At 34.6% G+C, this 46474-nt stretch carries 51 protein-coding genes and 1 tRNA gene; 19 read left to right on the forward strand and 33 right to left on the reverse strand.

What is annotated here, in order from left to right:
* From ABJI11_RS08960 to ABJI11_RS08975, 4 genes are all read right to left on the reverse strand, one after another.
* On the reverse strand, positions 1–597 hold a 597-nt coding region (locus tag ABJI11_RS08960), incomplete at its 3' end, for a lysophospholipid acyltransferase family protein (RefSeq protein WP_348351383.1).
* Positions 594–1514: a bile acid:sodium symporter family protein gene (locus tag ABJI11_RS08965; RefSeq protein ID WP_348351385.1), complete on the reverse strand. Its 921-nt coding sequence runs from the start codon at positions 1512–1514 to the stop codon at positions 594–596. The genes ABJI11_RS08965 and ABJI11_RS08960, both read right to left, overlap by 4 nt.
* Positions 1515–1518: 4 nt before the next feature.
* On the reverse strand, positions 1519–1857 hold the full coding sequence (locus ABJI11_RS08970; protein ID WP_348351387.1) for a tRNA-binding protein: 339 nt from the start codon (positions 1855–1857) through the stop codon (positions 1519–1521).
* Entirely contained in the window at positions 1857–2159 is a 303-nt protein-coding gene (locus tag ABJI11_RS08975; RefSeq protein WP_348351389.1) for a phosphoribosylpyrophosphate synthetase, read from the reverse strand. Before ABJI11_RS08975 ends, ABJI11_RS08970 begins: the two co-directional genes overlap by 1 nt.
* A 90-nt stretch (positions 2160–2249) precedes the next feature.
* Here ABJI11_RS08975 and ABJI11_RS08980 point away from each other — a divergent pair, with 90 nt between their 5' ends.
* Both ABJI11_RS08980 and ABJI11_RS08985 read left to right on the forward strand, forming a co-directional pair.
* Positions 2250–2813 carry a thioredoxin family protein gene (locus ABJI11_RS08980; protein ID WP_348351391.1) on the forward strand — a complete coding sequence of 188 codons (564 nt, stop codon included), beginning with the start codon at positions 2250–2252 and terminating at the stop codon, positions 2811–2813.
* Positions 2814–2833: 20 nt separating this feature from the next.
* Complete coding sequence (locus tag ABJI11_RS08985; RefSeq protein ID WP_348351393.1) at positions 2834–3361, forward strand: GNAT family N-acetyltransferase; 528 nt, start codon at positions 2834–2836, stop codon at positions 3359–3361.
* Between the two features lie 5 nt (positions 3362–3366).
* Here the strand turns inward: ABJI11_RS08985 and ABJI11_RS08990 are convergent, their stop codons facing one another.
* Positions 3367–3903, reverse strand: coding sequence for a YfiT family bacillithiol transferase (locus tag ABJI11_RS08990; RefSeq protein ID WP_348351395.1), 537 nt, complete (start codon positions 3901–3903; stop codon positions 3367–3369).
* Positions 3904–4013: 110 nt separating this feature from the next.
* On the opposite strand from ABJI11_RS08990, the gene ABJI11_RS08995 reads away from it, so the two are divergent.
* Entirely contained in the window at positions 4014–4652 is a 639-nt protein-coding gene (locus ABJI11_RS08995; RefSeq protein WP_276492293.1) for a peroxiredoxin, read from the forward strand.
* 129 nt (positions 4653–4781) lie between these two features.
* Positions 4782–4976 (forward strand): cold-shock protein, encoded by a 195-nt coding sequence (locus ABJI11_RS09000; RefSeq protein ID WP_027064347.1) that lies wholly within the window; start codon positions 4782–4784, stop codon positions 4974–4976.
* Positions 4977–5291: 315 nt separating this feature from the next.
* On the opposite strand, the gene ABJI11_RS09005 is transcribed toward ABJI11_RS09000, so the two are convergent.
* The 3 genes from ABJI11_RS09005 to ABJI11_RS09015 all read right to left on the reverse strand — a co-directional run bounded on the left by ABJI11_RS09005 (position 5292) and on the right by ABJI11_RS09015 (position 8583).
* A complete protein-coding gene (locus ABJI11_RS09005; protein WP_348351397.1) occupies positions 5292–6224 on the reverse strand; it encodes a peptidylprolyl isomerase in 933 nt (310 codons plus the stop codon).
* A gap of 111 nt (positions 6225–6335) precedes the next feature.
* Positions 6336–7730 carry a M20/M25/M40 family metallo-hydrolase gene (locus ABJI11_RS09010; protein WP_348351399.1) on the reverse strand — a complete coding sequence of 465 codons (1395 nt, stop codon included), beginning with the start codon at positions 7728–7730 and terminating at the stop codon, positions 6336–6338.
* On the reverse strand, positions 7702–8583 hold the full coding sequence (locus tag ABJI11_RS09015) for a PPK2 family polyphosphate kinase (RefSeq protein WP_348351401.1): 882 nt from the start codon (positions 8581–8583) through the stop codon (positions 7702–7704). Before ABJI11_RS09015 ends, ABJI11_RS09010 begins: the two co-directional genes overlap by 29 nt.
* Before the next feature lie 244 nt (positions 8584–8827).
* Here ABJI11_RS09015 and ABJI11_RS09020 point away from each other — a divergent pair, with 244 nt between their 5' ends.
* Positions 8828–9463: a hypothetical protein gene (locus ABJI11_RS09020; RefSeq protein WP_348351403.1), complete on the forward strand. Its 636-nt coding sequence runs from the start codon at positions 8828–8830 to the stop codon at positions 9461–9463.
* 9 nt (positions 9464–9472) lie between these two features.
* On the opposite strand, the gene ABJI11_RS09025 is transcribed toward ABJI11_RS09020, so the two are convergent.
* The 10 genes from ABJI11_RS09025 to ABJI11_RS09070 form a co-directional block, all read right to left on the reverse strand.
* Entirely contained in the window at positions 9473–10636 is a 1164-nt protein-coding gene (locus tag ABJI11_RS09025) for a sigma-54 dependent transcriptional regulator (protein WP_348351405.1), read from the reverse strand.
* Positions 10637–10645: 9 nt separating this feature from the next.
* The gene (locus ABJI11_RS09030; RefSeq protein ID WP_348351407.1) at positions 10646–11527 is read right to left on the reverse strand and encodes a DUF6268 family outer membrane beta-barrel protein; all 882 of its coding nucleotides are present in this window, start codon (positions 11525–11527) and stop codon (positions 10646–10648) included.
* Entirely contained in the window at positions 11514–12449 is a 936-nt protein-coding gene (locus tag ABJI11_RS09035; RefSeq protein ID WP_348351409.1) for a mechanosensitive ion channel domain-containing protein, read from the reverse strand. The genes ABJI11_RS09030 and ABJI11_RS09035 overlap by 14 nt, the downstream gene beginning before the upstream one ends.
* Positions 12446–13792, reverse strand: a complete 1347-nt coding sequence (locus ABJI11_RS09040) for an ABC transporter permease (RefSeq protein WP_348351411.1) — start codon at positions 13790–13792, stop codon at positions 12446–12448. Before ABJI11_RS09040 ends, ABJI11_RS09035 begins: the two co-directional genes overlap by 4 nt.
* The gene (locus tag ABJI11_RS09045) at positions 13785–14723 is read right to left on the reverse strand and encodes an ATP-binding cassette domain-containing protein (RefSeq protein WP_276492284.1); all 939 of its coding nucleotides are present in this window, start codon (positions 14721–14723) and stop codon (positions 13785–13787) included. The genes ABJI11_RS09040 and ABJI11_RS09045 overlap by 8 nt, the downstream gene beginning before the upstream one ends.
* 222 nt (positions 14724–14945) lie before the next feature.
* Positions 14946–16064 carry a molecular chaperone DnaJ gene (gene dnaJ, locus ABJI11_RS09050; protein ID WP_348351413.1) on the reverse strand — a complete coding sequence of 373 codons (1119 nt, stop codon included), beginning with the start codon at positions 16062–16064 and terminating at the stop codon, positions 14946–14948.
* A gap of 9 nt (positions 16065–16073) precedes the next feature.
* A complete protein-coding gene (locus ABJI11_RS09055) occupies positions 16074–16631 on the reverse strand; it encodes a nucleotide exchange factor GrpE (RefSeq protein WP_348351415.1) in 558 nt (185 codons plus the stop codon).
* Positions 16632–16770: 139 nt separating this feature from the next.
* Positions 16771–17733: a TIGR01777 family oxidoreductase gene (locus ABJI11_RS09060; protein WP_348351418.1), complete on the reverse strand. Its 963-nt coding sequence runs from the start codon at positions 17731–17733 to the stop codon at positions 16771–16773.
* Between the two features lie 113 nt (positions 17734–17846).
* On the reverse strand, positions 17847–18509 hold the full coding sequence (mnmD, locus tag ABJI11_RS09065; RefSeq protein WP_348351420.1) for a tRNA (5-methylaminomethyl-2-thiouridine)(34)-methyltransferase MnmD: 663 nt from the start codon (positions 18507–18509) through the stop codon (positions 17847–17849).
* Positions 18510–18989, reverse strand: coding sequence for a DUF4920 domain-containing protein (locus ABJI11_RS09070; protein ID WP_348351422.1), 480 nt, complete (start codon positions 18987–18989; stop codon positions 18510–18512).
* 108 nt (positions 18990–19097) lie between these two features.
* Here ABJI11_RS09070 and ABJI11_RS09075 point away from each other — a divergent pair, with 108 nt between their 5' ends.
* The gene (locus ABJI11_RS09075; RefSeq protein WP_348351424.1) at positions 19098–20168 is read left to right on the forward strand and encodes a branched-chain amino acid aminotransferase; all 1071 of its coding nucleotides are present in this window, start codon (positions 19098–19100) and stop codon (positions 20166–20168) included.
* A gap of 30 nt (positions 20169–20198) precedes the next feature.
* On the opposite strand, the gene ABJI11_RS09080 is transcribed toward ABJI11_RS09075, so the two are convergent.
* Entirely contained in the window at positions 20199–20585 is a 387-nt protein-coding gene (locus ABJI11_RS09080; RefSeq protein WP_348351426.1) for a nucleoside triphosphate pyrophosphohydrolase family protein, read from the reverse strand.
* 351 nt (positions 20586–20936) lie between these two features.
* On the opposite strand from ABJI11_RS09080, the gene ABJI11_RS09085 reads away from it, so the two are divergent.
* The 5 genes from ABJI11_RS09085 (at position 20937) to ABJI11_RS09105 (ending at position 24551) form a co-directional block, all read left to right on the forward strand.
* Entirely contained in the window at positions 20937–21104 is a 168-nt protein-coding gene (locus ABJI11_RS09085) for a hypothetical protein (RefSeq protein ID WP_348351428.1), read from the forward strand.
* A gap of 18 nt (positions 21105–21122) precedes the next feature.
* Positions 21123–21494: a fluoride efflux transporter CrcB gene (crcB, locus tag ABJI11_RS09090; protein ID WP_348351430.1), complete on the forward strand. Its 372-nt coding sequence runs from the start codon at positions 21123–21125 to the stop codon at positions 21492–21494.
* 291 nt (positions 21495–21785) lie between these two features.
* Positions 21786–22124: a P-II family nitrogen regulator gene (locus ABJI11_RS09095; protein ID WP_276492274.1), complete on the forward strand. Its 339-nt coding sequence runs from the start codon at positions 21786–21788 to the stop codon at positions 22122–22124.
* Between the two features lie 32 nt (positions 22125–22156).
* The gene (amt, locus tag ABJI11_RS09100) at positions 22157–23437 is read left to right on the forward strand and encodes an ammonium transporter (RefSeq protein ID WP_348351432.1); all 1281 of its coding nucleotides are present in this window, start codon (positions 22157–22159) and stop codon (positions 23435–23437) included.
* Between the two features lie 97 nt (positions 23438–23534).
* Positions 23535–24551, forward strand: coding sequence for an outer membrane beta-barrel protein (locus ABJI11_RS09105; protein WP_348351434.1), 1017 nt, complete (start codon positions 23535–23537; stop codon positions 24549–24551).
* Positions 24552–24635: 84 nt separating this feature from the next.
* On the opposite strand, the gene ABJI11_RS09110 is transcribed toward ABJI11_RS09105, so the two are convergent.
* Positions 24636–25301 carry a DUF1684 domain-containing protein gene (locus tag ABJI11_RS09110; protein WP_348351436.1) on the reverse strand — a complete coding sequence of 222 codons (666 nt, stop codon included), beginning with the start codon at positions 25299–25301 and terminating at the stop codon, positions 24636–24638.
* Positions 25302–25369: 68 nt separating this feature from the next.
* Between ABJI11_RS09110 and ABJI11_RS09115 the strand changes: the two genes are divergently transcribed.
* Positions 25370–26113: a DJ-1/PfpI family protein gene (locus ABJI11_RS09115; protein ID WP_348351438.1), complete on the forward strand. Its 744-nt coding sequence runs from the start codon at positions 25370–25372 to the stop codon at positions 26111–26113.
* Here ABJI11_RS09115 and ABJI11_RS09120 read toward each other — a convergent pair.
* Both ABJI11_RS09120 and ABJI11_RS09125 read right to left on the reverse strand, forming a co-directional pair.
* Positions 26100–27515, reverse strand: coding sequence for an alpha/beta hydrolase (locus tag ABJI11_RS09120; RefSeq protein WP_348351440.1), 1416 nt, complete (start codon positions 27513–27515; stop codon positions 26100–26102). The genes ABJI11_RS09115 and ABJI11_RS09120 overlap by 14 nt on opposite strands.
* Positions 27516–27618: 103 nt before the next feature.
* Entirely contained in the window at positions 27619–28068 is a 450-nt protein-coding gene (locus tag ABJI11_RS09125) for an Lrp/AsnC family transcriptional regulator (RefSeq protein ID WP_276492268.1), read from the reverse strand.
* Between the two features lie 118 nt (positions 28069–28186).
* Between ABJI11_RS09125 and ABJI11_RS09130 the strand changes: the two genes are divergently transcribed.
* From ABJI11_RS09130 to ABJI11_RS09140, 3 genes are all read left to right on the forward strand, one after another.
* Positions 28187–28576 carry a hypothetical protein gene (locus ABJI11_RS09130; RefSeq protein WP_348351442.1) on the forward strand — a complete coding sequence of 130 codons (390 nt, stop codon included), beginning with the start codon at positions 28187–28189 and terminating at the stop codon, positions 28574–28576.
* Between the two features lie 84 nt (positions 28577–28660).
* Complete coding sequence (purU, locus tag ABJI11_RS09135) at positions 28661–29512, forward strand: formyltetrahydrofolate deformylase (RefSeq protein ID WP_348351444.1); 852 nt, start codon at positions 28661–28663, stop codon at positions 29510–29512.
* Positions 29513–29543: 31 nt separating this feature from the next.
* Positions 29544–30260 carry a DUF4197 domain-containing protein gene (locus ABJI11_RS09140; protein WP_348351446.1) on the forward strand — a complete coding sequence of 239 codons (717 nt, stop codon included), beginning with the start codon at positions 29544–29546 and terminating at the stop codon, positions 30258–30260.
* A 212-nt stretch (positions 30261–30472) separates the two neighbouring features.
* On the opposite strand, the gene ABJI11_RS09145 is transcribed toward ABJI11_RS09140, so the two are convergent.
* The gene (locus ABJI11_RS09145; protein WP_348351448.1) at positions 30473–31255 is read right to left on the reverse strand and encodes an alpha/beta hydrolase; all 783 of its coding nucleotides are present in this window, start codon (positions 31253–31255) and stop codon (positions 30473–30475) included.
* A gap of 225 nt (positions 31256–31480) precedes the next feature.
* Here ABJI11_RS09145 and ABJI11_RS09150 point away from each other — a divergent pair, with 225 nt between their 5' ends.
* Positions 31481–31672: a hypothetical protein gene (locus tag ABJI11_RS09150; protein ID WP_276492263.1), complete on the forward strand. Its 192-nt coding sequence runs from the start codon at positions 31481–31483 to the stop codon at positions 31670–31672.
* Here the strand turns inward: ABJI11_RS09150 and pyrF are convergent.
* From pyrF to ABJI11_RS09180, 6 genes are all read right to left on the reverse strand, one after another.
* A complete protein-coding gene (gene pyrF, locus ABJI11_RS09155) occupies positions 31664–32485 on the reverse strand; it encodes an orotidine-5'-phosphate decarboxylase (RefSeq protein ID WP_348351450.1) in 822 nt (273 codons plus the stop codon). The genes ABJI11_RS09150 and pyrF overlap by 9 nt on opposite strands.
* Positions 32486–32488: 3 nt before the next feature.
* Positions 32489–33565 (reverse strand): peptide chain release factor 1, encoded by a 1077-nt coding sequence (gene prfA / locus ABJI11_RS09160; protein ID WP_036152745.1) that lies wholly within the window; start codon positions 33563–33565, stop codon positions 32489–32491.
* 86 nt (positions 33566–33651) lie between these two features.
* Positions 33652–34605: an FAD:protein FMN transferase gene (locus ABJI11_RS09165; RefSeq protein WP_348351452.1), complete on the reverse strand. Its 954-nt coding sequence runs from the start codon at positions 34603–34605 to the stop codon at positions 33652–33654.
* Between the two features lie 121 nt (positions 34606–34726).
* Positions 34727–35170 (reverse strand): Rieske 2Fe-2S domain-containing protein, encoded by a 444-nt coding sequence (locus ABJI11_RS09170; protein WP_348351455.1) that lies wholly within the window; start codon positions 35168–35170, stop codon positions 34727–34729.
* Positions 35171–35222: 52 nt separating this feature from the next.
* Positions 35223–36401 (reverse strand): AIR synthase related protein, encoded by a 1179-nt coding sequence (locus ABJI11_RS09175; RefSeq protein ID WP_348351457.1) that lies wholly within the window; start codon positions 36399–36401, stop codon positions 35223–35225.
* A 94-nt stretch (positions 36402–36495) separates the two neighbouring features.
* Positions 36496–38682: a glutamine synthetase III gene (locus ABJI11_RS09180; RefSeq protein WP_348351459.1), complete on the reverse strand. Its 2187-nt coding sequence runs from the start codon at positions 38680–38682 to the stop codon at positions 36496–36498.
* A gap of 186 nt (positions 38683–38868) precedes the next feature.
* Here ABJI11_RS09180 and ABJI11_RS09185 point away from each other — a divergent pair, with 186 nt between their 5' ends.
* Positions 38869–39891: a glutamine synthetase beta-grasp domain-containing protein gene (locus ABJI11_RS09185; protein WP_348351461.1), complete on the forward strand. Its 1023-nt coding sequence runs from the start codon at positions 38869–38871 to the stop codon at positions 39889–39891.
* A gap of 80 nt (positions 39892–39971) precedes the next feature.
* Here the strand turns inward: ABJI11_RS09185 and ABJI11_RS09190 are convergent, their stop codons facing one another.
* Positions 39972–40910, reverse strand: coding sequence for a calcium/sodium antiporter (locus ABJI11_RS09190; RefSeq protein ID WP_348351463.1), 939 nt, complete (start codon positions 40908–40910; stop codon positions 39972–39974).
* Between the two features lie 580 nt (positions 40911–41490).
* Between ABJI11_RS09190 and ABJI11_RS09195 the strand changes: the two genes are divergently transcribed.
* Entirely contained in the window at positions 41491–41643 is a 153-nt protein-coding gene (locus ABJI11_RS09195) for an SsrA-binding protein (protein ID WP_348351465.1), read from the forward strand.
* On the opposite strand, the gene ABJI11_RS09200 is transcribed toward ABJI11_RS09195, so the two are convergent.
* A complete protein-coding gene (locus ABJI11_RS09200; protein WP_348351467.1) occupies positions 41640–42152 on the reverse strand; it encodes an adenine phosphoribosyltransferase in 513 nt (170 codons plus the stop codon). The genes ABJI11_RS09195 and ABJI11_RS09200 overlap by 4 nt on opposite strands.
* 76 nt (positions 42153–42228) lie before the next feature.
* Between ABJI11_RS09200 and ABJI11_RS09205 the strand changes: the two genes are divergently transcribed.
* Positions 42229–42305, forward strand: a tRNA-Arg gene (locus ABJI11_RS09205).
* A 286-nt stretch (positions 42306–42591) separates the two neighbouring features.
* Here the strand turns inward: ABJI11_RS09205 and ABJI11_RS09210 are convergent.
* Together ABJI11_RS09210 and ABJI11_RS09215 are read right to left on the reverse strand one after the other, a co-directional pair.
* Complete coding sequence (locus tag ABJI11_RS09210; RefSeq protein WP_348351471.1) at positions 42592–43530, reverse strand: type IX secretion system membrane protein PorP/SprF; 939 nt, start codon at positions 43528–43530, stop codon at positions 42592–42594.
* Between the two features lie 33 nt (positions 43531–43563).
* A partial coding sequence (locus ABJI11_RS09215; protein ID WP_348351469.1) for an Ig-like domain-containing protein occupies positions 43564–46474 on the reverse strand: 2911 nt, incomplete at its 5' end.

The raw sequence follows: 46474 nt of genomic DNA on the forward strand, positions 1-46474 counted from the left end.
GGTACTACTTGACTTATTCAAGTCATTTGGATCGTACAAACTCTTTGCCGAAATAGGAGCGCCATAATGAATTGCAACTTCATCTGGAAAATGGGCTGCATGCTTATAATTGAACCCAACAGGGATTAAAAGAATATCTAATTCTGGATACAATTCAAAACTTCTAAATAGTATTCTCGTGAAACCCTTGCTCAATGGTCTTACTGATCGTCTAAGGTTATGGTTGGCCTCAGGAAATAAAAGCAAAGCATTGCCCTTACTCAAAATTTCAGCACATGAATTAAAAATGGCATCGTTATTAGCTAATTTATCTCTACCATCACGCATTCTATAAATAGGTAGCATTTGAAAATAAGAGAATACACGCTTTAAAAATTTACCTTTAAAAACATCTGATCGTGTTAGAAAGTAGGGCTTTCTATTACAGTCCGTTGCAATTAGCAGCACATCCATCAATGCACTTTGGTGGTTAGGCAAAAACATTACCGGCTTGTCTTTAGGAATTTGCTCTAACCCAGAAACAACTATAGTTTTATGATAACCATACAGACCGGTTTTCATCACAATCTTAACTAAGGAGTACAAAATACCACTCATACTATAGTTTCTTTTGTGACCGATTTTTTATTCCAAAAAGCAGCCAAAATTAAACCCGATACTATATGCCAAACACCCCAAAATGCAGCAAGAAGTGCCATCCCGCCTAATCCGTCAAAAAAAGTAAATATTAATAATAGACCTAAACCAGAATTTTGAATTCCCGTTTCAATGGTTATGGAGCGCAGACTATCTTCTGGAACATTAAACAATCGCCCAAGACTGTATCCTGTAGAAAATGCTATTATGTTATGAAGTAATACAATCCAAAAAACATATAATACATAATCTATAAAAATGACACGGTTATTATACAATGCTATAAATACCAAACATATAAAAAACACCAACGAAACTATCTTTAGTTTTTTTGCAATTTTAAATGCCAACCTTGGTTTTTTATAATTTACGTACATACCCATTAATAATGGCAAGCCCAACAACAGAAAAACTAGTTTGATCATCTCTAAGGGTGATATTAAAATATCTTGAATTAAACCTGCACTAGGCTCATATAACATTGACCAAAAATGAAAATTTAAGGGAGTCATAACAACAGCTAACATAGTAGCAATAGCGGTAAGACTTACAGACAACGCAGTATTAGCATTAGATAAGTAGGATATAAAGTTAGAAATATTGCCACCTGGGCAAGCCGCAACCATGAACATACCTAATGCTATACTTGGTAAAGGCTCAATTGCAAGTACCAATAAAAAGGTCAACGCTGGCAATAGAACAAATTGGCTTGTTAAACCCAACAACAATGCTTTGGGCTTTTGCCATAGTGGTTTAAAATCTGCAACTGAAATCTCTAGAGCTACCCCAAACATAACCAAACTTAAAACAAGGTTCATAATCCAAAGTGAACCCGAATCAAAATTAATATGAATAGTATCTAAAATATTATCAGTCAAAAATTTAAGAAATTTTTAATCCATTTGGCACTTTCATTTGTGGCTGAAGTAGTACCACTGAACTGTTTTCTACAGCCCCCAAGATAAGACATTCACTCATAAAATTGGCAATTTGTTTTTCAGGAAAATTGACGACGGCCGTAACTTGTAGTCCGATAAGGTTTTCTTTTTCATACTTTTCCGTTATTTGGGCAGATGTTTTTTTAATTCCAATTTCATCACCAAAATCAACATGTAACTTATATGATGGATTTCTAGCCTCTGGAAAATCAAGCACATCTATGATAGTACCCACTCTCATGTCAATTTTACTGAAATCTTGCCAAGTAATCGTATCTTTCATTAGCTCAATTTAAGCTTTTCTATCATATCTTTCGGTACATTACCTGCATACATTCCATACGCATCTACCAATAGCCCCTTTTCACCAGTACTAGTTTCAATAACATATAAAATGGTATTATCATCTGGATTACTCATACCTTCAAAGCGATAAAATTTTACCACTTCTAATTCTGTAGCAGAATGTATACTATTTTTGCTCTTATTTTCTACACCAGCATCGCACAAGTTAAAATCTTCAGTGTAACCCTCATCTTGCAGTGCTTTAATTGCTTTCGATAAAGAAATATATGATTTTTCCATTTTTGAAATATTTTAGAGGTTCTTGAATAGCGTAAAGAAAAGACAAGCTTAATATAATCCTTAACTTAGTACCATAAATTATTAGTTGATATGGCAAGAACAGAAAGCAAAATGTTAGCATTGGGCACCGTAGCTCCAGAATTTAGTCTACTAGATACTGTAAGTAAAAAAACCATGAATTTGCACTCTTTAAACGGTCATAAAGGCACGCTAATCATGTTTATCTGTAACCATTGCCCTTTTGTAATTCATGTAAATCCAGAAATCACCAAAATGGCTATTGAATATCAAAAGAAGGGAATTCACTTTATCGCTATTTCAAGCAATGATGTTGAAAACTACCCAGAAGATGGTCCACATTATATGAGGATAAAGGCTAAAGCTGAAAATTACACATTTCCGTATCTATATGACGAAGACCAATCTATTGCAAAAAAATATGATGCTGCTTGTACACCAGACTTTTTTCTTTTTGATGGAGATTTAAAATTAGTGTATCGTGGTCAGCTAGATAATTCTAGACCAGGTAATGGTTTATCGCTAACCGGCAAAGACCTAAGAAATGCAATTGAAAATCTTTTAAAAGATGAAGAAATAGATCCTAATCAAAAACCTAGTATTGGTTGCAATATTAAATGGAAATCTAACAACTAATAATAGTCATAAAATTAACGATGAAGAACCATATTCAGTTTGACCTACTGAAACCTGAACTTTACAATAAATACATTGAAATAGGCACAAACGCTTATAATCAACATTATACACATCTTTGGCCCAATGGCGACACTAGCACCTATATAAAAAATAGTTTTACCAAAAAGGTCTTGCTAGATGAAGAAAAAGACCAGAATACCCTACTATACCTAATAAAGATCGATTCTGCATATGTTGGTTTGTTGAAAATCACTTTACACAAACAAGTACAAGAATATAGCAAAACTGATGCCCTATATCTTGACAAAATCTATATTCTTAATGAATTTTCAGGAAAAGGTATAGGTACAAAAAGTCTACGGTTCGTTAAGAAAATAGCTAATGAACACTCTAAAAAAGTAATCTTTTTGGAATCTATGCAGAAAGGGTTGGCACTACCCTTTTACCTATCAAATTTATTTATAATCGTAGCCAATACTCAAGTACCCTTCAATAATGTTTTAGAAGAGGAAAAACCGATGTACTTATTAAGAAAAAAATTATAAAATCGCTACCAGCCTTTTCGCTCAGCAAGATTTTTTATATGAGTAAAATGATGGTTTCCATGCCATGCATACTTACCTATATTTTTAGCTACAGACACATTAACATTCCCTTCTGGGTGAATATAATTTCTCTTTAAGTCTTCTGGAGTTAACCCTTCGCACATATAAACCAATTTAGCATGTAACGCCGTTAAATAAGAAAGTGAAAGAGTTATAGGTGCTGTTTTAGCATCAATAAGTTCACTCCATAATTTTTCTTTATAAACCTTAACAAGTGGTCTATTCTCTGTCAACGCCCATTTAAAACGGGTATAACTATGGTGATGACTATCTGCTATATGATGAATTACTTGCCTTACCGTCCAGCCACCTTCACGATAGGGCGTTTCTAATTGAGCTTCAGAAAAATCACTAACCAAATCAATTAACCGTTGCGGTAATGTTTCTATCGCAGTTATCCATTGCTTTATATCCTCATCAGAGATATTATCAGGATATGCAAAATGCCCTATCGGGTACCGTAATTTTTCTAAATCTTCCATAAACTAAAAGTAGAAATTTTAATAGACTTTTAACCCAAAAACTTTAGACTTAGCTAATTAATCTACTAATTTTATAGGATATAAAATTAAACACATAAAAATATATCAATATGGCAACAATACGTTTGGGTGACAAAGCACCTAATTTTACGGCAGATAGCTCAATGGGAACCATCAACTTTTACGATTACTTAGGTGATAGTTGGGGAATCTTGTTTTCTCACCCGGCAGATTTTACTCCGGTTTGTACAACAGAATTAGGCACCGCAGCCAAATTCAAAGATGAATTTGACAAGCGCAATGTAAAAATGATAGCACTAAGTGTTGATGGCGCAGCTTCACATGCTGAATGGATAAAAGACATTAACGAAGTACAAAATACAGTAGTAAATTTTCCAATTATTGCAGATGAGGATAAAAAAGTATCTGATTTATATGATATGATTCACCCAAATGCAGACAATAATCTTACGGTTCGTTCTGTATTTATTATTGCACCAGATAAAACTGTGAAACTTACATTAACTTACCCGGCATCTACCGGAAGAAACTTTTACGAGTTATTAAGAGTAGTAGATTCCTTACAACTTACAGCAAATCATAAAGTGGCAACACCAGCAAATTGGGAACATGGCAACGATGTTGTAGTTAGTCCGGCTATATCAACCGATGATGCAAAAGGCATATTTTCAAAAGGAGTTACAGAGGTAAAACCTTATTTAAGAATGACTCCAGACCCTACAGCATAGCCTTAAAAACAAGTTCATACTCAATACATTAGAATAAATTTGTTAACTATAAGATAACCTACAAGATTTTAAGTTTTTTAACAAAAAAAAACTATCTTCGCTCTTTAATTAATATTTAATTTTTCTATTATGAGTAAAGGAACAGTAAAATTCTTCAATGATTCTAAAGGTTACGGATTTATCACTGAAGATGGTTCAAACGAAGATCATTTTGTACACATTTCTGGCTTAATCGATGAAGTTCGTGAAGGTGATGTTGTAGAATTTGAACTACAACAAGGTAAAAAAGGATTAAACGCCGTTAATGTGAAAGTAATTGACTAGGTAAAGATTTAACTTTTTTATAGTTTAAGACCCGGACCAATTGGTTCGGGTTTTTTTATGCTTTATTTTTTTAAAAAAATTGTTCAACCTAACGCAACCTTTTATATAAATACATATCTATTGATTAAACAATAATGGTTCCCCGACCTTAACCATGTATTTATGACCACATTTTTGACCGTATTTTTAGTTTTGATGGTAGTCAACGTTATTTTGCTTTTAGGCAGTTTCGTTACTCGTAAAAAGTAAACATAAAAAAAACACCCATATCTATATGATACAGGTGTTTCATTATTCTTATAAAGTCTTTAGACTTTAACCAACTTTCATTAATTCTACATCAAAAATTAATGTAGCATTTGGTGGTATTACACCTCCTGCACCAGCTGATCCATATGCTAAATCAGAAGGAATTACAAAACGTGCTTTATCACCAACTTGTAATAGAGAAATACCTTCATCCCAACCTGGAATAACCTGACCTATGCCTAATTGAAAATCTATAGGAGAGTTGCGCTTGTAAGATGAGTCAAATACTTGACCATTTAAAAGGGAACCTTCATAGTGTACAGAAACTTTTTCACCTTTAACAGCTTTAGCCCCATCACCTTTCTGAATCATTTTATAACGAAGTCCAGAAGGCGTAGAATCAAATCCTGCTGCTACTTTATCAAGTTCAGCTTCTTGCTGTGCTTTTTCTGCTGCCAATCTTGCTTCACCCGAAGCATTGAAATCTTCAAAGGCTTTTACAGCATCCCACTTCTGTGCAGCATCACCAACTCTAACTATTTCTAAAGATTCAATAACATCATCTTGAGCTATAGCATCTACAACTTCTTGACCAGATTCAACATGACCAAAAATAGTATGCTTATTATCTAACCAAGGTGTTGGTACATGAGTAATAAAAAACTGACTACCATTAGTACCAGGACCAGAGTTGGCCATTGATAGTATACCAGGAGCATCATGCTTTAATTCTGGGTGAAATTCATCATCAAATTTATAACCGGCATCACCAGTTCCTCTACCTTGAGGACAGCCACCTTGAATCATAAAATCTGGAATAACCCTATGAAATTTTAAACCATTGTAATAAGGTTCTCCTTTACCCTTGGCACTATTTTCTTTATCTCCTTCAGCTAAGGCAACAAAGTTACCTACAGTACCAGGTGTTTTATCGTGAGTTAATTTTACTAGTATTTCGCCTTTGTTTGTATTGAACTTGGCGTAAATTCCGTCTTCCATTTTATTTTTTTTAGTATCCGGCAAAGGTAAAGAAATTTAACGGTTTGTACATTTCATCCCCTTCAAAAGCATAAATTGATTCATGAACTATTGTAATCGAAATAACAGGAATTAAAATCCGTACTTATCTACTAGATATATTAAACTTGCCATAGATGCCGCCCCTAATTGAAGCTCTCTTTTATTCACATGCTCAAACGTATCGTTCTCTGCGTGATGGTGGTCAAAATATCGTTGAGAATCTGGTCTTAAACCTGCCAATACCAAACCTTCGTTTTTTAAAGGACCAATGTCAGCTCCACTAAAACCTTTTTCAAAATAATGAACTAAGTACGGTTTAAAAAGACTTTTCCATTCCAGTACTTTCTCAAAATCCTTGTCAGAACTTTCAAAAGTAAATCCGCGAGGAGAAAATCCGCCAGAATCACTTTCTAAAGCAAAAATGTGCTTTTCATTCTTGGCACTTGCAATTTCCGCATACTTTTTACCACCTCTTAAACCATTTTCCTCATTCATAAATAGAACGACCCTTACCGTACGTTTTGGCTTATAACCTGTTTTCTTAAATAAATTTAAGACCTCCATGCTTTGAACACAACCTGCACCATCATCATGAGAACCATCACCTAGATCCCAAGAATCTAAATGACCACCAACAACGATTACCTCTTCTGGATTTGTTGTTCCCCTAATCTCCCCAATAACATTATAAGATTCTACATCATTGAACTGTTTACAATTCTGTTTGAAATAAAATTTAATAGCAGGATTCAATTTTAAAGAAGTACTTAATAATTCTGCAGCATTGGTACTAATTGCCGCAGCAGGAATTCTTTCTGATACCGGCTGCTCTCCGTAATTCATAGACCCCGTATGTGGATAATCGTCTAAACGAAGATTCATTGAACGTACAATTACACCTACAGCACCAAATTCAGAAGCCTCTAAAGCACCGGCATAACGCTGATCTACACAATTAGAATAAGCAGTAAACGTGTTGATTTGGGTAGCGTCCATAGGTTTATTAAAAAACACTATTTTACCCTGAATTTTATCTCTGCCAAGCGCCGCTAGTTGCTCTATACCCTGAACTTCAATAATATTCGCTTTTACACCATTGGGCGAAGTAGCTACAGAACCACCTATAGCACAAATAGGTACATTAGTAGTAGTACCAGGCAATGTTTCAAAATAAGCAAATTCAGGAGTTCCCCTTACCCACTTAGGCACCATAACCGGTTGCAACCAAACTTTATCGACACCTAAAGAATCTAATTGAGCTTTTGTATAATCAACAGCCTGTTGTGCTTGAATAGATCCAGATAGCCGCCCACCAATCTGATTAGACAGGTAGTTTAACCAATCATAACCATCACCTTCTGTTAAAGCAGTGTCATAAAGTTTCTTTATCTGTTCTTCATCCGCATTTTGTGAAATCCCCACATATGCAAAAGCAACAACAAAAAATATAGCTAGTTTACTTTTCACTTTGTAATTGTTCTTCATAGCTGTCTAAATTAGCCATTATTTTTTCGCTCAACATAGGCTCTTTGATATCTTTGTATTTTTTTAACGATTCTAATAGTATAGACGCTACAATTATTCGTGTTGCCTTTTTATTATCTGCAGGCACTGCAAACCATGGTGCATGATCATGAGTGGTTTTAGCAATTGCTTCTTCATAGCAATTTTGATACGTGTCCCACAACTTTCGTTCTTTTAAATCTCCTGGAGAAAATTTCCAATGTTTTTCTTTTAGAGCTAATCTTCTCAATAAACGTTGGCGTTGTTCTTCTTTTGACAGATTCAGAAAAAATTTAAATATTAAGGTCCCATTTTCTGCTAGGTGCCGCTCAAAGTCATTTATTTGTTCAAACCTTTTATCCCAAAATTTTTGATCTATATCTTCAACTGAGTGTATGCCGGGTATATGCTCGTTTAAAATATATTCTGGATGTACCCTTGTCACCAAAACATTTTCATAATGGGTTCTATTGAACACTCCAAACTTACCTTTTGCCGGTAGTACTAAATAATGGCGCCATAGATAATTATGACTTAACTCTAACTCTGTAGGAACTTTAAAGCTATGTACCTCTACCCCACTTACATTAAAATCCTTAAACACCTCACGTATTAAACTATCTTTACCTGCAGTGTCCATACCTTGTAGACAAACAAGAATACTATATTTTCCATGGGCGTAAATGGTATCTTGAAACTCACCAAGTTCTCTTCTAATTTTTGACAATTCTTTTTTAAGCTCTTTATCAGACTTCCCAAAATCTTCAAAAGTCTCATTATCAGCTATTTTAAAATTTTTATTGGTCCTATAATTGTCTACTTTTATTTTATCCATTCTGAAATATAAAATTTAATATTAATGATTACTAATTCGTTATTAAAAGATAAGTAATACATTTCTTACACATTCAGTTAATCGTGATTGATGTGTATTGTATCGAAAATAATATTTTCAACAAGATAAAGCATCTAAATTTATCCGTGTAAGTTCCCAAATCTTACACCTAAAATACCTACTTATGAAGAAAAACATCTTTTTTTTCTGTGCAATCGTACTTCTGTCTCTATCATCATTCGGTATGAACGTTGAGTGTGAATATGCTAATTCTAACATGGGTTATGCCAAATCTCAAATAGACGCTGCACTGCATACACAAGATATAAACCAAGCTCGTTTTTATGCATATAAAGCATTAAGTGCATTAGAAAAATCTAAAAACCAGTTAAATATTTGTGGCTGTAAATTAGCAAAAGAAAGTATGTTAGAAAATATGGAAGTGTTATCACTTGCCACAAAGTCAACTACATTAGAAGGTACACTGAGTTATTTAAATAGATCTATTGAATTAACCAATAATACCATATTAATATTAGAATCTCACGAAACTCACGAAAGTGCATATGATAACGACGCACTTTCTGTAAATACTAATTCTTCTACAACCACTACTTCAACTAAAAAAATCACTAAGAAAAAGGACCTGTTTAAAACTATAGATTCTTCTTTAGAAAAATATCGTATTTCATTAGATAAGGTTGTTCAAAGTGTGAATTGCAAAGACGCCACTGCTTTTGCAACTAAGATTTTTGAGGAATGTGAAGCACAATTATTAAAATCGGATATCTCTGAAGGTAGCAAATATTACAATCTGCGTACTAAAGAGATAACTCAAGAAGCTTTAAATAAAATCGGCGATTGTTCTGCTAAAAAGTAAATAAAAAGTCTACTTACTAGCAAACAATTTTACATCATCTTCTGATACTTCTTGACCACCAAGAATAATCAGTCTTTCAACAACATTTCTTAGTTCTCTAATATTCCCGGTCCAATCATAAGCTTTCAAAAGCTTAATTGCTTTGTCAGAAAAAGTTTTACCTGCCATACCCTGTTCGGCCGCAATCTTTTTAGTAAAATGTTCTATTAATAGAGGTATATCATCTCTTCTATCATTTAAGCTAGGTACCTTTATAAGTATAACCGCTAGTCTGTGGTACAGATCCTCTCTAAAGTTGCCTTCCTCAATTTCCTTCTTTAAATCTTTGTTAGTAGCAGCAAGTACACGAACATCAACTTTTATATCTTTATCTGTACCTACACGCGATATTTTGCTTTCTTGAAGCGCTCTTAACACTTTTGCTTGAGCTGAAAGACTCATATCACCTATTTCATCTAAGAATATAGTTCCTTTATTGGCAGCTTCAAACTTACCGGCTCTATCTTTAACAGCAGATGTAAAAGCTCCCTTTACGTGACCAAAAAGTTCACTTTCTATTAATTCTGATGGTATTGCCGCACAGTTTACTTCAATAAAAGAAGCTGAACTTCTTGTACTCTTTTCATGTAGCCAATGTGCTACTAGTTCTTTACCTGTACCGTTAGACCCCGTTATCAATACACGTGCATCGGTAGGTGCTACTTTCTCAATCATATCTTTGATCGTACCTATTTCGCTACTCTCACCAATCATTTCGTAATTCTTGCTAACTTTTTTCTTTAAGTTCTTATTTTCAACTACCAAAACTTTTCGATCTAAGGCATTTCTAACAGTGGTTAGTAATCTATTTAAATCTGGCGGTTTAGAGATATAATCAAAAGCGCCTATACGCATAGTATTAACGGCAGTATCTAAATCTCCGTGACCAGAAATCATGATGAACGGAATTTCAGGTTTAATTTTTCTAGCAGCCTCTAGTACTTCTACGCCATCCATTTTTGGCATTTTTATATCGCAGAGCACTAAGTCATAGTCATTGTTCTTGATAGTCTCAATACCTTTTAATCCGTCTTCAGCTTCTTCTACGGAGTATGCATCATTTTCTTCGGATAATATTTTAACCAATACCCTTCTAATTGCTGCTTCATCTTCTATTACTAATATCTTTGACATAACTGCTTTTTAAATTCCTATTCTTATTCCTGTTCTAAAATACAGACCAGATGCGTCGTTTAAGGTAAATATATCATCTCTTTCTTCATTTCGTAAAGCGCTATTTTGATAAATAGAACGACCACCTATAAAGTAAACGGACATATCCTTAGTTATTTTATATTGATACCCTAATGTCAATAATAATGCCGTAGAAGAAACATCGGTAGATAAATTATTACCGGGCAACAAAATATCATTCTGGATATTTACATAATACCCATCTAAAAATACCTCAGTCTGAAAGAAATGCCCCTTTTTGGTAAAGTACTTCATACCAGATTTTGGTGCCCCTAAGGTATATGACCAATTTGGGTGAAATCTTTTTTCAAAATACACAAAGGGCAACGGAACATCTATTGGAGAAGTTCCATTATATGAAATACCCAAAACCAACATATATGGCTTATCTACATCCTTCTCATTTTTGTATGCACCCAAGGTGTAATTCATATTAAAATCTTCGTTGTCTAATTCTTGAACAAAATTCGTAGACCATCTAGGCGTAACCACACCAATTAGTCTCCAACTTTCAGTTAATTTGTACATATAAGCCAAATTCACATCTAATACATGAAATTTGCTTAAGTCACCAGAATTTGGAAATAAATCATTTGGAACCTCAAAATTATATCTATTATACTCTGCCCCTAGAACCAAGAAATCTTTCTTGTCACGAACTGCAAGAGGAACATTCAACACCAATTTAATACGTGATGTTTCTACATCGCCGCTATTTTCTGGCATCAACATATATTCTAATCTAAATACATCTGGAGTTTGTGCTTTGACCTTTATAAAAGTAATAAGCAGGAAACATATGAACAGTACAACAAGGTTATGCTTTTTCATTATCCTCTGCGTTTGAAACATTGTTACTCCGAGACACACCTTGTTGAAAAAAATGTACATCTCTTTGAGGGAAAGGAATAGAAATGTTATGCTTTCTAAATTCAGCTTCTAGCATATACCGAACCTCACTTTTAACTCGAGGATCTGCAAAACTGTCCGTAATGTAAAAATTAACGGCAAATATAAGGGCAGAATCACCGAAGTCTTCAAAAATCACAAAGGGTTTAGGACTCTTTAATATTGATTTTTGGGACTTCACTACATCTAAAAGAATATTAGTCACCAATTCAATATCACTACCATATGCCACACCAACGCGTACCAATTCCCTAGTAGTCTTATGATTTTGGGTATAATTGTAAACAATGTCACTAATAAATTTATGATTTGGTATTATAATTACCTTATCATCTCTAGTTATCGCTCTTGTAGTACGTAATTTAATTTCAAAAATTTTACCGACCTTATTATCTATTTCTATAATATCCCCTACTCTTAGAGATTTGTCTACAATGATGAATATACCGCCAATAATATCTTGAAAAATCTCTTGTAATGCCAAACCAAGACCAACAAATAAAGCTGCTGATGCCGTAATTAATATCGTAATATTAATTCCTGCCGCACTCATGGTAAAAAGTATGACTATCACATATACTAAATACTTGATAAACTTGAATATACTGATAAACTTTAATTTATCATCGACCTCCATTTTTCTTGTGAAAAATCTACGAATGGCCTGTAAAATAGTACTGGTAAGTAAAAATGCAACAGTTAACAATAACAGCAGACCTATGGTTATGTCGATAGATTTATCACCTTCACCAAAATGATAGCCTAGGTCTAAAAATTTCTTAATAGTACCCCAAATATCATCCTCAATTATCTCCTTTATCGTTTCCGTACTTTCCTGAATCATGACGAATATTTAAGCCACTTATATAATTCTTTATAGCTTGGTTTTTTACCATACATTAAAATACCTACTCTATAAATTTTTGCAGCTACCCAAACAATACCGATAAAAGTACCTATTAATATTAGAATCGACGTGACCAATTGCCACACAGGCACTCCGCCTTCACCAATACCCCATGGTAAACGCATTAACATTACTATTGGCGACGTCAATGGAAAAAGGGAAAATGCAACAGCTATAGGTCCGTTAGGATTACTAAATACAGAGAAAAATCCAACATAGATAGCCAACATTAAAGGTAAAATTACCGGAAATATAAATTGTTGCGTATCTGTTTCATTATCGACCGCAGCACCAATAGCGGCATAAATAGAACTATATATTAAATACCCTAACAAAAAATAAACAATGAAAAAGAAAAGCATTGCAAAAATGGGCAACTCAAAAATTTCTTGGGTATAAAGTTGAATGTTTTGGGTAAGGGCATCTACATCAACATTTGAAGCTTTTACCATCCCAGGGGACATACCACCACCTTTAGTAAGGCTTGCCGGGTCAATATCAAAAATAGCCAAACCAATAAATAACAAAATTGCCCCAGAAATTATCCAAATTCCAAATTGGGTAATACCTGCAAGAGATGTCCCTATGATTTTACCCATCATTAAATGAAAAGGCTTTACAGATGAAATAATAACTTCAATAATACGGCTAGTCTTCTCTTCTATAACGCTACGCATTACAAAGCCGCCGTAAATAATGATAAACATCATTATTAAATAGCCAAATGCACCACCAATTATTGCTTTGATCTCGTTAATACCTTTAACGTTTTGTAGACCATCAAAAGTTTCGATGTTTATATTATAACTACGATCCATTTCCGCATACTCCTTCGGTGACAACCCCAGTTCTCGCAAGCGTTCTTGACGTAACCGCGTAGTAATAGAATTTTCCAACTTATCAAGTATTGTAGCACTAGGTGCATCTTTACTATAGAAAAAAGCACGTTGAGCAACCTGCTCTAAATTAGTTTCGTTAGGCAAGTAAATAAGACCATAAAAACCTAAGCCCACGGTTGAGTCTTTCGCCTGTTCTAATGTTATATCTTCAAAATTGATGTATGATGTAGCCTCTGAGGTTACAAATTCATTAGCGAAATAATTGCTCTCGTTCAATACACCAATTACCTTTTTCTCAGTGTCGTTCAATTGTGTAAGGTATGCTATCAACAATATCATACCTACCATTAAAATAGGACTCAAAAAGGTCATAACTACGAAAGATTTGTTACGTACCTTGGCTATGTATTCTCTTTTTATTATTAGTGGTAACTTATTCATTATCAATATTTTTATTTTGAATGGTCTTAATAAAAATATCATTGGCAGACGGTATGGTCTCAATAAACCCGTTTACATTTGCCCTAGAACCAAGAAATGACAATATTTCACCCGATTGGTTAGAAGGTAACTGCACTCTAAGATTCAATTGATTTTCTAAACTATCGTAATCTTGTGTAAGGATTTGAAACTTATCTTTCATTTCATGTAGTAACGCTTCTTGATTATTGGTTTCCAAACCTATTTCAAAAATGTTATTCTTGTAAGCTTTTTTAATATCGGACAATTTACCATCCAATATTTTCTCAGATTTATGAATCAATGCTATATACTCGCACAATTCTTCAACAGACTCCATTCTATGTGTTGAGAAAATTATTGAAGTACCGTTTTCTTTAAGACTTAAGATCTGTTCCTTAATGATATTGGCATTTATAGGATCAAAGCCACTAAAAGGCTCATCAAAAATCAACAACTTTGGTTCGTGAAGCACAGTAACCACAAATTGTATTTTTTGTGCCATACCCTTAGAAAGTTCCTGTATTTTCTTATTCCACCAATCGCCAATCTCCAATCTTTCAAACCAATACTTTAATCTCTTTTTTGCTTCAGCCTTAGACAAACCTTTTAGCTGTGCTAAGTATAGTGCCTGCTCACCAACTTTCATGCTTTTATACAGACCGCGTTCTTCTGGCAAATAACCAATTTGTGCAATATGCTCAGACTTCAGTAACTCACCGTCAAAATAGACAGCACCTTTATCTGGAAAAGTGATTTGATTTATAATACGTATCAAGGTGGTTTTACCGGCCCCGTTAGGTCCTAGCAATCCGTAGATACTATTCTTAGGAATTTCAAGGGAAACGTTCTTCAATGCCGTATGGCTTCCAAACTGTTTGGTGACCTCATTAGCTACCAAAATATGACTCATGTACTCAATTTCTACAAAGATATTGAAATGTTTGGACTAGCTACACTCTTTATGATTCCTTTATAAGGGTAAGTAATGCAATTCATTTTGCCTAAAAAAGCAAAACCCACCCTTGATAAATCAAGGATGGGAAAAAAATTGCTATGAAAAAGAAAATTAATATTGGTTGCCCAATATTATCTCAAATATACGTTTTTTATTTAAAAACCGGCTATTTAGAACTTATGAGAACATATCTTTTACTTTTTCAAAAAATGACTTATCAGATTTCTCAGGTCTAGGCTCAAAATTATCATTGCCCTGCATTTTCTCAAAGAACTCACGCTGTTCTTTATTCAATTCTTTAGGTGTCCAAACATTTACGTGTACCAATATATCACCAGCACCATAACCATTTAAACTTGTAATACCTTTACCTCTAAGTCTTAATATTTTACCAGACTGAATACCAGCTTCAAGCTTAATACGAACCTTACCGCCAACAGCGTCTATTTCTTTTGACGTACCTAAAACTGCTTCAGAAATACTAACATAAAGATCATAGTGAAGGTTATCACCTTCTCTTTTTAAGGTACTATGTTCTTGAGTTTCTATGGCAACCAATAAATCTCCTGGCACTCCGTTCCCTGGAGCATCATTACCCTTATTAGGTACTTTTAACTGCATACCCTCTTCTACACCTGCCGGTATATTGATAGAAACGGTTTCTTCTGCCACCTTAAGACCTTGTGCATCGGCATCACCAGGTTTACCATCTAAAATTTGACCACTACCACCGCAAGTACTACAAACTGCTGCAGTTTGCATTCTACCAAGTATAGTATTCTGAATTTTTGTCACCTGACCTCTACCATTACAAGTAGAACATGTTTTATAGGTAACCCCTTCCGCCTGAACTTTTCGTTTTACCTTAACTTTTTTCTCAACACCATTTGCAATCTCGTCTAAAGTCAATGAGACCCTAATACGAAGATTACTTCCTTTAACTCTACGTTGACCACCGCCACCGCCGAAACCACCAAAGCCTCCGCCGCCGAAACCGCCGCCAAATATATCACCGAATTGGCTGAAGATATCATCCATATTCATACCGCCACCAAAGCCGCCGCCACCGCCGCCTTCAAAGGCAGAATGACCGAATTGATCGTAACGAGCTTTCTTATCGGCATCGCTTAAGATCTCATAAGCCTCAGCAGATTTCTTGAACTTCTCCTCAGCAGAACTATCGCCCGGATTTTTATCTGGGTGATATTGCAATGCCTTTTTACGGTATGCTTTCTTTATTTCTGCAGCAGTTGCATTCTTACTGATGCCCAATACTTCATAATAATCTTCCTTCATTCCAATCTTTTAATTTCCTACTACTACTTTTGGATGTCTAATTATACGATCACCCAACTTAAATCCTTTTTCAATGACATCGATGATTTTACCTTTCATCTTTTTATCAGGAGCCGGTATTTGTGTAATTGCCTCATGTATTTCTGCATCGAATACATCACCCGCATTTGCCTCTACCATTTCTAAGCCTTTACCTTTTAGTGTTTCTCTAAGCTTAACATTAATCAACTCTACACCCTTAAAAGCATCTTTGTCTTCTGACTTTGCCAATTCTTTCATTGCTCTGTCAAAATCATCCAATACAGGCAATAATGAAACTATTACTTCTTGACCTGCAGTTTTGAACAACTCCATACGTTCTTTAGAAGTACGTCTTTTATAATTCTCAAATTCTGCAAATAATCTTAAAAACTTATCTTTCTCTTTTGCTAGCTCCTCACTTAAAGTCTCTTCTACAGACTTTTCTTCCACTTCCTCTTCATTCTCTAGCTTTTGTTCTTGCTCTTCGCCATCTAATAGCGCATCATCCAAGAATTCATCATCCAAAGTGTTTTCTTTATCACTCATAATTTATATTAATTTAAATCGCCGATTAAAAGCAGGCAAAAGTACTGCCAATTCTTTAAAAATGTCAAAATGTCACAAAAGTTTAAAAAAAAATCCGCTAAAAAGCGGATTTAATTATATCTGACAAATGAATAAGCTTTTATGAGACAAATTGTTTTGTTGCATTATTTTTAGCATCAACACACTCAGCATTGGTATTATAGATAGCACCAAGCGCTTGACAAATATTAACATATTGAAATATAAAACCTTCTTCTTCAATTTTTTTACTACTTACACGCTGACTAGCAAATAAGATATATGCCATTTTACCAAGTACGGTATACATTACAAATTTTGGGATATTAGGTAGAAACAATGGTTGATCTAGAGCCTTTGCTATCTCTTTTACCAACTTTATATTGGTTACAGGATTTGGCGCAACACCATTATACGTGCCTTTTAGTTTATACTTGGTTATATGTAAAAATATACTTGCTAAATCTGAAATATGAATCCATGATTGCCATTGTTCACCAGAACCAAAAGCTGCACCTACATAATATTTAACCGGTTTTGCCATTTCTGGTAAGGCACCACCATCTTTTGACATTACCAAGCCAATACGAACTTTAGCTACCGATAATCCAAGTGATTTAAACTCATTGATTTTCTTTTCCCAAAGACTAACTACCTCCCCCAGAAAACTCTCATCAACTTTTTCCTCGTTCTCAGTATAATAATTACTTAAAGAATCTGGATAAATACCAATTGCAGAAGCAGAAACCAAAGAAGTTACCGTATGGTTTTCATTTTCTAGCAGCGTTTTCTTTAAAAGCTCTAGTGTATTAACCCTGCTATTAATTATCTCTTTTTTATAACTGCTTGTCCACCTTTTAGAAATACTTGAACCAGCTAAATTGATAATGACCGAAACACCATCTAAACATTTAGCATCAATTTCTGCATTAGTAGGGTTCCAAAAATAACCTTGGTAGTTTTCTTCTGAAACAATTTTATTTTTACGTGTAGTAAGGTAGTTAATGGTATAACCTATATCATGGCATTGAGATACTAACTCGCTACCTACTAAACCTGTCGCACCTGTTATCAATACTTTCATGGACTAAAGGTATTATTTTTGATACATCTAGATACACTATTTAATTCCGATTTAACATTGTTGCCAAAGCTATTGAGGCGCAACGCGTTAAAGTTTTATTAATGCCCAAAATATTATTGTTTTTTTGCCCGTAACATTTCTCTTTTACCTGGAGGGCCAGGCAATCTTTCAACAAGAAAACCAACTTCTAACATGGCACGCCTTACACTACCTTTAGCAGCATAGGTAACTAAATAACCTCCATTTTTCATTGCATTGAACATGATTTGAAAAATTTCTACCGTCCATAATTCCGGTTGTACCCTAGCTCCAAAGGCATCAAAATAAATTAAATCATACGTATTGATATCATTGATTTCTTTGAAAAGCTTTTGTTGCTTAGTTAAATGGAAATTTGAAGTAATTTCTATCTCTTGACCCCATGCAGAAGTATGCATTAAATTAAAATCATCTTTTCTTGAAAGCGATTCTAACTCTTCCAAATAATTTAATTGATCAAGTTCTTCTGCTGAAACAGGATATGCTTCTACACCAGTATAATTAATTTGAAGATTTCGTTTTTCATATTCAATTAATGTTATGAAAGCATTTAAACCGGTACCAAAACCTATTTCAAGAATGTTCAATTCTTGATTTTTGAATAGATCTAAACCAGATTTTATAAAAACATGGTAAGCTTCTTGAATGGCACCATGTTTTGAATGGTACTGTTCTTGCCAGTCCATAATTTGGATGGTCTTAGAACCATCGCCCGTAGTAATAATTTCTCTTTTCAATTAATTGGGGACTATTACTCCTGTTGCTTCAAAACTATATGTTCTTTTTGGAGTTGTAATTTTTGTTATCTCTTCTGCTGTTTTACCACCATCTTTTGCATAATGCTGCAGATCACCAACGCTCATTTCCTCTACAAATGCCAAGCCATTTAATACAACTTCCTTATCTAGAATATCTGCAGGCATAAAAAACCCATAATCTTTAAATCTAACCATTGCCTGCTCACCCTCTGGTAGTTCAACGATCATCCAACATCCTTTTACCTTACAAACTTCTTTCACTTTAGTTTTAAACTGAAGATTCAAAGAATCTGACACGGCCATAGAAGTAAATTGTGCCATTACTTCATTTTTATCACTCAAAGATGTGATTTTAAATTCTTCGCCGTAAAATTCTGATGCATCTATTTCAGCATCTTGCTGGGCAAGGCATGTAAAAAACCCAAACAAAAAGACAAGTAATATGTTAAATCCTTTCATAAATCCTAAAAATGTTGATATCCGTGCAAAACTCATCAATTTAAAACTAAAAAAGAAGTGCTAGTAGGGATATTTGTTTAATTTTAATCAACTAAAGTTACATATTTCATGAGTATTGCAACGAAAGATATCATAGTAGAAAAGGTAAAAACATCAAAAATTGACCAAGTAGATTTTGACAATCTTGCCTTTGGTTCAGTATTTACAGACCATATGTTAGTCTGTACTTATAAGAACGGTGCATGGGAAACTCCTAAAATAACACCATACCAACCTATTACGCTAGACCCTTCTTCCAAGATTTTTCATTACGGACAATCTATTTTTGAAGGTATGAAAGCTTATAAAGATAAAAATGACGATGTCTATTTATTTAGACCGTTAGAAAACCATAAGCGTTTTAATATTTCAGCCAAAAGAATGTGTATTCCAGAAATTCCTGAAGATTACTTTATGGAAGGACTAACCACACTTCTTAATTTAGATAAAGATTTCATACCAACTAATGACGGTAGTTCTTTATACATTAGACCTTTTATGTTTGCTTCTGGCAATGGATTTCATGCATCACCAGCAGACGAATACAAGTTCATTATAGCTTGTGCACCTTCTGGAGCATATTTTTCTGGCAAGGTAAAAGTACTTATAGAAGAAAAATATTCCAGATCGGCAAACGGTGGCGTAGGTTACGCTAAAGCTGGTGGTAATTATGCAGGTCAGTTCTACCCAACACAACTAGCTGTTGAAAAAGGATACAACCAAGTAATCTGGACAGATGACACCAACCATGAGTTTATTGAAGAAGCTGGTGCCATGAATATATTCATTAGAATAAATGACACCTTATTAACAGGACCAACCAGTGACCGTATACTTGATGGTATTACCAGAAAAAGTATTTTAGATATTGCTAAAGATCAAGGCATAAAGACCGAGGTTAGAAAAATTACCGTAAAAGAAGTTGTTGAAGCAGCCAAAGACGGAAGTTTAAAAGAAATGTTCGGTGCAGGTACAGCAGCGGTAATTTCACCAATTGCAGGTTTTGGTTACAGAAACACCGATTATGATTTACCAGAATTAGAAAACAGTTTTGGACAACAATTAAAGAAAATCATAACAGATATACAGTACAATAAATCTGAAGATAAATTTGGATGGCGATATAAAGTCAAAGCATAGAAAAAAAAAGGGGGCAATACGCCCCCTTTTTTATTTATCTAAAATGACACCAATATTTGGCTTAGAATAATTGGGTCCTTTAAGCACCTTACCATCTTCACGGTAAATAGGCCTACCGTCCTCACCAAGCTTACTCATATTACTTCTTTGTATCTCATTGAACACTTCTTCTATCTTATACTGCATACCATGCTCTAAAATAGTACCACACAATATATATAACATATCTCCCAAAGCATCTGCAACTTCAACAAGATCATTATTTTGAGCCGCTTCTAAATACTCTTTATTCTCCTCATCCATTAAATTATAGCGCAAGGTGTTCTTTGCTTCCCCTAAATCCGCAATCATGTCTTCTGAAACGCCCAGACCAAAAGAATTATGGAATTCTTCAACTGCTTTGATTTTGTTTTTCATCTTTATTATTCTGTTTTCCGTTAGCTTTGCGTAAAAATATAAAATATGTTTAGCACCGGACAAATCATTTTTGCTATCGCATTTGCCGTGGTTTTTGCCATTATTATTATTATTTCTTATCGAAAAGACCTTGAGTTACACAAAAAAAACTTCAAAGGTGTAAAATGGATCGGCGTTTTCTTTGCACTATTTATAATTTTACTGCTTTTCATAAAGTTTTTCCTAAAAGAATAGTTAATTTTTTTCCTACACCACAAAAATTAACATTTTCACAACATAATGCGGAATATCGACGTTATATATACCAAATACCGTAATTTTGCGTTATTCATCTATAAGATGTATTATATTATGATGACATTTCTTACAATTTTTTTAGTGTTAGTAGGTATCAACATTGCCTTGGTAGTAGTTAGTTTGATCAGTGTTTCTCAAAAAACGAAGACATCAGCTAAACAACCAACATCTGTAATCTATCCTTTAGATTTACTTACTACAAGCTACAAGAAAGCAGTTTAGTTTTTACCTTTATAAGGTATGAAACAATTTTTACTGGTTTTTTTAGGCGGAGGTTTTGGTAGTATGTTAAGATATTATGTATCTAAAAACCTTAACGCCTATTATTCAAATTTTTATTTAGGTACATTTTTAGTAAATGTAATTGGTTGCTTATTAATAGGGATATTAATAGGACTCTCTCTCAAGAACAACTACATTTCAGAAAATCAAACTTTATTATTAGCTACTGGTTTTTGTGGTGGCTTTACCACCTTTTCTACTTTTGCTCTAGAAAGCAATATCCTTTTTAAAGAATCCTCACTGTTACAAACGTCTTTATACATGGGCTTAAGTGTAGCAATTGGTATACTTGCTATATCATTTGGGTTATGGATTTGCAAAATGTTATAGAACTAACATTCATTAGTCACTATTTTATTTTTATACATTTTTTTAAGTATTTGCAGTTTTATTAAACAATTGTTAGATAATTGGTCATTTTTCTGACGATTTTTCTATAGCAAACATCAAATTTCTACCCGCCATTCTCGAAATATTCAATATTGACATACATAATTAGTGTTACCCCCAAAATTAAGGGGTATATATTGTCATTATCATAAAAATTAACATAGATACCCTCATATTTTTAGGGTGAGTATTTTTTTAACATATATTTGGCAGTATCAAAAACTTATTCAAATGAAAAAAATCGAGGCAATTATCAGAAAATCAAAGTTTGACGATGTCAAAGAGGCATTGCACAAGATTGAAGTTAACTTCTTTAGTTACTGGGACGTAACAGGAGTAGGAAATGAAAAACAAGGTCATGTATATCGTGGTATCTCTTATAGCACTACAGACATTCAACGTAGATATTTATCTATAGTTGTTTCAGACGACTTTTTAGAAAAAACAGTAGATACAATTCTTGAATCGGCATATTCAGGTAATGTTGGTGACGGAAAAGTATTTGTATCAGAAGTATTAGAAGCCTATCGAATTAGAACCAAAGAAAAAGGTTTGGCAGGAATTAACTAACCCTTATAAGAACCACTCAAAAAATTACAATTATGAATGAAGCAACACAAGAATCAATGAATGCAGCTATAGATGCGATAAATGGAGACATGGGAGCCTTATGGATTACCATTGCCGCTATTTTAGTTTTCTTTATGCAAGCAGGGTTCACTTTGGTAGAAGTAGGTTTTACCAGAAGTAAGAACTCAGGAAACATAGTAATGAAAAACTTAATGGACCTTGCCGTAGGTTCAATTATGTTCTGGGCCGTAGGTTACGGTATAATGTACGGTAGTGATTTAGTATTAGGCGGCTTTTTTAGATCAAGCCCTGCAGAACAAGGATATTTCTTCTTTAGCGCTACAGATTGGTATAATTTATTCTTTCAAACTGTTTTCTGTGCAACAGCAGCTACAATTGTATCTGGAGCCGTTGCAGAACGTACTAAATTTTCAACTTATTTAATTTTATCTGCAGTATTAACAACATTCATTTACCCTATATCAGGTAGTTGGTACTGGCCATTTGATGATGATGCATGGTTAAACACTGCTGGTTTTATTGATTTTGCAGGTTCTTCCGTAGTACACGCCGTAGGTGGTGGAGCTGCTTTGGTAGCTGCTATTATGGTAGGCCCAAGAATTGGTAAATACGTTGACGGTGAAGTAAAAGTTATACCTGGTCACAATATGATGTATGGCGCGTTAGGTGTACTTATCCTTTGGTTAGGATGGTTCGGTTTTAACGGAGGTTCTCAATTAGCATGGGGCGGTGATGATACTATTGCAGCTGGTAGCGTAATTATCAATACAAATTTAGCAGCAGCAATTGGAGCCATTGCAGCTCTTTTCTTAACATGGGTTAAATACGGAAAGCCAGACCTTTCTATGACATTGAACGGTGCTTTAGCAGGTTTAGTTGGTATTACAGCAGGTTGTGGTGCCGTAAACGCGTATGGTGCAGTTGCAATAGGCCTAGTTTGCGGGTTGGCAGTAGTGCTTTCTATTGAAATATTAGATAAAAAGTTTAAAATTGACGATCCTGTAGGTGCTATATCTGTTCACGGCACATGTGGTTTCATCGGTACTGTGTTAGTTGGTGTATTCGCTTTAGACGGTGGTCTTTTATACGGAGGTGGCGCTAGTCTTCTTTGGGTTCAGACTTACGGTTCTCTAGCTTACATCTTATGGGCAGCTTTTGGAACCTTTGTTGTTCTTTTCATATTAAAGAAAACAATTGGTTTAAGAGTTTCAAAACAAGACGAGATCGAAGGATTGGATATTACAGAGCATGGTCTTGAAGCTTACCCTGAGCATATTTCAAGCGACAAATAAAAAAATACGGAGCGTTTTGCAGAACGCTCCGTTACATAACCTTATCAATAAATTACTCAATTTAATTCATTCCTAAAAGGGATAAAATTCAAAACTTATGAAAACGATTATAAATACAAAGTACGTAAAAAATATTTTTGCAACAGGTCTTATGCTTTTTACAGCTGCTGGCGTAGTAGCTCAGGAAGATGAAGAAGAGAAAAAGATTAGCATTAGCGGTTCTGTTGATGCTTACTATCAAACTAACTTAAGTGCATCAGACGCAACAGCACAATCATTCGGTAGTTCTTTTGCGAATGAATTAGGTTTTGCACTAGGTATGGCAAATATAGTTGCTGCTTACGAAGGCGAAAAAACAGGTGTAGTTGCTGATGTAGTTTTTGGACCAAGAGGAGAAGATGCTGTTGGTGGATACAACCTTAACCAACTTTATGCATACTGGAATGTATCTGATGGTACTACTTTAACAATGGGTAGATTCAACACTTACTTAGGATACGAAGTAATTTCACCTGTAGGTAACTTTAACTACAGCACATCTTACTTATTTTCTAGCGGACCTTTCTCTCACGTTGGTTTAAAAGCTGATTTTGCACTTTCTGATGATTTCAGTTTAATGTTAGCTATTATGAATGTAACTGACACTAACAATAACTTAACGGGTGCTTATTCAGCTGGTGCTCAATTAGGTTATTCTGGTCAATACCTTAACTTCTACTACGATGGTGGTGAAGCTTTAGGTTTTGAAGTTGATTACACAGGTGGTTTTGATCTTTCTGAAGATTTCTATTTAGGAATAAATGCTGCTTATGCTGACAACGACGGTGCAGGTTTCTCAGGCGTTGCGCTTTACCCACAGTATGCTACTTCAGATGATTTTTCTATTGGTTTAAGAGGTGAATACTTTGCTGTTGATTTAGATACACCTGGCGTAGATAACCCAAATGTATTAGGTTTAACATTAACAGGTAGCTATTCAGTAGAAAACTTAACAATTAAGCCAGAAATCAGATTAGATTCTTGGGGTAGCGATGTTGAGCCTTATTTCGATGCAGATGGTGCAGCTTCTAAAAGCTTATCTTCTTTCTTAGTTGCAGCAGTTTATTCTTTCTAAGTTGTAGATAAAATTAATGGTTGATTTTATAGTTTAAGTTTTAAAACCTCGGCAAGTATTGCCGAGGTTTTTTATTATCTGTAATTAATGCTTAAAAGCCTTTACCCCTACCTTAATTTCAATATCTAAATTATTAACAGCAGGTACTAAAGGACAACTAAATTTCTTATTGTAGGCACAGTAAGGATTATATGCTTTGTTAAAATCAAGAATAATGGTATTACCATCAGGAATTCTTAAATCTAAATACCTACCACCACCATAAGTCTCTTCACCATTTGTATTATCCGTAAATGGTAAAAACAGGTAATCCTCATATTTTTCTTGCGTAATTAAATCAGGAGATTGATAAATTTCCAATTCATGTGCTTTTCCATTAATAGAAAACTTTGCGATAGCATACACTACCTCTGTAGACTCCCTATCTGTAGTAGTAGGCATTGAAAACGGCAAAGCTTCTGGAGTTCTTATAAATTCTGCCTCAATTACATAACTGGTATCTGGCTCAAAGAAATCTAAAGTTTCAAAATCAATTCGAAATCGATCCGCTAATGGAGAAGTTTCAGGATCTTTAAATTCAGCATTTAATTCTTTCTGAAAAATTAAAATATCCGTTAATTTATTTGATGTTGCAGTAGAAACGGCTTCATCTTTTACATCGTGATATTTCTTTCCTTGTCCGCATGAAACAAACATTCCCAAAACCAAAACTGCAATACATAATCTCATATTTCTTCCTTTACGCTTCAAAAATACAATTTATTCATTGTAAGTTATTTTACATATAATCGTACTTTAGAACCTTATACTTTTTAAATATGAAATTTATACATGTACTGCCGATTTTACTTTTAACCCTATTCAGTTGTAACGAACATAAGACAGCAACTGAAAAAGTGGCTGTTGTAGAAGAAATTAGAGTAATGCCAGAGCTAAACCCTGAAAGTTACAACGTTGCCTTTCTTATTATGGATGGCACTTTTAATACTGAATTTACGGCACCATTCGATATTTTTCAACATACAAAATATAGAAAAAATATAAAGGCAATGAATACTTTTATAGTTGCCAACACTTTAGAAGCCATCACCACTTTTGAGGGAGTACGTATACTACCAGATTATGACTACACAAAAGATGAGTTGCCTAGAATAGATATTTTAGTAGTACCTAGCGCAGAACATTCCATGGACAGTGATTTGGAAGACACTGTAATGTTAGATTTCATAAAAAAAGTCGATGAAACCGCTATTTATATGACAAGCCACTGCGACGGAGCCTTCCCCTTGGCTAAGACAGGAATTTTAGATTCAGTTGCTTCAACCACCTTCCCTAGCGATGTGGAAAATTACAGAAAGATGTTTCCTAATCTGAATATAAAAGACAATGTCTTATTTGTTCACGACGGAAAATACATTACCTCTGCAGGCGGAGCTAAAAGCTTTGAAGCAGCCCTATACCTTTGTGAAGTGCTTTATGGAAAAGAAATTACCAAATCTTTAGCAAAAGGATTGGTCATAGATTGGGATCTAAAAAAGGTGCCACACCTTACTGTTCAATAACATCATATCTAGCATCTTTTAGATACTTTTTTATCATCTCATTAAACTCTGGCATAATTTTAAACAATGATGTATGCTCTATTGAATACAGCTTTTGCTCATCAGAGTATCCTGTTTTCAAAAGTTCTTCCAGATAAAAAAGTGCCGTACCATAATCTTCCATTTTAGAACTAGCGGATATGACATTTAAATAACCTTCATGCTCAGTTGGTGCAGTTATAGTTTTTATCATGTTCAACAAGTTTAAAGCCTCCCAATCAACCTTTTCATCTGCAGCTATAAAATCGATATTATCAGAAACCAAGGCATTAATATAACCTCTTAACCTAGCAGACATTTGACGCTCAAACAGATTAGTACTTTTATCTAATTTGCTTAGTTCATCCATCTGATAATTCCACCAACCTAAATTGGTATAGTTATATGAAATGATATCTTCTTCCAAATAATAGCTATAATCCTCTTTAGTAAACGACTCTTTCAGAAAATAACTATTCTGACTTCTGTTGGCCTGCCTGTAAGAGGTGCTTCTTCTCAATACTTTTTGCGAGGCCTTCAAAGAGTCCAGTTCCATTAAAGGATAGAATATTTTCTCCATATCTAACATTTGATATGTTGCCAATAATGGCTTTTGCTTAGAAGCATTAGTATTAACATCTACCAAAAACTCATTATATGATGCATTGATTAAACTGTCGTTTCGCTGCAAATGACCCTTTGCCATACTGGTCAATGTTAGCATTCTAAACGCTTTAGCTATTATATCTTTTTCCGGCAGGTTACGCTCACTATCAAACACCAATAATTCATTCGGAAATTTCAACTTGTTAAGTGTCTGTTTAGCATTATACATCTCAGTAAAATTATAATCTGACCTATTGACCAAACCAATAAACTGAAAAGGTTGTTTTACATTCAATATTTCAACATTCCCTACAGATGCACCAATTGAAATAACGCCTTTTATTTCCCTAACAAACGTTGGTAAAATAGATGCGAACATTGCGCCACTGGAAAACCCAGCCGTGTACGTACGATTTTTTGCCGTAGGTATCGTATTAAATACAGAATTGAACATTCTATTTGCAACCAAAACGTTCTCTGCAATAGATAGAGAATCACTTATATTATTGGAACTTGCCAATACATAACCTTCTTTCTCTGCGGCATTGATCAACATAGAAACTGCCGCCTTTCCTTTACCATCTAAATCCATCACAAAAACTACAGGCCAAGGTTTGTTTACTTCAAAATCTGTAGGTAAATAAAGTGAATACGTTTCGCTGACAGAATCATTCACTATTAAATTTTCTGTAATGGCACCTCTTAAAAGTCTAAGCTCTTGAGCAAAAGAAGTCCACGAAATCAAAACAAAGGCAAAGAGTAGTATTTTTTTCATCATTTATTTTGCATCAAAAATCTAGCCAAAATAATATTTAATCAATTGTCTTTTAAATTCAAATTACAAATACAACTTAAATCTAGTTAAAACAATTATAGAAATTCTATTTTATTTTATGCATTGGGGCATTTGAAATTACTTGCGACAATACAATATGTGTTCTGGTTTCGCCATATTGAATGAGCTTATCAATAAATTTTTCTAAATGGAATTGATCTTTCAATACCACCTCCATAACTATATTCTCATTACCAGTTATTCTATAGCAATTTATAACCTCTTGCAAAGTTGGTACCACAGCCAAAAAAGGTTTTAATTTCCCCATAAAAGCGCGTAATGTAATTATTGCTTTTAATTGGTGCCCTGTCAATGCATGAGATACGGTAGCCTTGTAGCCATGTATAATACCAAGATCCTCCATTTTCTTAACACGCTCAGCTACTGCAGGCGCTGTTAGCCCTACCGTGCGACCAATATTCGCAAAAGATTCTCTAGCATTATCCTGCAATTGCTTTAGTATTTTCCAATTAAGCTCATCAATCTTTGGATTCAAAAGTTTTTCTGTTTAATTATTTGTTATCAAAGGTAAAAATACAAATTACGTTTCTATTCAATAGAAAATTTACAAATAACTAACGTAATTTTATATGACGCTAATTACACCCCACATAATGGCATATCGAAGTTTAAGACATTTACCTATTTACAGGAAAGCATTGGAGCTCTGCACAATGAGTAGAGAGATTGCCTCATATGTATCTTTTAATAAAGATTTAATGCGCCTATGCGAATCAAAAAGTCTTAGGGATATAATGGCCAATTCTATCTTAACAGATTCTATTTTAATACCTCAAAAAATTGCACAGGTAGAATATTCTAATTGTAGCAATGAACGTCTAGAAACCATTTCTTACATAAATATTATTATAAGAAATATCAACTCTTATTGTATAGGCTTAGAAAAACATGGTGTAAAAGAAACGGAGTACATCAATCTATTAAGAAAAGAGATAAAAAGTTTTAGAAAATCTTATAAAGCTTGGAAATCCGAGCACTCTTAATCGTTTTAAATTCTTCCCAAATTACGAGATATAGCAGGCGATTTAAGAATTATGAGCTATTTTTGAAGCCATAATAAACTTCCATTGAAAACAACAATTCTCGTTCATTGTCCAGATCAAGCAGGTATTATATGCACCGTAACCGGATTTATAAGTAAAAACAAAGGTAACATTGTTTACCTTGACCAGCATGTAGATAAATCTGCCAACGTATTCTTTATGCGTACCGTAGTTGAGTTCGAAGAAGACTTCTCTGATTTAGAACACTTTAAATCTCTTTTTCAAAAGGAGTTAGCTTCTGCTTATAATATGAAATGGAGCTTACATACAGATGATAAATTGCCTAAAATGGCCATTTTCGTATCTAAGTACAAACATTGCCTTTATGACTTGTTAAGCAGGTATCGTTCTGGTGAACTAGCAGTTGAGATACCTTTTATTTTAAGCAACCACAATGACCTTAAAGATATTGCAGATCAATTCAATATTCCATTCTACCATATACCTTTTACTAAAGAGAATAGAAATGAAGCGGAACAAGAACAATTGACATTACTAGAAAAATATGATATTGACTTCATTGTTTTGGCCAGGTATATGCAAATAGTAAGCGGAACGCTTATCAATAAATTTCCAAATAAAATTATAAATATTCACCATTCATTTTTACCTGCGTTTGCCGGAGCAAAACCATATCACGCAGCATTTAAAAGAGGTGTGAAAATTATAGGCGCAACTAGTCATTATGTAACAGAAGAACTAGATGCCGGTCCAATCATTGAGCAAGATGTAACCACGGTAACCCACTCCCACTCTATTACAGATTTCATTGCAAAAGGTAGGGATTTGGAAAAAATAGTTCTTTCAAGAGGTGTAAAACTACATATTGCACGTAAAACAATGGTATACAACAATAAAACTATAATATTCTCGTAAGTAAAATAGACTCTAAATAAATATTAATAAGATGATTAAAAAAGTAAGCTTAGCTATTTGCATGTTGGTAATAGTATCATGTGCAGAATTACAACAAGTTGTAAATCAATTACCAACTTCCACTGAAGGCGTTTTAAGTAACGAAACCATTGCCAACGGATTAAAAGAAGCTCTTGACCTAGGTATTGAAAAACAGGTTAGTAAATTAACCGCTACTGACGGATTCTACAAAAATGAATTGGTAAAAATTCTTTTACCAGAAGATTTACAAAAGGTTGATAAAACTTTACGCGATATAGGATTGGGTAGCTTAGCAGATGAAGGATTAAAAGTTTTAAATCGTGCTGCTGAAGATGCTGTTTCAGAAGCCACACCTATTTTCGTAAATGCCGTTAAAGAAATGTCTTTTGCAGATGCAAAAAATATATTATTAGGAAGTGATGACGCAGCAACTACTTATTTAGAAACTAAAACAAATACTGAGTTGTACGCAAAATTCAACCCGGTTATTAGTGAGTCATTTAAAAAAGTAGGAGCAGATAAAATTTGGAGCTCAATCATTACAAAGTACAATTCTATACCGCTTACAAATAATATAAATCCTGATTTAACTGATTATGTTACAGAAGAAGCATTATCTGGAGTTTATAAAATGATAGCTGTAGAAGAAGAGGAAATTAGAACAAAATATTCTTCAAGAACAACAGATGTACTTAAAAAAGTATTTGCTCTTCAAGATAAAAATTAGATTTTCTTTAGCTCTTACAATAACTTAAAAAGTTATGCGTTAAAATTAAACAGAACAACATTAAAGCATTCATTTTCAATTTTTTGAGTTAGTTATTTTTTGAGTTAGTTAGTTAGTTAAAAACCGGTGGGAGCATCGGTTTTTTTTGTTTTTAACCCAAATAAAAAGTCTAAAATACGTAGTTGACGCTCAACAATAGCTTCAAACTTTTATTAATTCTGTCCTACTAAATAAGATACCACTTTCTCATTAAAAAAATTAGGCTGTTCCACATTTACTACGTGACCACAGTCCTCAACCACGATCAACTTTGAAAGCTCATGAGATTTTGCAATTTTGCGAATACTTGGCAAGAACAAATAATCTTCTTCGCCCATAACATATAGTGTAGGTATTTTTATATCTGCAGATCTAAAGAATTGAAGCAGCGGATTAATCTCTGAAGTGAGCTTAAACCATCTAATAAACTCTTTTTGGTATAATTTCTTTGCCTCACGGACAAATAGCAACCTAGACTCTCTATGGTTCTTATTAGGCATTATAATAATGGCAAAAAACTTATAAAGCCATAAATAAGGTATTACAGTTTTAAAAATAATACCTAGTTTCATTAATATTTGTGAGCGTAAATTTAATTTCATAATTGCACCGCCCATTACCATACTTTCTACTCGCTCTGGGTAATTTTCTGCTAAATTTCTAATTAGTATAGTACCAAGAGATATACCTACAAAATGTGATTTTTCAATCTTTTCATGATCAATAACCTCTACTATATCGTTAGTTATAACATCGAAAGTGTATTTTTCATCAAATACATTCTTAAGACTTGGTTTTGAATTACCATGCCCCCTTAAATCTAAAAGCAGTACGTTGAAATGTTTTTTGAACTCTCTTATCTGCTTATACCAAATAGAAGAACTGCCACCTGCACCGTGTACAAATGTAACCCAAGTGGTAGATGTTTTATGTTGATATGTTATATAATGAAGCAAATTGAAAATTTCTTTAAAAGACAGTTAATTTACAATGTATTAATTCTTTTTGATATAACATTTAGGATAATCAAATTTCACACAAAATGAACAACCTTTTAAGTTATCAGCTACATAAATGTTAAAAAAAAGACATATTACCTATTAATTAGATGTACAACTCAACATACCCACGTCCAAAACTTGATTCTGAACGTATATTTGTAAGAACATAAATATAGTATAATGAACAAGCAGTATTGTAAGGTAGGATCGGTAACACCAATGGAGGCAAATAACGATATCATAAGCTTATTGGAGTATCAATATCAGACATTTATAGAAAAAGCTTCTGACATTCAGTCAAACACTCAATTAGGAGAATTTTTCGAATCAAAAGCACAAAGAATCAAAAGAACCTTAGAAGATTTAGTTTAATCTTTCTAGTTCCATTTTCATTGCCTGCTGTAATTCTTCTGCCTTAGCTCTAGCGGCATCTGCAAAATTTTCTTGATCAGATGCGTATATTATTCCGCGAGAAGAATTGATTAAGAGCCCTACATTTTCAGACATCCCATATTTACAAACCTCTTTTAGGCTTCCTCCTTGCGCCCCTACCCCTGGCACCAACAAAAAGCTATTTGGTATAATTTTACGTATTTCAGTAAGATATTCTGCTTTAGTGGCACCTACCACGTACATTAGATTCTCAGCACCTTCATATGTTGTAGATACCGATAATACTTCTTTATAAAGTTCCTTACCGTCTATCTTTTTAGTTTGAAAATCAAAAGCACCTTGATTGGAAGTTAAAGCAAGTAAAATTGTATGCTTGTCTTTAAACGCCAAAAAGGGCTCAACAGAATCTCTCCCCATATAAGGAGCTATAGTAATAGAATCGAAATTTAAATCTTCAAAAAATGCCTTGGCATATCTAGTAGAAGTGTTTCCTATATCTCCTCTTTTTGCATCTGCAATGGTAAATATATCTGGATAGTTTTCGTTTAAGTATTTGATTGTCTTACGTAATGCCGACCAACCTTGAACTCCGTATGCTTCATAAAAAGCAATGTTTGGTTTATATGCTACGCACAGTTCATGTGTAGCATCTATTATAGCTTTGTTGAATGCAAAAATAGGATCTTCATCTTCCAATAAGTATGATGGAATCTTTTCTAGATCTGTATCTAAACCAATACATAAAAAAGATTGTTTTTTATGTATTTGGGCAACTAACTCTTGAGTGGTCATAGCTTAAAATATCTCAGAGGCTTCCCTCAATTTCTCCGTATTCTCTACAAAACTAAGTTCGTCTATTATTCTTTGAATGTCACCATCTATAATATTGGACAAATCATATAACGTAAGTCCAATACGGTGATCGGTTACCCTACCCTGAGGGTAGTTATACGTTCTAATCTTTGCAGAGCGGTCACCACTACTAACTTGAGAATTTCGTTTAGCGGCATCTTCTTCTTGTTTCTTCGCCAATTCTAAATCATACAATCTAGAACGAAGAACCCTAAATGCCTTATCCTTATTCTTGTGTTGTGATTTTTGATCTTGACATTGTGCAATCAACCCGGTTGGGATGTGGGTTAAACGAACAGCAGAATAAGTTGTGTTTACAGACTGACCACCAGGACCAGAAGAACAGAAGAAATCTATTCTCACATCTTTTGGATCTATCTGTACATCAAAATCTTCTGCTTCAGGCAAAACCATTACAGTAGCTGCACTAGTATGTACTCTACCCTGAGTTTCTGTTTGTGGCACACGTTGCACACGGTGAACACCCGCTTCAAACTTCAAAGTTCCATAAACGTTTGCTCCAGAAACTTCAAATTGTATTTCTTTATAACCACCACTAGTACCTTCACTAAGGTCTATTACATTGGTTTTCCACCCTTTACCTTCACAATACTTGGTGTACATTCTAAAAAGATCGCCCGCAAAAATACTTGCTTCATCACCACCCGTTCCAGCTCTAATTTCAACAACGACATCTTTTGCATCTTCAGGATCTTTAGGAATCAACATCAATTTTATATCCTCCTCTAGCTTCGGCAATCCTGCTTTAGCTTCATCCATTTGCATTTTTGCCATTTCTAGCATTTCCGCATCACTACCATCAGCAATAATTTCTTCTGCTTCGGCAATATTATTGGTAAGCTCAAGATATTCTTCTCGCTTATCCATTAAATCTTTAAGATCCTTATATTCTTTTGTGAGCTTCACATATTTACTCTGATCGGATATAATATCCGGTTGAATTATAAGGTCTGAAACCTCATCAAAACGTTGTTTTACGATGTTTAACTTATCTATCATATGCTTACTTCACTTGTATGGCAAATTTACAATAAAATTATAGACACCCTAGAGGGATTATTATGGTAAGAATTAAAAAATGAAAACTAGTTAAGCAAGACCCCGTTGCTTTTATGCATTTTATTGGCACTATCAACGATAATTACTTCAGTATCGCCTAATTGATTGATCAATGCGAGCCCGGCATCAAGCCCCATTACAAAAATAGAAGTAGCCAAAGCGTCTGATGTTTCAGCACTTTTGGCAAATACAGACACACTATTAACACCAACAGCAGGATATCCTGTTTTAGGATTCATAATATGGGTGTATTTATTGTTCCCTGACATTACAAAATTACCATCACCACTAGTGGTTGCCACTGAGGACTCTAAAATAGGTATCCATGATGATATATCACCTTTTTGATTAGGGTTCATTACCCCAATGAGCCATTTATCTCCTGTAATTTTTGTACCCCATGTAGTGATATCTCCAGCAATATTAATAATACCTGCCTTAACATCATTAGACACCAAAAGAGCTTTTGCCTTATCGGCTGCAAAACCTTTACCAATACCACCAAACGAAATTCGCATTCCTTTTTTGCTCAAGAAAACAGTTTGATCTTTACCATTTAGAACAATGTTTTTGTAACCCACCTTATTCTTTACATTTTTCACTTCGGTTGAAGAAGGTACATCTTCCATAGTACCATCAAGTTTCCAAATATGATTTAATGGTGTAAAAGTAATATCAAAAGCACCGTTGGTTATTTCAGATAACAAAATAGATCGTTCTATAAGTTTATATAACTCCCAACTAACAGGTACAGGTTTTATACCTGCATTTTTATTGATTAAACTAGTTTCAGAGTCCGCATCCCAAGAAGATATAAGTTTTTCTATTCTTTGCACTTCTGCCAATGCTTCTTGAATATAAATATACCCTAACTCTTCATCTTCAGATATTACGGTAATATCAAATTCACCGCCCATTACCTCATAAGACTTTTTGACCGTTACGTACCTTTTCTCTTGACCGTACATATAGCAGGTCATTAAACATATTAATAAGACAAAAATCTTTTTCACTTACTTCTCTAATTGAGGGTCATTATGGTCACAAAGAATAAATAAGTTAGGTTGGTGTAGTTTTTATAATTTATTTATTGCGCACTAATTACTCATAAACACGCAATATAGAACCCTCTAAAGATGTATTATAAATTTTTAATGCTTTTGATGTACTATTGGGTATTTCATTTAAAGGTGTACCAGTTTGAGAGAATTTAGACCCATGAACATCACAATAGAATATACCACCATCTTGATTTACAAATCGTACTTGATCATATTGCTCATGACTACAAATTTGTGTAGCAGCAACAAATTCACCTTCTAAGTTCTTGACAACTACAACTAAGTTTTTTAGAATGAAGCCGCCATTATTAGCTAGTTTTTCTGCTTCTGAAGATTCAAGATCAATGGTGAAATCTATATCTGTTGGCGGGGTTACAATATCGCCTTCAACTTCGCTATCTTTTGAACAACTGCCCAAACAAGGAAAAGTTATTGCAAATGCAGCACTAGCGCCTAGTGTTCGTAAAAATTCTTTTCTTTCCATAGCAAGATAGGTTTATACAAAAAGAACGATATATTTACGTTAATCGTATGTCTTAATACACAAAGCTGCCGTACTTACTTGAAATTGTCAGTTTTTTTGAATCTGACGACTCCACCCTACCGATAATCTGAGCATTTACACCAAAGCTTTTTGAAATTTCAATGATATCATTTGCGACATCTTCAGGAAGGTAAAACTCTAATCTATGACCACAATTAAACACTTTATACATCTCTTTCCAATCTGTACCAGACTGTTCTTGAATTAATTGAAAAAGTGGCGGCACATCAAACAAGTTATCTTTGACCACATGCAATTCATCAATAAAATGAAGAATTTTGGTCTGGGCCCCACCACTACAGTGAATCATTCCATGGATTTCATTTGAGCTATATTTCGAAAGAATTTTTTTAACTATTGGCGCATATGTTCGTGTTGGAGACAACACTAATTTACCTGCATCTATTGGTGAATTCTCTACTTCGTCGGTCAACTTCACATCACCAGAATAAACAAGATCTTTAGGTACTTCAGCATCAAAACTTTCTGGGAATTTATCTGCTAAATAGTTAGAAAAAACATCATGACGAGCAGAGGTTAATCCGTTACTTCCCATTCCGCCATTATATTCCTTTTCATAATTGGCCTGACCAAATGATTCCAGACCAACGATAACATCACCAGCCTTAATATTGGCATTGTCGATAACATCACTCCTTTTTAATCTAGCAGTAACCGTAGAATCTACTATTATAGTTCTAACCAAATCTCCAACATCTGCAGTTTCACCACCAGTAGAACGAATGGTAATACCAAACTCACCCAAGTCATTGATCAATTCTTCGGTTCCATTGATAATAGCCGAAAGTACTTCTCCCGGAATCTTATTTTTATTTCTACCAATGGTAGAAGAAAGCATAATATTATCGGTAGCACCAACACAGATCAAATCATCAATATTCATGATCAATGCGTCTTGTGCAATACCTTTCCATACAGAAATATCTCCTGTTTCCTTCCAGTACATATAAGCCAATGAAGATTTTGTACCTGCACCATCTGCATGCATTACCAAGCAATATTCCTCATCTCCGGTCAGATAATCAGGTACTATCTTACAAAATGCCTTTGGAAAAAGACCTTTGTCAATATTTTTAATAGCGTTGTGTACATCCTCTTTAGAGGCAGACACGCCGCGTTGCTGATATCTTTCACTGCTTGATGTGGACATAATATAAATTTGTGGCAAAAATAAGGGAATCATTAAAACTGTAACCTCTCAACAGCTTAATAATTCCCTCAATTTTATTTATTATTAAAAAAGACTACTCTATAAATAACAATTCTCTATACTTAGTTAATGGCCACAACCTATTGTCCATTAATTTTTCTAGCTTATCACTATGCGTTCTTATTTCTGAAAAATATGGCTTTACATTATGGCAATATGCATCAGCTTTCTTTTTAGTGTCTTTCAAAGCATTTGCTTTTTTACGGGCATCTGCCATAGCGTCTACCATTTTTTTTATACCTACCACATGTTCTGCAATATCTTCAATCATGGTCAACTGTCCTTCTGAGAACTTTTTATGGGCCGCACCGTAAATCTCTTTTAAACCAGACACATTTTCAACTAGTTTATTTTGATATTCTAATGCTGCCGGCATAATAAAACCGTACACCAGTTCATTATACACCCTACCCTCTATCTGTAAATGCATAATGTAATTCTCCAAATCTACCTCTTGGCGCGCACTAACCTCTACTTGACTCATTACGCTCATTGATTCGAACAAGGCTATACTATCTTTAGAAGATAAAATTTCTAGAGCCTCTGGAGTATTTTTATTATTACTTAATTTTCTTCTTTTAGCTTCATTTTCCCACTCCGTGCTATACCCATCACCATCAAAACGAATACGTTTAGATGTTTTTATATACTCACGTAATACGTTAAAAACAGCTTCATCTTTCTTTAAGCTTTTCTTATCGATCAAAACATCAACTTCCTTTTTAAAATCTTTTAATTGTTTTGCAACTATGGTATTTAAAATGGTCATTGGTTTGGCACAATTCATTTTTGCACCAACGCCACGCATTTCAAATTTATTACCCGTAAAAGCAAAAGGAGATGTTCTGTTACGATCGGTATTATCCATCAAAATTTCAGGGATTTTACCTACTACGTTCAGTTTTAGCTCCGTTTTTTCCTCAGGAGATAATTTCCCTTTAGAAACACCTTCTAATTCATCTAAAACATTACTTAATTGTGAACCAACAAAAATTGAAAATATGGCTGGTGGGGCTTCATTTGCACCTAAACGATGATCGTTACCTGCAGATGCTATTGAAGAACGTAAAAGCTCTTCGTAAGTATCCACCGCTTTAATCGTATTTATGAAGAATGTTAAAAACTGAAGGTTTTTCATTGGTGTAGAACCCGGACTCAATAAATTTACACCGGTATCTGTTGCCAAAGACCAGTTGTTATGCTTACCAGAACCATTAATACCTGCAAATGGTTTTTCATGGAAAAGCACTTTAAAATGATGCTTATCAGCAATTTTATCCATTACATCCATCAATAATAAATTGTGATCAATGGCAAGATTGGCCTCTTCAAAAACAGGTGCTAATTCAAACTGATTTGGAGCCACCTCATTATGTCTTGTCTTAACAGGAATTCCTAGCTTGGTACATTCTTTTTCTAAGTCGCTCATGAAACTCAATACGCGATTTGGTATTACTCCAAAATAATGATCGTCTAGCTGTTGTCCTTTAGCCGGTGTCTCACCCACCAAAGTACGACCCGTCATCATAATATCTGGCCTAGAATGTGCCAGAGCCTTATCAATCAAAAAATATTCTTGTTCCCAACCTAAAGTTGCATTGACCTTTGTTACGGTTTTATCAAAATACTTGGCAACGGCAGTAGCCGCATCATCTACCGCGCTTAAAGCTCTTAACAGAGGCGCTTTATTGTCCAAAGCTTCACCCGTATATGAAACAAAAATAGTTGGTATACATAATGTTGTACCATAAATAAATGCTGGAGAAGAAGGATCCCAAGCAGTATAACCTCTAGCTTCGAACGTATTTCTAATTCCGCCACTTGGAAAACTTGAAGCATCTGGCTCTTGCTGCACCAATTGGCCGCCACCAAATTTTTCTAAGGCTGTGCCGTCAGGTAAAAGATCAAAAAATGCATCATGTTTCTCTGCCGTTGAACCTGTTAATGGTTGAAACCAATGTGTATAATGCGTAGCTCCCATACTAATTGCCCAACCCTTAATAGCCTCTGCTACTTGATCAGCAATTTTTCGATCTATTTTAGATCCTGATACCATAGCACCTTTTAAACTTTCTAAGGCATCTTTGGTAAGGTATTGCAGCATCTTCTTTTCATTGAACACATTAATACCGAACAAATCTGCTCGTCTTCCGTTCTCCTCAATAGCAATACTATTTCGCTTTTGACTTTCGGTTATGGCAGTAAATCTTGATGACTTCATATCTAAATTCATTATTAATTTAGCAAAATTACGTTCAATAAATATAAATATGATAAAATACCCGATAAAAAATAGGGGTATAAAACAATAAATTTAATTTTTTCACATTAACCCCCTAAAAAAACGCAACCAAATCATAAAAAACATATTTTTGTTTGTCTTTTATTAAAAAATAACGAACATATTATGGCTAAAATTAAATTAGAATACTTGTGGTTAGACGGATACTTTCCAACTCAAAACTTAAGGAGTAAAACTAAAGTAGAAGAACACGAAGATTTTAAAGGTACATTAGAAGAATTAGATAACTGGTCTTTTGATGGATCTTCAACAAAACAAGCTGAAGGTGGGTCATCTGACTGTTTATTAGTACCTGTAGCTATATACCCTGATCCAGCTAGAATTAACGGTTATTTAGTTATGACCGAAGTAATGAATGCAGACGGAACTCCGCATGTATCTAATGGTAGAGCTACGATTGATGATGAAGATGATGATTTCTGGTTCGGTTTTGAGCAAGAGTATTTCATTATGGACACTAAAACACAATTACCTTTAGGTTTCCCTATTGGTGGTTACCCTGCTCCACAAGGAATGTACTACTGTTCTGTAGGTGGTAAAAATACCCATGGTAGAGGTTTAGTTGAAGAGCATGCCGATTTATGTATCGATGCAGGATTAAACTTTGAAGGAATCAACCAAGAGGTTGCTTCTGGACAATGGGAGTTTCAATTATTCGCAAAAGGTGCAAAGAAAGCAGGTGATGAAATCTGGATTGCTAGATATTTACTTGACAGATTAACTGAAAAATATGGTTACTATATTGAGTACCACCCAAAACCATTAGGTAAGGACATGGACTGGAATGGATCTGGTATGCATGCAAACTTCTCTAACACGACATTAAGAACTTGTGGTTCTAAAGAAACTTATGCAGCTATCTGTGAATCTTTCCGTCCGTTTGTTAAAGAACACATTGCTGTTTATGGTGAATTTAACGACCAACGTTTAACAGGATTACATGAAACTGCTGCTATTACAGATTTCTCTTGGGGAGTTTCAGATAGAGGAGCTTCAATACGTATTCCATTAATTGCTGTTGAAAAAGGTTACAAAGGATGGTTAGAAGATAGAAGACCAGCTTCTAACGGTGATCCATATAAAATTGCAGCTAGAATTATTAAAACGGTTAAAACTGCAAAGATTTAATACCAAATTAATTGTTGATTATACTAAAAACGCCTTGGAATTTTTCTAGGGCGTTTTTTATTTATCACTACTCAACTAACTCATGAAATGGTGACATAAACAAATGCTAAATAAATAGAAACAAGTACAAGACCATCTCTCCACCCCAATCTCAATCCTTTGGGTATAAAAACCAATGGAAGAATAAGGAAAGATATACCTAACATCCAGAAGATATCATTTGTTAAGAGTCCTTCGTCCATTACAGATATTGGTGTTATAATAGATGTAATACCCAATACCGCAAGCAAATTGAATATATTAGAACCTATTAAATTCCCTAATGAAATTGCTTTTTCCTTTTTTACCACTGCAATTATAGATGCTGCTAATTCAGGAATACTTGTACCTACCGAGACAATGGTTATAGCAATTACACGCTCACTAACACCAAATACAGTAGCCAAACCAACAGCTCCACTAATTAATAGTTCAGAACCTCCCCATAGAGCTCCACCACCTAATCCTAAAAATAAAGCAGTTTTATAAGTAGGCATCATAACATCTGGCTCATCTTCTTCATCTATGACAGCTGGCTTTTGAAACCGCAATAGGTACACTAGAAAGAAGAATAGAAAGACCACCATAACAATACCCTCATATTGCTGAATTACGCCATCGAAATAAATAAAGAAAAAGAAAAGTAAAGAAGCAATCATCATTACAGGCCAATCTGTAGTATAAAAACTTTTACTTACATCTATAGGACTAAGTAGAATAGTAATAGCAAGTACCAGACCTAAATTTGCTATGTTTGAACCCACCACATTACCAAGCGCCAAATCAGGAAAACCATCTAAAGCCGCGTTTATACTCACTATAAGCTCTGGCGCCGATGTAGCAAAAGATACGACCGTCATACCTATTACGATTTTTGGTATTTTGAGCTTTAACGATAAATCGACCGCAGCTTTCAATAGCCAGTTTCCACCTGCTATGAGAAATACTAACCCGCCAATTATAAATAAGAAATCTTGCATGAAAAGAATTTTGACAAATATAATTAGAAGAAATGTGATGGCACATGACAATTGATGTCATCTGAAAACTAAAACTACTACCAACTAATTACTAAATCTAGATACTTATAAAGCATCGTTTTTTTTAACTAAGAAAGATGGAAAGACACCTTTTGAGTTATTTTACTGAATTTTAGGTCTACGATTTTTAAATACCATTCAAAATCAGCCTACAATTATTACAAACTTATATGAAAATCAATATTACACTTACATAAATAAACTTATTTATAGAATAAATGTTATTTATTATAATCAATATGATTTATACACTTACATATTAGTATTCAAAATCATTATTTTATCAATTTTTATTTGTGGGAACACTACTACAATGATATCTTTCGAAAACAATCTAAAAATTATCAACCACTAAAACTTTAAAATATGATTACTTTAATAAAACTTCTTGTTGTCTTAATCTTAAGTATAATCGTAACCTTGGTTTAACACTAAACACTTTTTAAAAAATTATATTCATAGCTACTTAACGACTTGATCAAGCGTTAAGTAATTTATGTATTTTTATAAAAATTTTAAATTGAAAAAGAAGCTATACAAATTAATTGCCAAGCTAAATAAAACCATATTACCTTCTTACAGTAAACAGCAGTTAGATTTATCTAAAGCTAGCAAATTACAAATGGCTCTTATTGGTTGGCGATATTTTATTACCAAAAAAGCGTTGGACTAGTATTTAACCAAAGATTTCACGGCATAGTCACCAATTTTAGAAACGCCTTCTAAAAAAGTAAGTTCAATTAGAAAATTGCACTGAACTATTTCTCCACCCAATTTTTCTATTAAATTACATGTTGCTTTGGCAGTACCCCCAGTCGCCAATACATCATCATGTATTAATACCTTATCCCCTTTCTCAATACTATCAATATGAATTTCTAATGTATCTGTACCATATTCTAAATCATAAGTCTCACTCACCGTGGTAGACGGCAGCTTACCAGGTTTACGCACAGGTACAAAACCAGCATTTAATTTTTGAGCCAACATAGGTCCAAAAATAAATCCTCTGCTTTCCATACCTACTACCTTATCTATCTTTTGACCGTTTAATAAATCATACAATGCATTTGCTGTTTCATTAAGTGCTTTAGGGTTTTGAAGTAAAAAAGTTATGTCTTTAAAAACGACTCCTTCTTTAGGAAAATCAGGCACATCTCTAATTAAGCTTTTAAAATCCATTTAATATTGTGTTCTTTATTTTGTGGTAAATGTAAAAAGAAATATATTTGCACCCCGTTAAGGGAAAAACAAAAATGGCCTCGTGGCGCAACTGAATAGCGCACTTGATTACGGCTCAAGAGGTTACAGGTTTGAATCCTGTCGAGGTCACCAGTAAAACCAGCACATTTCAAAGCTTTTTGGAATTGCTGGTTTTTTATTTGTAGAAAAAATCAGCTTTTTTTTGATAATTAGCCATCCTAAAAATTCTTATAAGTTTCTTGAGAATGATAACCTATCTTTACTATTTACTGATAGTATACTATAGCTTTTGTTCAACAATAATTATTAATTGTATATAGAACTTCTTTGTTTTATTTATTCAACCATTTAGCAAAATTTCACCAGAAGATGATAAGTAAATATCTAATATAGTTAGATTTAGCTATAACTCTTTCGGTTAAAAGAATCTTGGTGTAAGAATTTTTCTGCGTTCGGAAAAGAATTCGAATCTTAAAAATATTTCAAAAGACCCATCGTTAAAGGATGTATTTCCAAGTTCTGTTATTTCACGATCATAAGCTAACCCTAACATTAGTTTTTCATTCAAATGAAACCCCACCAGAGCACTAATTGCAGCGTCCCACCTGTAAGCGGCACCTAATGAAAATGTATTGTTCAACAATACTGTACCAGAAATATCAGCTTGTAACGGCGCTCCCTCCACTGCTTTAAAAAGTAATGCTGGTTTTAGCTTTAAATCTGGATTAATGTCGAAAACATAGCCTGTAATGAAATACCAGTTCATTCGCTCTTGGGCTAAATACGAATTGCTGCTCCCCGTAGAATCAAAATGTTCAGTTTCAAGAAAATTAGGTATTGACAGCCCTGCATAAAATTGTTTGGCATGATAGAATATACCTGCACCAAAATTAGGGGAGAATTTCTTGTCGATATTCATTTGACCTACCGCAGCATTTGATGGATCGTAATTTCTCAATCGATTGAAATCTATATTTAGAAAATGTCCGCCAGCTTTTAAACCAAAAGACAATTTCCCTTCTTCCGACGTTGGAATGGTATAGGAGAAAACAGCATCAAAATAGGTGTCTTGGTTTGTCCCGTTTCCTATTTCATCATTTACAATGGAAACTCCTAGCCCTAACCGTTTGGATATGGGACTATGCACATTAATTGTCTGCGTCGTTGGTGCACCATCTAGACCTACCCATTGAGATCTATGAAGAGCAGCGATACTTAGAACACCCCTTGACCCTGCATAGGCAGGGTTAACCGCTATGGTATTATACATATACTGTGTATACTGCGCATCTTGCTGCCCTCTTACAAACCAACTAGATGCAGATATAAGCAACACTGTTATAAAAATATTTTTTATGATCAATTCAAAATTATTTAGTATGTGCTTGAATTATCTATTGATATATAAGTAACCGTTCATTGTTTTAGGTTTAGTATCATTGGTATAATTGATAATATAGAAATACACGCCAGCAGGAAGTTCATCATTCTTTTTAATGGTTACCCTACCGTTAGACAATCCAGTAAAGGCATTACCATTATTATCATAACCATTAGTTTCAAACACTAAAACTCCCCATCTGTTATAAATCTTTACCGTATTATTAGGGAAGGCTTCAATATTGGTAATGGTAAATACACCTCCATTATTATTCGGATTTATTAAATCACTTTCTATACTAATATCACAAATAGAACCAAGTGGCGGAGTTCCTCCGATAGAGCTACAACCATCTAATGGGTTGGTGTTATCACTTACTTCTTGACCATCAGCTATCCCATCTCCATCAGTATCTTGATTTTCTGGGTCTGTACCTAACGTATTTTCTTCATCCGCAGATAATCCGTCATTATCACAATCACTGGTTTCTGAAGGTGTTCCATTGATAGAATCACAATCATCCAATGGGTTTGTATCATCTATTAATTCCTCACCATCGGTTATAGTATCTCCATCGGTATCTGCATTTAGCGGGTCAGTTCCAAGTTCAACCTCTTCACTATCTGTTAATCCATCATTGTCAGTATCTGAATTATCCGGATCTGTTCCTAATGCAGCTTCTTCATCAGTTGTTAAACCATCAGTATCGCAATCACTAGTTGCTAGTGGAGTACCACCTAAAGAATCACAATCATCTAAAGGGTTAGTGGCATTATCTATTTCTTGACCATCATCAATACTATCTCCATCTGAATCAGGATTATTTGGATCGGTCCCTAATGCAATCTCTTCATCATTGGTAAGTCCATCGTTATCAAGGTCATTACTCTCCACATCAACCGAATATATTTTAATCTCCGCAATTGTAATACTATTACCAGATGTATCTGAAGTAGTAAGACTTATTTCGACCGCTGTATCAGTATCTACTACCAAATCACTTCCTGGCACATCGACACTAAAATTACCTAGTGCATCTACCGTACCTGTGTATGTATTTCCATTTACAGTCAGTGTCACCAAATCATTTGCATTGAAGTCACCTGTTACCGTTCCTGTTATTGGAATATCAGCGCCAGCTTCTTCTACATTAATACTATTATCAGCTGTTATATCATCAATAGTCAATGTTGTTACTGGCTCCAGAATGTCTACTATATAAACCTTAGTTTCCGAAATAGTAGCACTATTACTAGCTGTATCCGTAGTCGTTATACTTCCATCGACCGTGGTATTTGAATCAGCTGCCAATGCGCTTCCTGGTACATCTATACTGAACACACCAAATGTATCCACCGTGCCAGTGTAATCTGTGCTGTCTACCGTTAAGGTAACCGTATCACCATCATTGAAGTCACCTGTTACCGTTCCTGTTACGGCTACATCAGCTCCTGCTTCAGTAGCATTCAAAATGTTATCCGCGGTGATATCATCTATCGCCAATACTGGAACCGGGGCGGTTATATCTACAACGTAAGGTTTCGTTGCTGTTACCGTTCCTTCGTTTCCAGCGGCATCGGTTGTGGTTAAACTTCCTTCGACCGTGGTATCTGGATCAGATGACAATACACTTCCCGGTACATCTATACTGAACACACCAAGTGCATTCACCGTACCGGTATAATCTGTACCATCAACGGTCAAGGTTACGGTATCTCCATCATTAAAGTCACCTGTTACCGCTCCCGTTACCGCTACATCAGCAGTAGCTTCTGTGGCATTTAGAATGTTATCCGCAGTGATATCGTCTATCGTCAATACTGGGATTGGGACGATTCCATCATGTTGAATATCCCTTGTCGCCTGTGAAGCTGCGTTTCCTCCAAGGTCGCTTACGTCTGCAGTAATGATTGCATTAGCAGGAAGTGCTTGTGCATCTGCTGCAGGAATATCTAAACTCCAAGTACCAGCATTTTCTATAGCAGTATATGTTTCACCGTTTAAAGTAACTGTTACAGTCTGCCCATCTTCAACATTAATTGTTGTCCCACTAATTGTTACCGGATTATCATCTTCTGCTGCATTAATAATATCATCAATCGCTACTACATTTATTGCAATAGCAGGTGCAGCAGTATCTACCGTATATGTTTTAGTTTCAGTTGCTGTAGCACTGTTACCTACGGCATCCGTAGTGCTTACGCTTCCGTCAATCGTGGTATCCGGGTCGGCTGCCAGTTTACTGCCAGGTACATCGATACTGAAATCTCCTAGTGCATCTACTGTCCCCGCATAATCGGTACCGTCAACGGTTAAAGTTACGGTGTCTCCATCGTTGAAGTCTCCTGTTACCGTTCCTGTTACCGCTACATCTGCAGCAGCTTCCGCTGCGTTTAGAATGTTGTCCGAAGTGATGTCGTCGATAACCAATACCGGTACCGGAACGATTGCATCATGCTCGATATCTCTTGTTGCTTGTGTTGCCGAGTTTCCTGCAAGGTCATCAACATCTGCGGTAATAGTTTCCGTAGCATCTAAAGCTTGTGCTTCGACTGCTGTAATATCAAAAGTCCACGTATTCCCTGAAACTACAGGAGAATAAGTTGTTCCGTTTAAGGTTACGGTTACAATCTGTCCATCTTCTACATTGGTAGTTTCACCGGAAATAGTCACCGGGCTATCATCTTCCGTTGCGTTGATAATATCATCTACGGCTACTACGTCTATTGTGATAGTCGGTGCGGTATTATCCACACTATATGTCTTGGTATCGTTCACTGTAGCACTGTTACCTGCTGTATCGGTAGTGGTCAAACTACCATCTACAGTCGTATCCGCATCCGCTGCCAGTTTGCTTCCCGGTACATCGATACTGAAATCCCCTAGCGCATCTACTGTACCCGTATAATCGGTACCGTCT

This window comes from Maribacter sp., from assembly GCF_039968975.1.
Classification (GTDB): Bacteria; Bacteroidota; Bacteroidia; order Flavobacteriales; family Flavobacteriaceae; genus Maribacter.

Bases quoted from the DNA above. Each gene is read 5' to 3' on its own strand.
- ABJI11_RS08970 (WP_348351387.1), bottom strand. From the start codon at position 1,857: ATGAAAGATACGATTACTTGGCAAGATTTCAGTAAAATTGACATGAGA.
- ABJI11_RS08975 (WP_348351389.1), bottom strand. From the start codon at position 2,159: ATGGAAAAATCATATATTTCTTTATCGAAAGCAATTAAAGCACTGCAA.
- ABJI11_RS08980 (WP_348351391.1), top strand. From the start codon at position 2,250: ATGGCAAGAACAGAAAGCAAAATGTTAGCATTGGGCACCGTAGCTCCA.
- ABJI11_RS08985 (WP_348351393.1), top strand. From the start codon at position 2,834: ATGAAGAACCATATTCAGTTTGACCTACTGAAACCTGAACTTTACAAT.
- ABJI11_RS08990 (WP_348351395.1), bottom strand. From the start codon at position 3,903: ATGGAAGATTTAGAAAAATTACGGTACCCGATAGGGCATTTTGCATAT.
- ABJI11_RS08995 (WP_276492293.1), top strand. From the start codon at position 4,014: ATGGCAACAATACGTTTGGGTGACAAAGCACCTAATTTTACGGCAGAT.
- ABJI11_RS09000 (WP_027064347.1), top strand. From the start codon at position 4,782: ATGAGTAAAGGAACAGTAAAATTCTTCAATGATTCTAAAGGTTACGGA.
- ABJI11_RS09005 (WP_348351397.1), bottom strand. From the start codon at position 6,224: ATGGAAGACGGAATTTACGCCAAGTTCAATACAAACAAAGGCGAAATA.
- ABJI11_RS09010 (WP_348351399.1), bottom strand. From the start codon at position 7,730: ATGAAGAACAATTACAAAGTGAAAAGTAAACTAGCTATATTTTTTGTT.
- ABJI11_RS09015 (WP_348351401.1), bottom strand. From the start codon at position 8,583: ATGGATAAAATAAAAGTAGACAATTATAGGACCAATAAAAATTTTAAA.
- ABJI11_RS09020 (WP_348351403.1), top strand. From the start codon at position 8,828: ATGAACGTTGAGTGTGAATATGCTAATTCTAACATGGGTTATGCCAAA.
- ABJI11_RS09025 (WP_348351405.1), bottom strand. From the start codon at position 10,636: ATGTCAAAGATATTAGTAATAGAAGATGAAGCAGCAATTAGAAGGGTA.
- ABJI11_RS09030 (WP_348351407.1), bottom strand. From the start codon at position 11,527: ATGAAAAAGCATAACCTTGTTGTACTGTTCATATGTTTCCTGCTTATT.
- ABJI11_RS09035 (WP_348351409.1), bottom strand. From the start codon at position 12,449: ATGATTCAGGAAAGTACGGAAACGATAAAGGAGATAATTGAGGATGAT.
- ABJI11_RS09040 (WP_348351411.1), bottom strand. From the start codon at position 13,792: ATGAATAAGTTACCACTAATAATAAAAAGAGAATACATAGCCAAGGTA.
- ABJI11_RS09045 (WP_276492284.1), bottom strand. From the start codon at position 14,723: ATGAGTCATATTTTGGTAGCTAATGAGGTCACCAAACAGTTTGGAAGC.
- dnaJ (WP_348351413.1), bottom strand. From the start codon at position 16,064: ATGAAGGAAGATTATTATGAAGTATTGGGCATCAGTAAGAATGCAACT.
- ABJI11_RS09055 (WP_348351415.1), bottom strand. From the start codon at position 16,631: ATGAGTGATAAAGAAAACACTTTGGATGATGAATTCTTGGATGATGCG.
- ABJI11_RS09060 (WP_348351418.1), bottom strand. From the start codon at position 17,733: ATGAAAGTATTGATAACAGGTGCGACAGGTTTAGTAGGTAGCGAGTTA.
- ABJI11_RS09070 (WP_348351422.1), bottom strand. From the start codon at position 18,989: ATGAAAGGATTTAACATATTACTTGTCTTTTTGTTTGGGTTTTTTACA.
- ABJI11_RS09075 (WP_348351424.1), top strand. From the start codon at position 19,098: ATGAGTATTGCAACGAAAGATATCATAGTAGAAAAGGTAAAAACATCA.
- ABJI11_RS09080 (WP_348351426.1), bottom strand. From the start codon at position 20,585: ATGAAAAACAAAATCAAAGCAGTTGAAGAATTCCATAATTCTTTTGGT.
- ABJI11_RS09085 (WP_348351428.1), top strand. From the start codon at position 20,937: ATGATGACATTTCTTACAATTTTTTTAGTGTTAGTAGGTATCAACATT.
- crcB (WP_348351430.1), top strand. From the start codon at position 21,123: ATGAAACAATTTTTACTGGTTTTTTTAGGCGGAGGTTTTGGTAGTATG.
- ABJI11_RS09095 (WP_276492274.1), top strand. From the start codon at position 21,786: ATGAAAAAAATCGAGGCAATTATCAGAAAATCAAAGTTTGACGATGTC.
- amt (WP_348351432.1), top strand. From the start codon at position 22,157: ATGAATGAAGCAACACAAGAATCAATGAATGCAGCTATAGATGCGATA.
- ABJI11_RS09105 (WP_348351434.1), top strand. From the start codon at position 23,535: ATGAAAACGATTATAAATACAAAGTACGTAAAAAATATTTTTGCAACA.
- ABJI11_RS09115 (WP_348351438.1), top strand. From the start codon at position 25,370: ATGAAATTTATACATGTACTGCCGATTTTACTTTTAACCCTATTCAGT.
- ABJI11_RS09120 (WP_348351440.1), bottom strand. From the start codon at position 27,515: ATGATGAAAAAAATACTACTCTTTGCCTTTGTTTTGATTTCGTGGACT.
- ABJI11_RS09130 (WP_348351442.1), top strand. From the start codon at position 28,187: ATGGCATATCGAAGTTTAAGACATTTACCTATTTACAGGAAAGCATTG.
- ABJI11_RS09140 (WP_348351446.1), top strand. From the start codon at position 29,544: ATGATTAAAAAAGTAAGCTTAGCTATTTGCATGTTGGTAATAGTATCA.
- ABJI11_RS09150 (WP_276492263.1), top strand. From the start codon at position 31,481: ATGAACAAGCAGTATTGTAAGGTAGGATCGGTAACACCAATGGAGGCA.
- pyrF (WP_348351450.1), bottom strand. From the start codon at position 32,485: ATGACCACTCAAGAGTTAGTTGCCCAAATACATAAAAAACAATCTTTT.
- prfA (WP_036152745.1), bottom strand. From the start codon at position 33,565: ATGATAGATAAGTTAAACATCGTAAAACAACGTTTTGATGAGGTTTCA.
- ABJI11_RS09165 (WP_348351452.1), bottom strand. From the start codon at position 34,605: ATGACCTGCTATATGTACGGTCAAGAGAAAAGGTACGTAACGGTCAAA.
- ABJI11_RS09170 (WP_348351455.1), bottom strand. From the start codon at position 35,170: ATGGAAAGAAAAGAATTTTTACGAACACTAGGCGCTAGTGCTGCATTT.
- ABJI11_RS09175 (WP_348351457.1), bottom strand. From the start codon at position 36,401: ATGTCCACATCAAGCAGTGAAAGATATCAGCAACGCGGCGTGTCTGCC.
- ABJI11_RS09180 (WP_348351459.1), bottom strand. From the start codon at position 38,682: ATGAAGTCATCAAGATTTACTGCCATAACCGAAAGTCAAAAGCGAAAT.
- ABJI11_RS09185 (WP_348351461.1), top strand. From the start codon at position 38,869: ATGGCTAAAATTAAATTAGAATACTTGTGGTTAGACGGATACTTTCCA.
- ABJI11_RS09190 (WP_348351463.1), bottom strand. From the start codon at position 40,910: ATGCAAGATTTCTTATTTATAATTGGCGGGTTAGTATTTCTCATAGCA.
- ABJI11_RS09200 (WP_348351467.1), bottom strand. From the start codon at position 42,152: ATGGATTTTAAAAGCTTAATTAGAGATGTGCCTGATTTTCCTAAAGAA.